This window comes from Anaerostipes hominis (ex Lee et al. 2021) (assembly GCF_002270485.1).
GTDB classification, from domain to species: Bacteria; Bacillota; Clostridia; order Lachnospirales; family Lachnospiraceae; genus Anaerostipes; species Anaerostipes hominis.
Genome location: NZ_NQOG01000003.1, coordinates 171,996 through 228,729 on the forward strand (window position 1 = coordinate 171,996; position 56,734 = coordinate 228,729).

59 protein-coding genes and 4 pseudogenes (1 of these 63 running past the window's edge) are annotated in these 56,734 nt (G+C 45.3%); 11 read left to right on the forward strand and 52 right to left on the reverse strand.

From position 1 onward, the window contains the following. The 5 genes from CI597_RS05105 to CI597_RS05125 form a co-directional block, all read right to left on the reverse strand. Positions 1 to 847: the 5' portion of a TRAP transporter large permease gene (locus tag CI597_RS05105; protein WP_024727813.1), read on the reverse strand. Its footprint begins 443 nt before the window's first position; the window shows 847 of its 1,290 coding nt (coding positions 1-847); it begins with the start codon at positions 845 to 847; the stop codon falls past the left edge of the window. A gap of 2 nt (positions 848 to 849) precedes the next feature. Next, positions 850 to 1,335 carry a TRAP transporter small permease gene (locus tag CI597_RS05110; protein ID WP_034549458.1) on the reverse strand — a complete coding sequence of 162 codons (486 nt, stop codon included), beginning with the start codon at positions 1,333 to 1,335 and terminating at the stop codon, positions 850 to 852. A gap of 324 nt (positions 1,336 to 1,659) precedes the next feature. After that, a complete protein-coding gene (aroD, locus tag CI597_RS05115) occupies positions 1,660 to 2,427 on the reverse strand; it encodes a type I 3-dehydroquinate dehydratase (RefSeq protein WP_024727815.1) in 768 nt (255 codons plus the stop codon). A gap of 13 nt (positions 2,428 to 2,440) precedes the next feature. Continuing rightward, entirely contained in the window at positions 2,441 to 3,613 is a 1,173-nt protein-coding gene (locus CI597_RS05120) for an MFS transporter (RefSeq protein WP_024727816.1), read from the reverse strand. 31 nt (positions 3,614 to 3,644) lie between these two features. Beyond that, positions 3,645 to 4,520 carry a shikimate dehydrogenase gene (locus CI597_RS05125; protein ID WP_006567234.1) on the reverse strand — a complete coding sequence of 292 codons (876 nt, stop codon included), beginning with the start codon at positions 4,518 to 4,520 and terminating at the stop codon, positions 3,645 to 3,647. Positions 4,521 to 4,725: 205 nt separating this feature from the next. Here CI597_RS05125 and CI597_RS05130 point away from each other — a divergent pair, with 205 nt between their 5' ends. Both CI597_RS05130 and CI597_RS05135 read left to right on the forward strand, forming a co-directional pair. After that, positions 4,726 to 5,616, forward strand: a complete 891-nt coding sequence (locus CI597_RS05130; RefSeq protein ID WP_024727817.1) for a LysR family transcriptional regulator — start codon at positions 4,726 to 4,728, stop codon at positions 5,614 to 5,616. A gap of 126 nt (positions 5,617 to 5,742) precedes the next feature. Beyond that, entirely contained in the window at positions 5,743 to 7,740 is a 1,998-nt protein-coding gene (locus CI597_RS05135; protein WP_024727818.1) for an NAD(P)/FAD-dependent oxidoreductase, read from the forward strand. A 35-nt stretch (positions 7,741 to 7,775) separates the two neighbouring features. Here the strand turns inward: CI597_RS05135 and CI597_RS05140 are convergent, their stop codons facing one another. From CI597_RS05140 to CI597_RS05180, 9 genes are all read right to left on the reverse strand, one after another. Beyond that, positions 7,776 to 7,955: a hypothetical protein gene (locus CI597_RS05140; protein WP_024727819.1), complete on the reverse strand. Its 180-nt coding sequence runs from the start codon at positions 7,953 to 7,955 to the stop codon at positions 7,776 to 7,778. Between the two features lie 147 nt (positions 7,956 to 8,102). Next, positions 8,103 to 8,726, reverse strand: a complete 624-nt coding sequence (gene sigK / locus CI597_RS05145) for an RNA polymerase sporulation sigma factor SigK (protein ID WP_024727820.1) — start codon at positions 8,724 to 8,726, stop codon at positions 8,103 to 8,105. Positions 8,727 to 9,111: 385 nt separating this feature from the next. Beyond that, positions 9,112 to 9,870 (reverse strand): D-Ala-D-Ala carboxypeptidase VanY, encoded by a 759-nt coding sequence (locus CI597_RS05150; protein ID WP_034549461.1) that lies wholly within the window; start codon positions 9,868 to 9,870, stop codon positions 9,112 to 9,114. A gap of 95 nt (positions 9,871 to 9,965) precedes the next feature. Then, positions 9,966 to 10,709: a hypothetical protein gene (locus CI597_RS05155; protein ID WP_024727822.1), complete on the reverse strand. Its 744-nt coding sequence runs from the start codon at positions 10,707 to 10,709 to the stop codon at positions 9,966 to 9,968. Beyond that, positions 10,699 to 12,117, reverse strand: a complete 1,419-nt coding sequence (locus CI597_RS05160; RefSeq protein ID WP_024727823.1) for a sensor histidine kinase — start codon at positions 12,115 to 12,117, stop codon at positions 10,699 to 10,701. Before CI597_RS05160 ends, CI597_RS05155 begins: the two co-directional genes overlap by 11 nt. Positions 12,118 to 12,119: 2 nt before the next feature. Next, positions 12,120 to 12,773, reverse strand: a complete 654-nt coding sequence (locus tag CI597_RS05165; RefSeq protein WP_034549463.1) for a response regulator transcription factor — start codon at positions 12,771 to 12,773, stop codon at positions 12,120 to 12,122. Positions 12,774 to 12,858: 85 nt separating this feature from the next. Beyond that, positions 12,859 to 13,467: an NUDIX hydrolase gene (locus tag CI597_RS05170; protein ID WP_024727824.1), complete on the reverse strand. Its 609-nt coding sequence runs from the start codon at positions 13,465 to 13,467 to the stop codon at positions 12,859 to 12,861. 93 nt (positions 13,468 to 13,560) lie between these two features. After that, complete coding sequence (locus CI597_RS05175; RefSeq protein WP_024727825.1) at positions 13,561 to 14,325, reverse strand: nucleoside phosphorylase; 765 nt, start codon at positions 14,323 to 14,325, stop codon at positions 13,561 to 13,563. Positions 14,326 to 14,331: 6 nt separating this feature from the next. Then, on the reverse strand, positions 14,332 to 14,916 hold the full coding sequence (locus CI597_RS05180; protein ID WP_024727826.1) for a TetR/AcrR family transcriptional regulator: 585 nt from the start codon (positions 14,914 to 14,916) through the stop codon (positions 14,332 to 14,334). Between the two features lie 443 nt (positions 14,917 to 15,359). Here CI597_RS05180 and CI597_RS05185 point away from each other — a divergent pair, with 443 nt between their 5' ends. Both CI597_RS05185 and CI597_RS05190 read left to right on the forward strand, forming a co-directional pair. Beyond that, a complete protein-coding gene (locus CI597_RS05185; protein ID WP_024727827.1) occupies positions 15,360 to 15,707 on the forward strand; it encodes a phasin family protein in 348 nt (115 codons plus the stop codon). Then, on the forward strand, positions 15,697 to 17,277 hold the full coding sequence (locus CI597_RS05190; RefSeq protein WP_095142890.1) for an ABC1 kinase family protein: 1,581 nt from the start codon (positions 15,697 to 15,699) through the stop codon (positions 17,275 to 17,277). Before CI597_RS05185 ends, CI597_RS05190 begins: the two co-directional genes overlap by 11 nt. Positions 17,278 to 17,399: 122 nt before the next feature. Here the strand turns inward: CI597_RS05190 and CI597_RS05195 are convergent. From CI597_RS05195 to mtaB, 10 genes and pseudogenes are all read right to left on the reverse strand, one after another. Then, positions 17,400 to 17,999: pseudogene (locus CI597_RS05195) on the reverse strand (GyrI-like domain-containing protein); the annotation flags it as partial. Between the two features lie 50 nt (positions 18,000 to 18,049). Further along, on the reverse strand, positions 18,050 to 19,276 hold the full coding sequence (locus CI597_RS05200; RefSeq protein WP_024727828.1) for a peptidase U32 family protein: 1,227 nt from the start codon (positions 19,274 to 19,276) through the stop codon (positions 18,050 to 18,052). 1 nt (position 19,277) lies between these two features. Continuing rightward, entirely contained in the window at positions 19,278 to 19,925 is a 648-nt protein-coding gene (locus tag CI597_RS05205) for an O-methyltransferase (protein WP_024727829.1), read from the reverse strand. After that, positions 19,922 to 20,335, reverse strand: coding sequence for a hypothetical protein (locus tag CI597_RS05210; protein WP_235824552.1), 414 nt, complete (start codon positions 20,333 to 20,335; stop codon positions 19,922 to 19,924). The genes CI597_RS05205 and CI597_RS05210 overlap by 4 nt, the downstream gene beginning before the upstream one ends. 21 nt (positions 20,336 to 20,356) lie before the next feature. Beyond that, entirely contained in the window at positions 20,357 to 22,291 is a 1,935-nt protein-coding gene (locus tag CI597_RS05215; RefSeq protein ID WP_024727831.1) for a ribonuclease J, read from the reverse strand. An 18-nt stretch (positions 22,292 to 22,309) separates the two neighbouring features. Next, complete coding sequence (locus CI597_RS05220; RefSeq protein ID WP_024727832.1) at positions 22,310 to 22,759, reverse strand: Fur family transcriptional regulator; 450 nt, start codon at positions 22,757 to 22,759, stop codon at positions 22,310 to 22,312. Positions 22,760 to 22,785: 26 nt separating this feature from the next. Beyond that, positions 22,786 to 23,052, reverse strand: a complete 267-nt coding sequence (locus CI597_RS05225; RefSeq protein WP_024727833.1) for a DUF1292 domain-containing protein — start codon at positions 23,050 to 23,052, stop codon at positions 22,786 to 22,788. A gap of 16 nt (positions 23,053 to 23,068) precedes the next feature. Then, on the reverse strand, positions 23,069 to 23,485 hold the full coding sequence (gene ruvX, locus CI597_RS05230; RefSeq protein WP_024727834.1) for a Holliday junction resolvase RuvX: 417 nt from the start codon (positions 23,483 to 23,485) through the stop codon (positions 23,069 to 23,071). Between the two features lie 5 nt (positions 23,486 to 23,490). After that, positions 23,491 to 23,745 carry an IreB family regulatory phosphoprotein gene (locus CI597_RS05235; protein ID WP_024727835.1) on the reverse strand — a complete coding sequence of 85 codons (255 nt, stop codon included), beginning with the start codon at positions 23,743 to 23,745 and terminating at the stop codon, positions 23,491 to 23,493. Positions 23,746 to 23,813: 68 nt separating this feature from the next. Next, positions 23,814 to 25,133 carry a tRNA (N(6)-L-threonylcarbamoyladenosine(37)-C(2))-methylthiotransferase MtaB gene (mtaB, locus tag CI597_RS05240; protein ID WP_024727836.1) on the reverse strand — a complete coding sequence of 440 codons (1,320 nt, stop codon included), beginning with the start codon at positions 25,131 to 25,133 and terminating at the stop codon, positions 23,814 to 23,816. Positions 25,134 to 25,210: 77 nt separating this feature from the next. Here mtaB and CI597_RS05245 point away from each other — a divergent pair, with 77 nt between their 5' ends. Then, positions 25,211 to 25,453 (forward strand): hypothetical protein, encoded by a 243-nt coding sequence (locus tag CI597_RS05245; RefSeq protein ID WP_024727837.1) that lies wholly within the window; start codon positions 25,211 to 25,213, stop codon positions 25,451 to 25,453. Between the two features lie 8 nt (positions 25,454 to 25,461). On the opposite strand, the gene thiI is transcribed toward CI597_RS05245, so the two are convergent. The 11 genes and pseudogenes from thiI to CI597_RS05300 form a co-directional block, all read right to left on the reverse strand. Next, entirely contained in the window at positions 25,462 to 26,640 is a 1,179-nt protein-coding gene (gene thiI / locus CI597_RS05250; RefSeq protein WP_024727838.1) for a tRNA uracil 4-sulfurtransferase ThiI, read from the reverse strand. Positions 26,641 to 26,652: 12 nt separating this feature from the next. Beyond that, the gene (locus CI597_RS05255) at positions 26,653 to 27,795 is read right to left on the reverse strand and encodes a cysteine desulfurase family protein (protein ID WP_024727839.1); all 1,143 of its coding nucleotides are present in this window, start codon (positions 27,793 to 27,795) and stop codon (positions 26,653 to 26,655) included. Position 27,796: 1 nt separating this feature from the next. Further along, on the reverse strand, positions 27,797 to 28,537 hold the full coding sequence (locus tag CI597_RS05260) for a 16S rRNA (uracil(1498)-N(3))-methyltransferase (RefSeq protein WP_024727840.1): 741 nt from the start codon (positions 28,535 to 28,537) through the stop codon (positions 27,797 to 27,799). After that, positions 28,537 to 29,502 carry a 50S ribosomal protein L11 methyltransferase gene (gene prmA / locus CI597_RS05265; RefSeq protein WP_024727841.1) on the reverse strand — a complete coding sequence of 322 codons (966 nt, stop codon included), beginning with the start codon at positions 29,500 to 29,502 and terminating at the stop codon, positions 28,537 to 28,539. The genes CI597_RS05260 and prmA overlap by 1 nt, the downstream gene beginning before the upstream one ends. Positions 29,503 to 29,571: 69 nt before the next feature. Beyond that, on the reverse strand, positions 29,572 to 30,222 hold the full coding sequence (locus CI597_RS05270; RefSeq protein ID WP_024727842.1) for an HAD family hydrolase: 651 nt from the start codon (positions 30,220 to 30,222) through the stop codon (positions 29,572 to 29,574). A 24-nt stretch (positions 30,223 to 30,246) separates the two neighbouring features. After that, on the reverse strand, positions 30,247 to 31,170 hold the full coding sequence (locus tag CI597_RS05275) for a cation:proton antiporter (RefSeq protein ID WP_328514487.1): 924 nt from the start codon (positions 31,168 to 31,170) through the stop codon (positions 30,247 to 30,249). A 319-nt stretch (positions 31,171 to 31,489) separates the two neighbouring features. After that, positions 31,490 to 32,359, reverse strand: coding sequence for an AraC family transcriptional regulator (locus CI597_RS05285; RefSeq protein WP_024727844.1), 870 nt, complete (start codon positions 32,357 to 32,359; stop codon positions 31,490 to 31,492). Between the two features lie 76 nt (positions 32,360 to 32,435). Continuing rightward, a complete protein-coding gene (locus tag CI597_RS18925; RefSeq protein ID WP_268876105.1) occupies positions 32,436 to 32,690 on the reverse strand; it encodes a histidine phosphatase family protein in 255 nt (84 codons plus the stop codon). Beyond that, positions 32,665 to 33,126, reverse strand: a complete 462-nt coding sequence (locus CI597_RS18930) for a histidine phosphatase family protein (RefSeq protein WP_268876106.1) — start codon at positions 33,124 to 33,126, stop codon at positions 32,665 to 32,667. The genes CI597_RS18925 and CI597_RS18930 overlap by 26 nt, the downstream gene beginning before the upstream one ends. Positions 33,127 to 33,193: 67 nt before the next feature. Continuing rightward, positions 33,194 to 33,803: pseudogene (locus CI597_RS19350) on the reverse strand (hypothetical protein). Between the two features lie 17 nt (positions 33,804 to 33,820). Beyond that, positions 33,821 to 34,012 (reverse strand): annotated as a pseudogene (locus tag CI597_RS05300) (anaerobic sulfite reductase subunit AsrB); the annotation flags it as partial. Positions 34,013 to 34,575: 563 nt separating this feature from the next. Between CI597_RS05300 and CI597_RS05305 the strand changes: the two are divergent. Then, positions 34,576 to 35,394, forward strand: coding sequence for a Cof-type HAD-IIB family hydrolase (locus tag CI597_RS05305; RefSeq protein WP_024727848.1), 819 nt, complete (start codon positions 34,576 to 34,578; stop codon positions 35,392 to 35,394). Between the two features lie 89 nt (positions 35,395 to 35,483). Here CI597_RS05305 and dnaJ read toward each other — a convergent pair whose 3' ends face one another. The 8 genes from dnaJ to CI597_RS05345 form a co-directional block, all read right to left on the reverse strand. After that, on the reverse strand, positions 35,484 to 36,632 hold the full coding sequence (gene dnaJ, locus CI597_RS05310; RefSeq protein WP_024727849.1) for a molecular chaperone DnaJ: 1,149 nt from the start codon (positions 36,630 to 36,632) through the stop codon (positions 35,484 to 35,486). A 22-nt stretch (positions 36,633 to 36,654) separates the two neighbouring features. Beyond that, positions 36,655 to 38,514 (reverse strand): molecular chaperone DnaK, encoded by a 1,860-nt coding sequence (dnaK, locus tag CI597_RS05315; RefSeq protein WP_024727850.1) that lies wholly within the window; start codon positions 38,512 to 38,514, stop codon positions 36,655 to 36,657. Between the two features lie 73 nt (positions 38,515 to 38,587). Beyond that, on the reverse strand, positions 38,588 to 39,163 hold the full coding sequence (gene grpE, locus CI597_RS05320; protein WP_024727851.1) for a nucleotide exchange factor GrpE: 576 nt from the start codon (positions 39,161 to 39,163) through the stop codon (positions 38,588 to 38,590). A 15-nt stretch (positions 39,164 to 39,178) separates the two neighbouring features. After that, a complete protein-coding gene (gene hrcA, locus CI597_RS05325) occupies positions 39,179 to 40,207 on the reverse strand; it encodes a heat-inducible transcriptional repressor HrcA (RefSeq protein WP_024727852.1) in 1,029 nt (342 codons plus the stop codon). 184 nt (positions 40,208 to 40,391) lie between these two features. Further along, positions 40,392 to 42,125 (reverse strand): molecular chaperone DnaK, encoded by a 1,734-nt coding sequence (gene dnaK / locus CI597_RS05330; RefSeq protein ID WP_024727853.1) that lies wholly within the window; start codon positions 42,123 to 42,125, stop codon positions 40,392 to 40,394. 25 nt (positions 42,126 to 42,150) lie between these two features. Further along, positions 42,151 to 42,768 carry a J domain-containing protein gene (locus CI597_RS05335; protein WP_186992394.1) on the reverse strand — a complete coding sequence of 206 codons (618 nt, stop codon included), beginning with the start codon at positions 42,766 to 42,768 and terminating at the stop codon, positions 42,151 to 42,153. A gap of 1 nt (position 42,769) precedes the next feature. Beyond that, positions 42,770 to 43,606 carry a DUF5685 family protein gene (locus tag CI597_RS05340; protein WP_024727854.1) on the reverse strand — a complete coding sequence of 279 codons (837 nt, stop codon included), beginning with the start codon at positions 43,604 to 43,606 and terminating at the stop codon, positions 42,770 to 42,772. Positions 43,607 to 43,618: 12 nt separating this feature from the next. Then, on the reverse strand, positions 43,619 to 44,017 hold the full coding sequence (locus CI597_RS05345; RefSeq protein ID WP_024727855.1) for a hypothetical protein: 399 nt from the start codon (positions 44,015 to 44,017) through the stop codon (positions 43,619 to 43,621). Between the two features lie 170 nt (positions 44,018 to 44,187). Here CI597_RS05345 and CI597_RS05350 point away from each other — a divergent pair, with 170 nt between their 5' ends. Then, entirely contained in the window at positions 44,188 to 44,478 is a 291-nt protein-coding gene (locus CI597_RS05350; protein WP_235824553.1) for a hypothetical protein, read from the forward strand. 49 nt (positions 44,479 to 44,527) lie between these two features. Here the strand turns inward: CI597_RS05350 and CI597_RS05355 are convergent, their stop codons facing one another. From CI597_RS05355 to CI597_RS05380, 6 genes are all read right to left on the reverse strand, one after another. Continuing rightward, entirely contained in the window at positions 44,528 to 44,845 is a 318-nt protein-coding gene (locus CI597_RS05355; RefSeq protein ID WP_024727857.1) for a TfoX/Sxy family protein, read from the reverse strand. Between the two features lie 76 nt (positions 44,846 to 44,921). Then, positions 44,922 to 46,154, reverse strand: a complete 1,233-nt coding sequence (tyrS, locus tag CI597_RS05360) for a tyrosine--tRNA ligase (RefSeq protein WP_024727858.1) — start codon at positions 46,152 to 46,154, stop codon at positions 44,922 to 44,924. A 62-nt stretch (positions 46,155 to 46,216) separates the two neighbouring features. Next, positions 46,217 to 47,665 (reverse strand): aminoacyl-histidine dipeptidase, encoded by a 1,449-nt coding sequence (locus CI597_RS05365; RefSeq protein ID WP_024727859.1) that lies wholly within the window; start codon positions 47,663 to 47,665, stop codon positions 46,217 to 46,219. A gap of 2 nt (positions 47,666 to 47,667) precedes the next feature. Next, positions 47,668 to 49,032 carry a PFL family protein gene (locus tag CI597_RS05370; protein ID WP_024727860.1) on the reverse strand — a complete coding sequence of 455 codons (1,365 nt, stop codon included), beginning with the start codon at positions 49,030 to 49,032 and terminating at the stop codon, positions 47,668 to 47,670. 12 nt (positions 49,033 to 49,044) lie between these two features. Next, positions 49,045 to 49,317 (reverse strand): ACT domain-containing protein, encoded by a 273-nt coding sequence (locus tag CI597_RS05375; protein WP_006567296.1) that lies wholly within the window; start codon positions 49,315 to 49,317, stop codon positions 49,045 to 49,047. A gap of 26 nt (positions 49,318 to 49,343) precedes the next feature. Next, entirely contained in the window at positions 49,344 to 50,123 is a 780-nt protein-coding gene (locus CI597_RS05380) for an MBL fold metallo-hydrolase (protein ID WP_024727861.1), read from the reverse strand. A 208-nt stretch (positions 50,124 to 50,331) separates the two neighbouring features. Here CI597_RS05380 and CI597_RS05385 point away from each other — a divergent pair, with 208 nt between their 5' ends. From CI597_RS05385 to CI597_RS05395, 3 genes and pseudogenes are all read left to right on the forward strand, one after another. Then, positions 50,332 to 50,538, forward strand: coding sequence for a sigma factor (locus CI597_RS05385; protein WP_024727862.1), 207 nt, complete (start codon positions 50,332 to 50,334; stop codon positions 50,536 to 50,538). Between the two features lie 156 nt (positions 50,539 to 50,694). Then, positions 50,695 to 50,853, forward strand: coding sequence for an RsiV family protein (locus CI597_RS18395; protein WP_235824554.1), 159 nt, complete (start codon positions 50,695 to 50,697; stop codon positions 50,851 to 50,853). Positions 50,854 to 50,926: 73 nt separating this feature from the next. Next, a pseudogene (locus tag CI597_RS05395) lies at positions 50,927 to 51,130 on the forward strand (GNAT family N-acetyltransferase); the annotation flags it as partial. 29 nt (positions 51,131 to 51,159) lie between these two features. On the opposite strand, the gene coaE reads toward CI597_RS05395, so the two are convergent. The 3 genes from coaE to cysK form a co-directional block, all read right to left on the reverse strand. Next, complete coding sequence (gene coaE, locus CI597_RS05400) at positions 51,160 to 51,759, reverse strand: dephospho-CoA kinase (protein ID WP_024727864.1); 600 nt, start codon at positions 51,757 to 51,759, stop codon at positions 51,160 to 51,162. Then, a complete protein-coding gene (gene polA / locus CI597_RS05405; RefSeq protein WP_034549479.1) occupies positions 51,760 to 54,393 on the reverse strand; it encodes a DNA polymerase I in 2,634 nt (877 codons plus the stop codon). A gap of 181 nt (positions 54,394 to 54,574) precedes the next feature. Next, on the reverse strand, positions 54,575 to 55,504 hold the full coding sequence (cysK, locus tag CI597_RS05410) for a cysteine synthase A (protein ID WP_024727865.1): 930 nt from the start codon (positions 55,502 to 55,504) through the stop codon (positions 54,575 to 54,577). A gap of 240 nt (positions 55,505 to 55,744) precedes the next feature. Here cysK and CI597_RS05415 point away from each other — a divergent pair, with 240 nt between their 5' ends. After that, on the forward strand, positions 55,745 to 56,590 hold the full coding sequence (locus tag CI597_RS05415; protein WP_235824555.1) for an MATE family efflux transporter: 846 nt from the start codon (positions 55,745 to 55,747) through the stop codon (positions 56,588 to 56,590). Positions 56,591 to 56,734 lie beyond the last annotated feature (144 nt).

Here is a 56,734-nt window from a genome sequence, read left to right on the forward strand (position 1 = left end):
AGGTATGGATTCCCTCGATCATAACTCCCCATAAGTCTTTTACATGGATACTCTTGTAGACAAATAAGCTTACGAATACAGAATAAAAAACAGAAATCACCGCTGCTTCTGTAGGGGAAGCCACACCAGTATAAATACAGCCAAGGATAATGACCGGACTGAGCAGTGCAAAAAAACTGTCTTTCAGCACAGTAAGCAGGCCTTTGTCACGAAGTGCCTGTACTTCTTTCCGGATCTTTTCTTTATCCTCACCATGTTTCCTGCAGTAAAAAACAGCATATACCATCAGCAGCAGACCGATAGAAATCCCGGGAAGAATCCCGGCGATAAACAGATCACTGACAGACTGTCCGGATGCCATTCCGTACATAATAAAAGGGATACTTGGAGGGATAATGACACCCAATCCTCCTGAAACCGCAACGATTGCTGTCGCAAATTTTTTATCATAACCGAGCTTAATTAAAATCGGGATCGTCATACTGCCCACTGCTGCCACCGTCGCCGGTGCTGAACCTGAAATTGCTCCATAAAAAAGACACGTAACGATAACTGCACATGGCATTCCCGCTGTAAATTTTCCAATAAAATATACAAATACATCAAAAATCTTTTTTGAAATTCCGCCCTTTGCCATCACCATGCCTGATAAAACAAACATCGGCACCGCCAGCAGCGGAAAACTGTCGATTCCTCCCAGCATGGAACGGATGACAAACTGGCCGCTTGCCGTAAAAGAAGAGTCAAAGATTCCCGGAAGTACCGACACAATACCGAGTCCAATGGAAATCGGTATCGCAATGATCAAACACAAAAAGAAAATAATAAATACTGATAACGCTGACATACCTACACCTCCTGATCCTTTCCAACTGCGATTTTAAACTCAATCAGCCATCTCTGTAAAATACGAATTGTCACCAGCAGAAAACTTACCAGCGGTGCTGCCTGTATGTAGTACATTGGTATATGGCATGCAGGGCTAACTTGTCCGCTTTCAAATGCACTTTTTAAATACAGGATAGAGTATGGGATCAGATACAGGAACAATGCAAGTTCAATGGTATGGTTCACCACTTTAAAGATGGCCCTTCCCCTTTTAGGAAACATTGCCACAAACTGCTCAATTTTAATGGAGATACACTTTTTTGTGCAGTAGCTGACACTGATAAAGCCTGACCAGATAAACAGGTATCTTGTGATCTCCTCCGACCAGGAAAGGGATGCTCCCAGAACATAACGCGCCAAAACCTGTATGCCCATGATCAGGACCATCCCCATCAGGAAAACTCCCATTAAAAACTCTTCTAAATTTTCATCTAACCACTTTAGCATATTAATACCTCTCTTTTGTAAGCGGAGATCTGCTGTCCCCAGCATGATTCTATCTATTTGAACATGATTCCCCGCTGTAATTATTACAGCATCCAAAAGTTAATTTTTTAACAACCAATCCACTATATTATACATGGTAATAATTCATTCCACAAATAGATTTTTCAAATAGAATTAATAATTTTTATCTATCAATATTGCAAATTTTCTCAGAGTTCAATGATCCTGCCGCCTCAAATCATCTATGGTCCGCAGAAGTAAAAAGCAGATAACCTGGGGTCAGATTATCTGCTTTTATCTTACTGTCATTTTGATTTTATAATTCTACAGTCCCTGATTTGCGTGGAGGAACTGAAGCATATCATTTAATTCATTGACTGCTGCCTGACCCGGAGCAGACGCTTTTTTCGCTGCGCCGAATGTAAGCGCCGAACCGAACACTTCTCCGCAGAGACGGCTGATCAGTCCCGTTCCTGCCATAGACATAGTGATAATCGGACGGTCTGCATGATCTGTATACATTTCCTCCGTCGCTGCAAGGAGTGTAAGTACATCTCTCCTGCAGGTCGGCATGACAGCGATTTTAGGAATATCAGCTCCTAATTCCTGCATTTTCACGAGTCTGCTGACAATTTCTTCTTTTGAAGGAGTTTTGTCAAAATCATGGTTGGAAGCCACAACCTTTACGCCGCATTCATGCGCAGCCGCCACGATATCTTTTACGATATCATCTCCCGTAAATACCTCCACATCTACAAGATCTACATATCCGCTTCTCGCTGCATTTTTATTCAGTTCTGCATACGGACCTGGCTCAATGGCTTTTTCTCCGCCCTCTTTGGATGTACGGAAGGTAAAGAGAATCGGTGTATCTGAAAGAGCTTCTCTCAAATCTTTTAACACATCTTCTACTTTGGCAAAATCGAAGACTCCCTCAAACCAGTCTACGCGCCATTCCACAACATCTACCGGGATCTCCCGGAAAGACTTTGCCTCGGCGATGATCTCTTCCTTTGTCACGCCCACAATCGGCACACAAATCTTAGGAACACCTGTTCCAATCTCTACATTTTTAACTTTTACTGGATTCATTTTCTACTCCTTATTAAGCTTTCTCTTCCATTGCCTTGTATCTCACATTGACAAACAGAGCCAATAATACTCCGACAACAGTGATTCCAATGTTCATTAATAAAATGTCTGCTTTATCCATTGTACCAGCCAGAGAGAGGATTGTATAGTTAGATAAGCTGGACGCAATCATAACTATACTCGTGATAGTTCCTTTGATTTTCGGAAACAGATCGTTCGCTGTCGCTGTCACAAGCTGAAGTACAACGGCTCCTGCGGAATATCCGACAACTGCTGATCCGATGTAGCAGATAGAAGGAGTTCTCAGCAGATAAACAAGCGCAATCATAATCGCTGCGATCAGAGGATATACGAATAAGAATCTTACCCCTTTTATCTTATTAACTAAAACAGTTGTAACAACGATAGCTACGAGAGATCCCGTACTGTAGTATGTCTGCATCACAGAAGGATCACCAATCTTTGCATATTCCTTCGCGAAATCCTGAGCACAGTTCAGCCAGAGCTGGAATGTTGCTGTTCCTGTAAATCCGATGATAATCAGCGCAATACTCTCCAATGAGAAGTTTGCATGTTTGATATCCTGGATCAGAGAAGATTTTGCCCCGCCTGCTGTCTCCATCTTCGGAAGAGGTGCGAATAAAACAAGCACGCCGATGATGGCAATGGCAACACCGCATACGTATAATAATACATTTAAGGAAAGGTTTGCTCCAACGATGGCACCGATCATAAACGGCATTAACAGCTGTGAACAGGAGATTGAAAACTTGGTGAGCATCGTTGCCATACTGGATCTTGGAGCCAGAATTTCAACACAAGCCGGGATCACACCGGTATCCAGGAATGAGTTTGCGATTCCTCCTAATACAGCTGCTATGTATGCAACCGTCATATTTGGTGACATAGCAAGGCCTAAGAAAAAGATCGCATAGGAGCCTGCGCCGATGATGGATGCCACTTTTCTTCCCAGCTTATCAGAAAGAGGTCCTGCAAATGGAAGGGCGATCAAACGTCCAAGCCCCAGCGCTGCCGCTACCATTGTTACCAGCCCGATGTCAGAAGCTCCCCACTGCTTTACCAAAGTTTCTTTTACTGCTACCTGGCCTAATACAGAACATCCGATACCATGGATGAAATAATTTAAGTATAAAATAAACGCACTGGGATAATATTTTTTGTTCATAATTGATTCCTCTCAAATTTCCTCTCTAGATTTAGTCGTATTTAATATCCAACACTTCTTTCATGTGGTCGATCGGCATATGTTTTCCGGTCCACAGGTGGAATGCCGCGTCTCCCTGGAACAGCATCATACCAAGACCGTTCATTGTCTTGCAGCCGGCTTCTTTTGCCATCTTTAAAAGTGCAGTCTCTCTCGGTGCATATATAGTGTCGGTGACGATCAGGTCCGGACGCAGGAATGACGCGTCAGGTATCACTGACTGGCCTTCAAGAGGCTTCATTCCAACACCGGTTGCCTGTGCAAACAGATAGCTGTCTGCAATCTCTTCTTTTAATTTATCTTTATCATCAAGATCATAAAGATTTACGATACAGTCTGTGTTTGCACGGATCTTCTCAACGGTTTTCTCTGCATTCTCCCAGAATTTATCTTTGATATTGAAGATTGACATTTCTTTGACACCGTCCAGTGCCGCCTGAATTTCGATCGCCGTTGCAGCTCCGCCTGCTCCTGTGATTGTCATTTTTTTGCCGATCACATCGATGTCATTGTCTTTCAGTGACTGCATGTAGCCGATTCCGTCGGTAATATGTCCTGTCAAAACTCCGTCTTCATTGACGATCGTGTTGACTGCTCCTGCCATCTCTGCTGCCGGTGAAAGCTTATCTAAGTACTTGCCTACAACTGTCTTGTTCGGCATAGACACGTTGGAACCCTTCAGTTTCAGGGCACGCAGTCCTTTTACCGCATCCTCTAATGTGTCATTGTCAACTTCAAACGCCAAGTATGCATAATCAAGTCCTAATGTGGCAAATGCTTCATTGTGCATTGCCGGTGAACTGGAATGTCTGATCGGATATGCCATCAGCCCGATCAATTCTGTATGTCCTGTGATTCTCTCTGCCATGTGTCATTCTCCTTTTCTACTTACCCTGTTGTTTCTTCACCCAAAAGTTAATTTTTTAACAACCTTACAAAAACTATTATACACGGATCTTATTGATACTTCTAATACATCTTTTAATACTTTTTAATAGATTTTTGCTATCATTTATGTTATGCTTCCTTATATAAATAGCCATTGCACTTTCCCAAGAAACGAGGTACTCTCTATGAATTTAAACCAGCTTTCTTATTTTCAAAAAATCGCAACCCTGCAGCATTATCATCAGGCAGCCAGAGAATTGAATGTATCCCAGCCCAGTCTAAGCCGCTCCATCGCCAATTTAGAAGAGGAACTGGGGCTTCCTCTCTTCCGGAAAAATGGAAGAAATATCGAGCTGACTAAGTACGGAAAGATATTTTTAGAGCATGTCAATAAAATACTCGAAGAAGTGAAGATTGCTGAGGATAAAATGAAGGCTCTGGCCAACTCCAAGGGAGGCCACATCGACCTGGCCTACGTGTTTCCACTTGCCAAATCGTATATTCCCCACCTCGTGCGCAGTTTCTTAAATTCGGAAGGTTCCAGCAATATCACCTTTTCCATGACGCAGGAAATCACTAACAAAATGCTCCGTGATCTGAAGTCTGAAAAATATGACGTCATCTTCGGCTCTTACGTATCCAATGAGCCTGAGATCGAATTCGTCCCGGTCATCAATCAGGAGATGGTTGTCATCACGCCGCTGGAGCACCCCTTGAAGCATAAAAAAGAAGTTCTGCTGGAAGATCTTCTGTCCTACCCAGTCATAGGATATGACCGCACTTCCGGCCTGGGCCAGTTTACAACTTCCATCTACCGGCAAAACCGGATGGAACCTGAGATCGCATTTGAAACCTCCGATGAAAATGCCATTGCCGCTCTCGTAGCCGAGAACTTCGGCATCGGCTTCGTGGCCCATGTGGAATCTCTGAGGGAATATGACGTGGAGATCCTTCACTTAAGCAACGTGAAACCTTATCACACTGTCTACATGGCGTACCTGAAGAACAACATTATGATCCCTGCTGTAGAGAAATTTATTGTCTTCGTAAAAAAAACGATAGACAAAAACTATTGATTTCAAAAAAAATATCAATTTGTTAAATAATTATCTTTGCTTTATAATGAACTTATCATTACAGATCACCCAAATGCAATGATAACAACCCTAATTAGAAATCGATAATCTTTTGGAGGGTACACAATGAAGTGCAATTATAAAAATATTTTCAGTCCGTTGACAATCAAAAACATGACGATGAAAAACCGCATCATGATGACACCGATGGGAACCAACTATGGAGAACAGACCGGAGAGATGAGTTTTCTCCATATCAATTATTACGAACAGAGGGCAAAAGGCGGTGTCGGTCTTATTATGGTGGAAAATGCCAGCGTAGATTCCCCTCTCGGTTCAAACGGTACAACTCAGATCAGGATCGACCACGACAATTACATGCCGCGTTTCTTTAAACTCTGTGAGACTGTCCATTCCCACGGTGCATGTATCGGACTTCAGTTAAATCATGCAGGTGCGTCCGCTCAGTCTAAACGTACTAATATACAGCCGGTATCCGCATCAAATATTCCATCCAAAGAAGGCGGAGAAATTCCCCGTCCGCTTACAAAAGATGAGATTTATGCAATTGTTAAAAAATATGGAGAGGCAGCTGCGCGCGCACAGGCTTCAGGATTTGACTGCATTGAGATCCATGCGGGACACTCCTACCTGATCAGTCAGTTCTTATCTCCTACGACTAACGTCAGAACTGATGAATTTGGAGGTTCTCCGGAAAACAGAGCCAGATTTGCAAGGCTGGTATTAGAAGAAGTCAGAAAACAGGTTGGACCGATGTTCCCAATCTTCGTCCGTCTAAGTGCCGACGAGTTTATGGAACATGGAAATACCCTGGATGATACTTTGAACTACCTCCAGTATTTCCAGGAAGAAGTCGATGTTTTCGACGTGTCTGCCGGATTAAACGGTTCCATCCAGTACCAGATCGACGCCAACTACTTAGAAGACGGCTGGAGATCTTATATGGCAAAGGCTGTCAGGGAAAAATACGGAAAACCATGTGTGACTATGGGTAATATTCGTGATCCACGTGTTGCTGACGATATTCTTGCCCGCGGAGACGCTGATATCATCGGTATGGGACGCGGTCTCATCGCAGATCCATGCTGGGTGAAAAAGGTTGCCACAGGGCACGAAGATGAATTAAGGAAATGCATTTCCTGCAACATCGGATGCGCAGGAAACCGAATCGGTGTCAACCGCCCGATCCGCTGTACGATTAATCCTACGGTAAACGACGGTGCTGATTATAAAAAGCACAAGATCAATAAACCATGCAACGTTGTCGTTATCGGAGGCGGTACTGCCGGCCTGGAAGCTGCATGTACGGCTGCGGAAGTTGGCTGCACGACATTCTTATTAGAAAAGGAAGATCATCTGGGAGGACTTTCCGTGGAAATCTCCAAGATTCCTGACAAGAAACGTCTCGCTGATTTCCCTCACTATCTTCAAGTAAGGGCATCCAGGTTAAACAACTTGTTTATCTTTAAAGGACAGGAAGCCACACTGCCGATGATCAAGGCTCTGCACCCGAATATCATCGTCAATGCCACAGGATCCAATCCTCTGCTTCCGCCGATCAAAGGTCTTCACGACCATATCGACAAGGAAGGCTCCAAGGTTGCCTCTATTTCCGGCATGATCAATCATCTGGCTGACTATCCGGAAGACTGCACAGGCAAGAAGGTCGCTGTCATCGGAGGCGGTGCCGTGGGACTGGATGTTGTAGAATATTTTGCACCAAAAGGCGCAGAGGTGAGCATCGTAGAGATGATGCCTGCCATCGGTAAAGATTTAGACCCTGTTTCTAAATCCGGTGTTAATGCACTGATGAAAAAGTATAAGGTCAACCAGATGCCGAACACTGCTCTCTGCGAAGTCAAGGCCGATTCCTTCCTCGTAAAAGCAGACGGTGAAGAAAAAGACCTGCCATTTGACTATGGATTCGTCTGTCTCGGAATGCGTGCCAACGCTCCGATCCTAGAGGAGATCCGTGAGGTATATGCGGATACCAACGTAGAAATTATCAATATCGGTGACAGCGTCCGTGCAAGACGTATCATCGACGGTGTTCAGGAAGGACATAACATTTTAAGAGTACTTTCCGACATGGAATACTTATAAATAATATTCCCCAAACTCTTTTCATAACATATTCCTTAATAGAAAGAAAGGGAACCATCATCATTGGTTCCCTTTCTTATTGTCTCTTCAATATCTTCCTTACGCACAAGTTCAAATAAATCTTTTGGCTGGAACCTGGAAGCAAAGGTTTCCCACATAAGATCCATCGCCTCCTGAAGCCTTGAACGATGCAGTTTTGCAATTTCTATCCTCATTTATTTCCTCCCCGGCTTTGGCCGGTCCTGTTTATTGATTCTGTTTTTTTCAATTATATTTGTTTCTCCGGCTTCTATCAACCGAAGTTTACTTACAGAAAATAGAAACTGCCGGGATCTAATTTACAATTCCGGCAGATATCCTGATTATAGTTTTAATCTTCTTTTTATCTTCTCAACAGCTTTTTTTTCAATACGGCTCACATAAGATCTCGATATATGAAGTTCTTTTGCCACCTCTTTCTGAGTCATGGGTTTTTTGCCATATAATCCGTATCTCATGATCAGAGTTGTTTTCTCCCTGGACGGTTCCATCTCATCCACCATTTTATACAAATCTCTGATTTTTTCCTTCAGGTCCAGTTCATCTACGATATCGTTTTCATCCGCCCCCAGTACATCCAAAAGATTAATTTCATTCCCCTCTTTGTCAATCCCAATTGGCTCATATAACGAAGTGTCCTTTGCACTCTTTCTCTCCTGCCTCAGCATCATGAGCAGTTCATTTTCAATGCATCGGGAAGCATAGGTCACCAGCCGGTGCCCTTTCTCCAAGTTATAGGTATTGATCGCTTTAATCAGCCCAATCGTTCCCACGGATATCAGATCGTCCTTATCCCTGTCAAAGTTATTATATTTTTTAACAATATGTGCAACCAGACGGAGATTGTGTTCTACTAATATATTCCTGGCCTCCATGTCCCCCAGGCGGCTTTTCTTCAAGTAATATTGTTCCTCTTCCTGTGACAGCGGTTCTAAAAATGCCTGCAAGTAAAGCAACCTCCAAGCCTTTTTAACATTGTATGCCTTCCTCTGTCCAATAGTGCTTTTCCCTCTAAAAGATATTTCACCGGCTGTAAGGGTTCTCTCAAATGTGTTAAACTTACAATATAAATTGTTTTATTTAGGAGGTCTGCTATGAACGATTTATATCATATTGATGAGAATTCAAAATGGGAAATGGTTTTGGGGAATATACAAAATATGATCCAATATCTTGATCAGGAATCCATGCATAACCAGATCGATCTTGTGGCAAGCGGTCCTGCTGTCTGTGAACTTCAGGATGCCGTCTCAGAAAAGATGGGAGCATATGAAATTGCTCTTTATAAACTTCACATGGGAATTTTTAATCTGTCTTCTTCCAAGATATTTTTTACATTCCTCCAGAAATATATTTTATATATTCTTCCAAACACATATTTTTCTTTTTCATTTCCCTTGCGGCTTTCTTTCCCACATACCGGTAATGCCACGGTTCATATCCGATTTTTGTAATATTTGTTTTATTCTTTGGATATCTGAGAGTAAATCCGTATTTCCAGCTGTTTTCCATAAGCCACTGCTGTTCTTTCCTCTTTTCCTGAGTCTCATCAAGCACCGGATAATCAACTGCCACGATATCCACAGCCAGTCCTGTCTGATGCTCACTCCGACCCGGAAGCGCAACCCATCTGGATGCCTTCTCCCTGGCCTCAGCCTCCGTACATCCCTGATTCAAATACTTATTGATATCACGCTCCAGAAGATACGTCTGGCGCTCTTCTGTCCGGTATGCAGAACAGACGGAGGGATAAAGTCCTCTTTTTCTGGCCGCATCCATCATTCTCTGCAAATCCGGCAGTATCCTCCGGTCCACCTGACATCCGTTGTTTAATGTAGTCAGGTCAGGCCGAAAACCATCCGGCACATAATTTTCATGATTTATTAATATTAAGTTCCAGGGAATATTAACTGTCTGTTCTTTTTGTCTTGGCCTTACAAATCTGCTGATTGGTATTGTATTTTTTACCGGCTGCTGCGTAGACGTACAGTACTGTATCACAAGAACCGTCAGGATCCAAGCGCCTATGATCTCTAATACAAGCAGGACAAAATACTTATGTCTCCTCTGTATATATTGTTTCTTTCTCATTGGTCCGTCACCCTTCTTTCCAGAGAATATTATCTCTGGTATTATCATACCCGGACCTTGTATCACAATTCATTCAAAATTCCATCGAAGTTGTATCATCTGCTGACACTATTTTCATCTCCATAATTTACTTCAGGGTGAATATAAAATTCCCCTTCTTCCGCAAATTTTTTGCTGAAGAATATAAATGAATAGCACACATTTTCACTGCCTGACTTGTATCTTACAAAATGACTGGTTTTTATTACTGCAATTTTGTTTGTTTCTCTCAATCCAAGGTACCGGTCCCAAATCCCTATGATCTTTTCAGCATCCACAGCCTTGATTCCAGTTCCTTTTACACTGTCGAGGCTTAAGATTTTATGTGAAGAATCATCAATGACCAGTGACAAACTTTGATCCGCTGACTGTATAGATACAGTTTGGACTCTGAGACGTCTTGCATAATTTTTTGTATCCAGATAAGTCGTGGTAGTTTCATAAAACATCATTGTATTTTTATTCAGGTCAAGCTTTGGAAACATTCCCATCTCTTTCAATTTTTTTAATTCATTGATACAAACCTTTTTGAGTTCTTCTACCTCTGCCGATCCCCACTCATAAGACTGGTTCGTCACGGCAATTTCCTCCATTGAGTTATCGGCTTCCACAATGAGTGCTAATTTTTCGGCTATGGTTAAGGTATCTGTCCGGATTTCCGATGCATCTTCCACCTTGTCCAGTTCCACCCGGCCCCTCATTTTCTTATCCTGATATCCCGATATCAGGGACGGCCATAAAATACAGGAGACTGCCAAGGCCGCTGAGAAAAGGCAGATCAAAACATTCTTAAATTTCATCGAACCTCTCCTTTCTGAGCCGAACTGTGACTGCCGTTCCTCTTTCCAGCCGGCTCTCAAATTTCATCGTTCCGCCGTGCAGTTCCACGATCCGGCGGCAAAGAGAAAGTCCAAGACCCGCTCCGCCTTCTTTTCTGGCTCTGGACTTATCTGCCATATAGAATGCTTCCGTTATCCTGTTAACATCTTCTTTTGCCATTCCTCTTCCGTTGTCTTTTATCGCCAGAATATAACCGTTTTCATCTGATCTCCCTTCAAAGCGAATCAGTCCGTCCGCATCCACTGCCTTCCTGGCATTATCCATAAGATTCACACAGAGACTCTGAAGCAGATCCGGTTCTCCCCATATGATCCCCTCCTCAAAAGAAGTTTCAAGCTGAATACCTGATGTTTCCAAAAGAGGCCCTGTAAGATGAATGACTTTTTCAGACAGCTCTGCTGCCGAGACTGGTCTCATGGAAATCTTCTGCTTGTCAAGAACGATCAGATCCATCAGCTTTAAAGATAAAGCTTCCAGACGCTTTCCCTCCTCAAAAATATAATTTGCCGCCTGAAACCTCTGCTCCTCACTGAGTCCTCTGGACCGCAGGGTATCTGCGTATCCTATGATAGAAGTCATAGGCGTTTTCAATTCATGTGCAAAGCTTCCCATAAACATCTCCTGGCGCAGTGCGGAGTCTTCAAGTTCATAGATCTTTTGTTCCAGCTGCTCTGCCATTGTATTAAAATCTCCGGCGAGAAAACCTATCTCATCCTCGGACACCACTTCCGAGCGGATCTTTAAATCGCCCGCAGCGAAGTTTCTGACCGCCCGGGAAAGTATTCTCAAAGGCCGGGTCAGCCATCTGGACAGACAAAAAACAGCAATTCCCAAAGTTACGACCAGAATAATGGATATCTTCTGATACAGCTTCATCTGATTTTCTTTTAATTCATAAATCGAGGTAATATCTCTTACATTTTCCAGGTAAAATACTTCTTCATCCACGGTGAAGCGGCAGGCCGACTGCAGATAATACCTGCCGTCCTGTTTGAGAATGGAGTATCCGGTATGTTTTTCGTCCAGAGCCTTCATTACCTGATCCGGTACACGAAAACTCAGATCAGAAAACAGCTCCCGGAAGGAACTGTCACAAATCCGAAATTTTCTTTCCTTTCCCGGAGATGAGAGACTGATAGATCCGGCCAGCTTTTTAACCGTGTTTCTCGGTGAACCGCTGTCCGGAGGAGATACGGCAATGGAAGCCCCCAAAGTTGCCCGGAAAATATTATTTTCCTGATATGACATCCCTACGGTCTGGCGCAGAGAAGACTGAAAAGAAGACTGGATCAAAAAATACCCGCCAACGCTGAATGTGAGCATAGTAAGTGAAATAATGCTTAAAAATACTTTCCAGGAAAACTTCATTGCTAATCCTCCAGGCGGTAGCCCACCTTATAGACCGTTTTTATTTTCTGTTCCCATCCGATTTTTTTTCTCAGACGCTGCACGTGCAGATCGACTGTCCTGCTGTCTCCCATGTATCCGCTGCCCCAAATCTTCTCATAAATAAAGTCCCTGAATAGGGCAATGTTTTTATTCTGTATCAAAAGCAGGAGCAGCTCGTATTCTTTGACTGTCAAATTTACGGGCTGCCCCTGTTTTTTTACGATCCTGGCTGACATATCAATCTCCAGATCTCCTGCCTTCAGACGGCTTTCTGTCTTCTGACAGCGCCTGAGAACTGTCTCTACCCTTGCCAGCAGTTCTGCAATCTCAAATGGCTTGGTCAGATAATCGTCTGCCCCTGCCTTCAGTCCCTTTACTTTATCTTCTGTATTGGCCTTGGCCGTAAGAAATATGACCGGGATCTCAAGAGGCCTGATGTAGTCCATCAGCTCATAGCCGTCTATCTCCGGCAGCATGATATCCAGAAGAATCAGATCAAATCTCTCCAGTTCCAGCCGGTCGGCCGCCTTTGCCCCGTCAAAAGCACAGACACAGCAGTATCCCGCTGCTGCAAGATTCATCTGGATTAAATTTGATATGGCCGGCTCATCCTCGACGATTAAAATACGGTTCATATTCCTCTCCTCAGCTTTCCATTTATATGTTGAAAAATATAACAGATCCTTGTATCCTTTTTGTATCCTCGACTGCAAATGTCCATTATAAATTCAGAAAATCAAACGGCTCCTTATCCTGTAAAAAGTGCATGAGCATATAGGCACACATGATGGCCACATGTTCCTCCTTCAGTATCCTTTTCACTTCTTCCCTGTCTGCAAGCACAATTTCAATCTCTTCAGAGTCCTCCTGCCCTTTTTTGCTCGGTGTGCCGCTTGCATACCCATAAATCGTTGCACAGGACTCATCCGTCATGCCGACAGACATAAAGCCCGGCTTTTCAAACATCAAATCGGCGTCGATTAATTCCAGGGAAAGCCCTGTTTCCTCCTTTAATTCCCTGATTCCTGCCTCCCGGTAGTCTTCTCCTTCTTCCACCAGACCTGCCGGAAATTCGTAGATATAATCATCGATCGAATATCGATACTGCCTGACCAGCACGACCCTGTCTCGTTTTTCACCGTAGAGGCTGTATACAATAATGCCGTCCGGATCATTGCGCTTTGTCTTTAATTTCAGCCGTTCCATATTTTTAACCCTGGAAGCGATATAGTAATTCAACGTTTTTCCAACCCGGTTTGTTCCTTTTAAATGATACAGATTCAGATGTGGATTATCTGTCAGTCTGCTGACTTCACTAATTTTTTTCATGCCGAATGCTCCTTTTCTAACGATGCATCTTTTTGTTCTGTCTGTTTATATATATATTATATCGGATATGCTGTCCCCGGGAAAGCCTTTATATTACAGGGAGGCGGCACATTCAAACGCAAGTTCCATGTATTTATTAAAACTTTTGATACCGTACTCCGCCAGATCTCTTTGTTCCCATCTGTCTGCATCGAGATTATCCGCACCATATAAAAACTGGACAAACGGAATCTTACGAAACTGCGTGACTGCCAAAGCCGCAGAACATTCCATCTCAACCGCAAGGCATCCCTGTTCTCTGCGCTCTTTCACTGTACTCCTTGTTTCCCTGTAAATCGCATCCGTGGTCCATGTCTTGCCGGTCACATAAGACATTCCGCATTTCTTTAAACTATTCTTTAATATATTTACAGACGATGTCTCCGCATGGATTTCCTCACTGGCCGGCATATAGTGATAGCTGGTTCCCTCATCTCTTACCGCAGAAACAGGGACAATTATTTTATCCTGGACAGCGGACTGGTTCAGGACCCCGCAGCATCCGAACATTACTATTTTTTTCGCTCCCAGTGCTATGATTTCTTCTAAACCGGCCGCACAGGCAGGTGCACCTACTCTGGATAAAAAAAACGCGATGCTCTTCCCGGCATAATGCATTTCATAGACTGGGAGATTCCCGTTTGCGCTGCACAATTCTGCAATCTTCTGTCCGTCATTTAACTCAGCCAGCCGGTCGATCATGTCCGCTGAAAAAGTGGTGATGCATACCTCCGGAAAATCCGTTTTTTCTTTTATAACATCCCTGGGATTTATCAACGCCGTTTTTGTATTGTCGCAGCGGTCAAATATAGTCGCCATATCTTTTTATTCCTTTCTCACTAATAAATTTCGGATTTCCTTCATCATTCTTTCCGGCACTTCTCTGTTAACCGGCATAAGTCTGCTGTACATTCTCACTCCCTGATAGGAAAAAATGATCAGGTCAAACACCGCAGATATATCGACAGGATAGAATTCCTTCCGGTCAATGCCATATTGAAGAAAGCTCTTCCATGTATGACAGGAAGTTAAATACTGACGGTACAAGGCATTCTCCCCGGCGGCATTTTCCTTCATGCTGAAATATTCATAAATCGCAGTGCTCAAAGAGCCTTCACTGTCGATCATTTCCTCCTGATAGCGTTTTAAAATATCGTCCAGAATGTGAACCGCAGAAAGTCCCAGCTTCATTTTCGAATGAAACTCCTCATTCTGAGAGTCCATCATTTCATCCACGATTTCTTTAAAAATCTGTTTTGTGCTCTCATAGTGTCCATACAAGCCTCCCCGGCTTAACCCCGTGATCTCACAGATATCTTTCATTGTAACTTCTTTAAAACCCTTCTCTGCAAACAAAAGACAGGCTTTCTCCCTGATCAATCTCCTCGTCGCTTCACCTCTTTTATTCACGGAACGCCTCCTTTCCGACATATATGTCTATAAATAAACTATACGACATATATGTCGGAAAATCAATGGTATACATCCATGTACCAAAGAAAAGTACCCATTAGACAAAAGAACTCTCCCAAAATAGCTTCTTTTGTTCAAGTAACACTTGTCCGGCAGGTATTACGTCCATTTTCTACATGATTGGAGTGAGGCATTCTAAGAGCCGAACGGAAATCATGCGGAAAATGTCGCTCGGGTGGACGCGCTCCGCGCGATAAGGTATACCCACAGGGCACACCGTATTTTATACCCTTCGGGTGGACGCGCTCCGCGCGATAAGGTATACCCACAGGGCACACCGTATTTTATACCCTTCGGGTGGACGCGCTCCGCGCGATAAGGTATACTTATTATATAGTTTGGAGTGTGTTTATTGTTTTATTGTAGAAAGGATGGTTTTTATGGATATTGGAGAAGGTATGAAGAAGATCCTGCTGGCCGGCATCGGTGCTATGGCTGCCACGGCGGACTCTGCCAAAGATATCGTCGAGGACCTTGTAAAAAAAGGTGAACTCACTGTAGAACAGGGCAAGGTTGTAAATGAAGAGCTTAAACATAAAACAAAAGAAAAACTGAAAGATCATGTGACTGTAAATATTGTAAAAGACTATGGAGACTTGATCGATGCCGTGGATGATATGTCCGCAGAAGATTTGGACCGTTTAATGGAAAAGATCAATTTGAAAAAGCAGGCAGATGCCGAGATTCGGGAGGATGCCCCAGAGGAATCAAAAGAAGATGAGCAGTGATGTCTCTAACCGGCGGCTTTTAGATATTCTCACGGTGTTAAAAAGGCATCATCTCTCAAGGGGGATGACCCCTCAAAAGCTGAAAGAGATTCTGGAAGATCTGGGGCCTACGTATGTCAAGCTGGGCCAGATTATGTCCATGCGCTCTGATGTGCTTCCTGAAGCATACTGTACAGAATTAAAAAAACTCAGGACCGAAGTAAAACCGCTGGACTTTTCTCTGGTGAAACAGGTGGCCGAACAGGAACTCTGCCGTCCCCTGGAATCTGCATTTTCTGAGATCCGTCCGGCTCCGCTAGGTTCTGCTTCCATCGCACAGGTTCACTTAGCGGTGCTCGCAGGCGGCGGACGAGTTGTCATCAAAGTCCAGCGGCCTCATATCCGGGAAACCATGGAAAATGATATTCATTTTCTAAAAAAAGCCGCCAAAATCATGAAAATTGCCATGGGAACCGGTGACCTGATCGATTTTAATACGATACTGGATGAACTTTGGAAAACCTCTCAGGAAGAGATGGATTTTATAAGAGAAGCGGACAATCTGGTGCGGTTTTATGAAAACCAAAAAGACATTGCCTATGTCACCTGCCCGCAGGTGCTCACTGAGTTTACCACACCCCGTCTGCTTACTATGACCTATATCGATGGTATCCAGATCGATCATATCCATGCACTCCGCAAGGCCGGATATGACATGACGGAGATCGGCGAGAAAGCTGCAGAAAACTACTGTAAACAGATCCTGGAGGATGGTTTTTTCCACGCCGACCCGCATCCGGGAAATCTGTGGATTGCGGGAGGGAAGATTGCCTGGCTGGATCTTGGCATGACAGGACATCTGTCTGAACACTATAAACAGCTCCTCAGAAAAGCCATCTCAGCCCTGTTAATGCACGACATCTATACGCTGAAAAATGTCCTCCTCACCCTGGGAGAGCCAAAAGACCGCATTAATCATGCCAGGCTCTATACGGACGTGGATGATATCGTCAGCCGTTATATGACTTTGGACTTCGGCGAGATGCGCCTGGGAGATTTGATTGAGAAGCTTCTGGATCTTGTAAAAAAGCATAAAATCGCCATCAGCCCGGATATCACGCTCCTCGGCAGGAGCATGATTACCATGGAAGGCACATTGGCCGCCTGCTCCCCCGAAGTCAATATGCTCTCGATCCTTTCTGTGCATATGTCATCCATAATCTATGATGACCTTGACTGGAAAAAAGAACTGATCCGCCGGGGTCGGACAGCCTATGCGTCTCTTGATAAATCCATGGAGATCCCGTCCCAGCTTTCCGACCTGTTAAATATCGCAAAAAACGGGCAGACAAAATTAAATTTAGAGCTCACAGATGCAGATGACCTGGTGAAAATGTTTCACCGTTCCGCCGGTTATCTTGTACTTGGGATCATCTCTTCCTCTCTCTTTGTTGGAGCAAGTCTTCTCTGTATGACGGAGATGAAACCATTAATTTTTGGTATCCCCTGGATCAGCTTTATTGGATTTGTTCTATCCGGGCTGATGATTGTATACTTGCTGTACCGTATTTTATTTCGCCCAAAACCCTGAAAATGCGGTGTGCCCGGTGGGTAGGCTTTATCTTTCAAAGCATATCTGAGGATCGTCTTCTTATTCTTTGAATCGGCCTGCCTGGCTCCTGCCACATAAATTTCCCGGTGCCAGTGATTCCGCCTTTCATATCCCTTCTCTTTGACAAACTTATCCATCTTCGCAAAGGATTTTGGTTCATCGTCAAATGGCCCCTTATGCATCATCTGGACACACAACCCTTCCCCCTGAGAGAAAAACTCCACCTCTTTGAGCAGCTGATGAGGCTTCTTTCGGGCTACTGCATCATATGCTTCTTTAAACATCTCCTCTGTGATCACGTCCGGCTGCTTCAGCATAATCCGGTAAACAAAGCGGTCTTTATCCAAAGGATGCTCCGGATCAGAGGTCGTCCAGATTCCTTCCAGCGGATAGACTGCATAGTCCTCATACTGACTGTCGATCTTCTTAACGCAACCTTCTGAGCAGGCTTTTTTATATCCATTCTTGATTTGAAATGCAAGTGAATATAAAACACCGACTCTCTCTGAAAAATCTTCTTTGTTAGGATCACCTTCCCCGCAGATCATAATATAGCTCTGTCCGGGTATCTCGATCAGAGACGGCTCCTGTTTTGCGCTGTAAATCTCCTTCTCCTGTTTTCTCCATTCATATTTCATAAGAAATTTCATCTCCCTTCCTACAATAAATGATACCACTCTGAACTTGTCATCCCATGTCATGTTAAAAAAACATCGGCATAAAAATATTGCCGATGTTTTGAAACTTAACTTTATTCTTCTTTTCGTCTGAGCAGATATCCTTCCGGAATTTCTTCCCCGAAATCCACATAGATCATCTGCCTTGGATGCGGGGCACTCTCCATGGAAACGCCGTCCTCATCCTCGATCGCTTTTACGGTCACCTGGAGGTTTTCTCCTCCCGGTATCATTACCTCAATGGTCTCACCTACGAGAAACTTGTTTTTCTGTTCCAGCAGTGCATACCCTCTTTCATTGTGTCCCTGCACGATGCCGATATAGGTATATTCCTTCACATAAGTATTACTGTCATAAATCTGAGAATGTTCATCTGTCTTCCCATAATAAAATCCCGTTGTAAACTGCCGGTAAGTGCACTTGGAAATCTCCTGCCTGTAATAATCCATATTGGCAAAATATTTCTCCGGTGACTCCTTGTAATCGTCAATAGCCTTTCGGTAAGTTCTCGCAACCGCCGCCACATAGAGGGCAGTCTTCATCCTTCCCTCAATCTTCAGGCTGTCGATTCCTGCGCCGATCAGGTCATCCATGTGTTCAATCATGCAGAGGTCCTTGGAATTAAAAATATAAGTCCCCCGTTCATTTTCATACACCGGCAGATATTCGCCCGGCCTGGTCTCCTCCACCACAGAATACTTCCATCTGCACGGATGGGTACACGCCCCTTTGTTGGCATTCTGTCCGGTAAAATAATTGCTTAAAAGACAGCGCCCCGAGTGGGATATACACATAGCCCCGTGGACAAATGCCTCAATCTCAAGATCATCCGGGATGTGCTCCCTGATCTCTTTGATTTCCCGAAGAGACAGCTCTCTGGCAGCCACCACACGGGATGCGCCCTGTTCATGCCAAAATTTATAAGTGGCATAGTTGGTGCTGTTGGCCTGGGTGCTGATGTGGCGTTCAATCTCCGGACATTCCTCCCTGGCGATCATGAAAACACCGGGATCGGAAATGATCAGTCCGTCCGGCTTTGTGCTTTTCAGCTCCCTGAAGTATTCCCGGATACCGCCGAGGTCTCCGTTATGAGCCACAATGTTGGCTGTTATATAAACTCTGACTCCGTGCTCATGGGCAAAACGGATTCCTTCCTTTACATCGTCCATAGAGAAATTTTTGGCTTTTGCTCTCAGCCCGTACATTTCTCCTCCGATATAAACCGCATCCGCTCCATAGAGTACAGCTACTTTCAGTACTTCCAAATTACTTGCTGGTATAAGCAGTTCTGTTTTTCTCATGTTACTCTCCTGTTTTCATACTCACTGCCACCCCGTCTCCCACAGGAAGCACGGATGTCTCCAGCAGAGGGTGGTTTTTCAGTGTATATAGGTACTCCCTCATCCGCTTGTGAATAGTCCGGTCCCTGCGCTCAACCGCATACCTGGATCTTACGATATCCCCATCCTGGAGCACATTGTCGGAAACCAAAATGCCTCCCTCAGGAAGCAGCCGTAAAATATGTTCAAAAAAACGGATGTACTGGCCTTTAGCCGCATCCATAAAGATAAAATCAAAGGTTCCGGATAGCTCTTTGAGGATCTGGACAGCATCCCCTTTCAAGAGAGTCACTGCGTCCTGTACCCCCGCTTCGGCAAAGTTTGCCTCGGCTTTCAGTATCCTTCCTTCATTCCGTTCAATGGTTACAACAGTCCCGCCCTCCGGTTGAAACTTGTGCATATAAAGAGATGAAAATCCCACAGCCGTTCCGACCTCCAAAATTTTCATCGGTTGCTTCATCAGCACTAATAATTTCAGAAACTCTTTTGTCTCAGGCTTCACGATCGGCACATGATTCTTTTTGGCTTCACGCTCAATCCTTTCAAGAAAAGCGTCCTCCTCCCTGATCAATGAACGGAGATAATCTGTTACATTTTCATCTACAATCATTTTTTCTCCTTTTCACGGATATCCCCGCACAGCACTGCCATGATCTCATCAATACCCTGAGACTGTGACAGACTGTACTTGCCGGGAACAAACTCCGTTTCTTTATATTTTGAGAAAAATTTTCTTACTTTAAATCTGTTTTTACCGATGATCAGATGCTTCTCATAAAGTTGATCGGCCACCTTTCCGGTCCCGTCTCCTTTGGAGATTACCACCTGAATCTTTCTGGTGCTGGAAGCATCGTATGCCTCGTTTGAGAAAGCATGATAGGCAAAAGAATACATGCCGAAAAATAATCCAACGATCAGACCTATGATCAGTATCTGATGGATCACCTTCCAAAAAAGCCGGAACAGGTCATCTCTATTGTTTTTTCTCTCTTCATCCTTTGTCATCATCTGTCTTTGCACTTTCCTTCCCCGCGTAAAGCTTTATACTTCTGTAATGATCGGAAGGATCATCGGATCCCTCTTCGTCTTCTTCCAGATATAATTGCTCAGCGTGTCCCGGATACAGGACTTTAACTTGCCCCAATCGGTAATGTTTTTTGTGAGACAGCTTTCCACCGCATCTTCCACAACCTGTCTGGCTCCTTCCATGAGGCTTTCAGATTCTCTCACGTAGACAAAACCACGGGATACGATATCCGGACCTGCCAAAATGCTGTTTCCGTGTTTTTCCAAAGTCACAGTAACAATGATCAGGCCATTTTGTGACAGCTGTCTTCTGTCGTTCAGTACAATATTTCCTACGTCTCCGATGCCCAGTCCATCTACAAGGATTCCCTGGGCAGGGACTTTACCGGTAACTTTCCCGGATTTTTTGTTTATCTCCAGGACATCTCCTTCTTCCATAACAAAAACATTTTCTTTCGGAATCCCCATCTCCAAAGCCAACTCACTGTGCCGCACCAGATGACGGTATTCTCCATGCACCGGTATTGCATACTGCGGCTTCGTCAGTGCATAGATCAGGCGGAGTTCTTCTCTGCACGCATGACCGGATACATGGGTATCCTGGAATACGACTTTAGCGCCTTTCATCGCCAGTTCGTTCATAATATTGGAGACATTTTTTTCATTTCCCGGAATCGGACTGGAGCTGAATACGATCGTATCTGTAGGTTTGATAGAAACCTTACGGTGCGTATTGTTTGCCATCCTTGACAAGGCTGCCATAGTCTCGCCCTGGCTTCCCGTGGTGATCATAACGATCTGATCGTCCGGTACATTTCTCATCTGATCTGTCTCAATCAGAGTATTCTTAGGGATTTTGATATATCCCAGCTCTGAAGCAGTCGCAATGATATTTACCATGCTCCGGCCTTCTACCGCTACCTTCCTTCCATGTTTGTGAGCGGAATTAATGATCTGCTGCACACGGTCAACGTTGGAAGCAAATGTGGCTACGATAATCCTTCCGTTTGGATGAGCCGCAAATAAGCTGTCCAGTGTCTTGCCTACATTCTTTTCAGACTGTGTGTAGCCTGGGCGCTCTGCATTTGTACTGTCCGCCATAAGCGCAAGGACACCCTCTCTTCCGAGTTCTGCAAATCTTGCCAGGTCGATCGCCTCTCCGAAAAGCGGAGTATGATCAATCTTAAAGTCACCGGTATGGATGATCAGCCCTGCCGGAGTGTGGATGGCAAGAGCTGCCGCATCCGCGATACTGTGGTTGGTCTTAATAAATTCTACCGTAAAGACTCCCAGTTTTATCACGTCGCCGTGTTTTACGACTGTCTTTTTCACCTGCTTTAACAGTCCATGCTCTTTTAACTTATTATCGATCAGTCCCATCGTAAGTTTTGTTGCATAGACCGGAATGTTGAGCTGTTTTTCAATATAAGGGATCGCTCCGATATGGTCCTCATGTCCGTGGGTAATGACCAGTCCCTTGATTTTCTTTGCATTTTCCTTTAAATAGGTCACATCCGGGATGACTAAATCAATTCCGAGCATCTCGTCATCCGGGAAAGCCACACCGCAGTCAACGATCAAAATGTTGTTGTTATATTCAAAGGCTGTTATATTCATACCGATCTGACCGAGGCCGCCGAGAGGAATGATCTTTACCGTTCCCGTATTCCTTCTCTGAGCCGTTCTCGGACGTCCCTGTGCTTTTGATGCGGCTGTCTGTGTCTTCGTCTGAGTCTTCTTCGGCGCTGCTTTCGCTTTCGCAGGTGCCGTCTTCTTCGGTGCCGTCTCTTTCTTTTGCGGCTTTGCCCTGACCGCGAGTTCCTTCGACTCATTCGGTATCACTGCCGGAGTTTTCGGCTGACTGTACTTTTTCGGCCAAAAGTTTTTTGACTGCTTCTTTTGCTGCTGTCCTTCTGTCTTGTTACCTACACTTGTGTTGTCTGATTTCAAAATAATTCCTCCATTTTATTACTTCCGGTTATTTTGACAATCACGACAATATCCGTACATCTTTAATTCATGATCATGGACGATGAATCCGGTCGTTTTCCCGACCTGTTTTTCCAATTCATCTAATAAATCATCGTCGAACTTTAAAACTTTTCCGCAATTCACGCATATCAAATGATGATGGTGGTGCTCATTTTTATCTTCTTTTCCGATTTCATAGCGAACATATCCATCATCTAAATTCAATTTATCAATTAATCCTAATTCACAAAGTAACTGTATGGTACGATAAATTGTCGCAATCCCGATTTCGGGAATGTCTACTCTAACCAATTCATAGATTTCTTCCGCGGTCAGGTGCTGGTCCGGTTTTGATGAAAGTGCCTTTAATACAGTTTTTCTCTGATTCGTCACTTTTAAACCCTTGCTCTTTAAAATTTTTATAAAAGATTCTTCGTTATAGCCCATCAAACCACCTCAAAATCCTGCTGCATTTATACTGTCAAATCAAAATCCTCGATTAATTCATTGAATATCTTGGATATGATCTCAAGCTCTTCTTCATCTTCTACGATCTCGTAGGAGACATAGTCATCCTCCAGTGAGATTTCTTTCATAATCAAAACTGTCCCGTCTTTATCCACGGAATCCGCAACGAGCAGGTAGTTTGTCCCTGCCAGTGTCGTCTGTTCCAGCACCATAAATTCAATCTCCCGGCCCTGGTCATCTAAAAAGAGAATTCTGCTCTCTTTGTCTTTCATTTTATCAATCCTTTCTTTACAGAGAATCCAGATACCCCTGTAAAATCATCGATGCAGCAACCTGATCAATGACCTTTTTCCGATTTTCCCTCCGGACGCCGCTTTCCATCAATACTTTATTGGACGCAACAGTAGAAAGGCGCTCGTCCCATAAAATCACATCCAGTCCGGTTCTGCGCACTAAACTATCGCGGAAAGCTTCCGTTGCCATTCCGCGTTCTCCGATCGTATTATTCATATTCTTCGGATATCCGAGGACGATCTTTTCAACCTTATATTCGGCCGCGATCTCCTCGATCCTTGCATAAGTCTTTCTTAACTTATTTTCATCTTTTCTCGTAATGGTTTCAAACGGCTGCGCTGTGATCCCCAGCTCATCGCTCAGGGCAACGCCCACTGTCTTTGTCCCATAATCAAGCCCAAGTATTCTCATAATCCCTACTTCAGCCTTGTATCAATATAATTTACAAACAGGGCCTCGATAATCTCGTCCCTCTCTACTTTATTGATCATGCTTCGTGCATTCTTATGGCTGGTAATGTAGGTGGGATCCCCTGACATAATGTAGCCTACCATCTGGTTCACCGGGTTATATCCTTTTTCCTCCAGTGCTTCATAGACATGCTCTAATATTCTGTGCACGTCCAGTTCATCTTTCACCACGGAAAAATGCTGTGTCTGATTCTTATCCATATTCTCACGTCCTTTTTCGTATCTTTTTTTTATTCTAATATATATCCGAAAAAATAGCAATGGATTTTCTACACATTTCCTGCCACATATCCATCACCGCTGATACCGGTGAGTTCAACTTCCACAATCTGATTTTCCAGAGGTTCTTCACTTTCCACCGCCACTTTGACGTATTCTTTTGTGTGTCCCACATAGAAATTTCCGGAGCTGTTTCTTAATTTTTCTTCGATCAGAACTTTTCTTCGTGTCCCGATCTGCCTGCGTTCAAACGCATTTTTATGTTCCTCGTTCATGGCGATCAGGACTGCGCTCCTTCTGGCTTTTTCCTGATCATTTACCTGGTGTTCCATGACGGCGGCCCTGGTGCCTGCTCTTTTTGAATATTTGAAAACATGCATTTCATACAGGTCGATTTCTTCCAGAAACTTTCTCGTTGCCTCGAATTCTTCTTCGGTCTCCCCCGGAAATCCTACGATGATATCCGTTGTCAGTGCGGGATCTTCGTAAGCTTTTCTCAGGATCTCTGCTTTTTCTCTTATCTCGTCCGTCGTATATTTCCGGTTCATCCGTTTCAGGGTAGCATCGCATCCGCTCTGAAGGGACAGATGAAAATGTGGACAGAACTGCTCTATATTTTTAAGCCTTTTTACAAAATCTTCTGTGATGATCCCCGGTTCCAGAGAACCTAAACGGATTCGATCCACTCCCTCGATCTTTCCTATTTCTTCGAGCAGATCAATCAGTCCTTTGTCCCCGTCAAGATCCGTCCCGTAGGAACACACATGAATCCCTGTGATGACAAATTCCCTGCATCCATTTTCTGCAAGGCCTCTGATCTCAGAGAGGACATCTTTCGTATCCCGGCTCCGGACTCTTCCTCTGGCATAGGGAATAATACAGTAAGAGCAGAACTGGTTGCATCCGTCCTGAACCTTGATATACGCTCTCGTGTGTTCATTTAAATGTCTCACATGCAGCGCTTCGTATTCGCTTCCCGAGGACAAATCCAAAACCTCAGCGTCCCGGCGGTGGCCTTCCAGGTAATTTTCGAGGATCGGGATCAAATCTTTCTTTTTATTATTCCCAATAATCAGATCGATCAGCGGATCTTTTTTCAATTCATCCTTCCCCACCTGGGCATAGCATCCCACGGCGGCCACCACGGTATCCGGATTCAGCTTCTTTGCCCGGTGCAGCATCTGCCTGGACTTCCGCTCTGCTATATTCGTCACAGAACATGTATTGACGATATAAATATCCGCACCCTCTTTGGGGCTGACGATCTCAGCCCCTGCATCCGTGAGCATGTCAAACATAGCATCGGATTCATATTGATTGACCTTGCATCCCAAAGTCACGACTGCGGCTTTCACATTATTTAAACTCATGGAGTGTTTCTTTTCCTTTCGTTGTTATTGACAATTCAAATGTTAGCTTGTACACTATCGTCATTGGAGGATGAATCATGTGCGAAGTACAATTAATGCTGAATTCCATAAAAAAGGTCAACGACTTTATCAATATTATCAAAGAATATGACGGCGGCTTTTACATAATCTTGGGTTCCTACCTTTTGGACGCCGCAAGTGTCATGGACCTGTTCAGCCTAAACTTAAATGAACCAATTCTTCTGGCCTTTCAGATTCCCGAAAAAAGGGATGAGATTCTTCAAAGGCTGGAACCCTTTCTCTGTTCTTCCCCTCAGTAACCCATTCTTTATTTTACAACGATCACTTCTGTAGTTTCGATCGCTTTTTCCATCAGTTCATCTATGACATCAGAAAGATTTTCTTCTGATTTCTCAATTTTCTTTAAGTTTCCTTTGGTCACAGGATGTTTTGCCACAAAGATCGTACAGCAGTCCTCAAACGGCTGGATTGAAGTCTCAAAGGTGTCAATCCTCTCTGCGATATTTACGATTTCCTGTTTGTCCATTCCGATCAGCGGACGGAACACAGGCATATGACACACGTCGTTTGTGATCGCCAGGTTATGGATTGTCTGGCTGGCAACCTGACCGATACTCTCGCCGGTGATCAGCGCCAGTGCGTCATTTTCCTTTGCAAAGTGTTCTGCGATCTTCATCATATAACGGCGCATGATAATCGTAAGCTGGTCATGCGGACATTTCTCGTAGATAGCAAGCTGGATATCCGTAAAGTTTACCACATGAAGATGGATCGGCCCTGCATACTTTGAAACGATCTTTGCCAAATCCACGACCTTCTGTTTTGCCCGCTCGCTCGTATACGGAGGTGCATGGAAGTAAGTCGCATCAATGCGCACCCCTCTTTTGGCAATCATGTATCCTGCCACAGGACTGTCGATCCCCCCTGATAAAAGCAGCATGGCTTTTCCGTTTGTTCCCACCGGCATGCCTCCCGGTCCGGGGATCTCCACAGAATAAATATAGATCTGCTGTCTAACCTCAATGTTTACGAGTACGTCCGGACAGTGCACATCTACCTTTAAGTCCGGCCACGCATCCAAAAGCTTTTCTCCCACCAGACAGTTGATGTCCATAGAATTCATCGGAAATTCCTTATCTCCCCGTCTTGCATTGACCTTAAAGGTGAAATCTTTCTTTCCATACTGGCTGTCGATGTAACGTACTGCAGCATCCGTCAGATGTTCCACATCCTTTGTATGCTCGATCACCATCGGACAAATGCCCGTGATCCCGAAGACAGTCTTTAACGCTTCCACGGCTTCCTCATAGTCAAAATCCTCCTGTCCTTCCACAAAGACGCGCCCGGACTCTTTTCTCACTTTAAATTCTCCCACCGGCTTCATGGCATACTTGATCTGTCTGACCAGTGCATCCTCAAACATGTAGCGGTTTTTTCCTTTAATGCCGATCTCGGCATATTTTATTAAAAAAGCTTGTACTTTCATCTTTTCTCCTTCTTATCTTCTTACGAATTTCCTCAGCATCGGAACTAATTCCTCCAGCGCCGCTATGACCTGATCCACTTCTTCCTTTGTGTTATAGACAGAAAAGCTGAACCTTAGTGTCCCGTCCCGGTACTCAGGGCTGAGTCCGATGGCTGACAGAGTACCGCTTACATGCGGGCGGTTGGAAGAACATGCCGATCCGGAAGAAACATAGATTTCCCGGTCTTCAAGTGCGTGCAGCAGCACCTCACTTCTGATGTTTTTAAAACTGATGCTTGCCACGTGGGGCGCATCACCGGAATTGTCTTTAATCTCGGGAATCTCCGTGATCCGGCTTCTGAAATACTCTCTGACTTCTCCGATCTTCTGCGCATTTTCTTTCAGATGCCCTGCCATGATCCCGCAGGCCTCTGAAAGTCCCGCAATCCCTGGAACATTTTCGGTACCCGAACGCATTCCTTTCTGCTGTCCTCCGCCTAAGATCATCGGCTGTATTTTTGTCTTCTCTTTCACATACAAAAAGCCGACACCTTTTGGACCATGGATTTTGTGGCCGCTCATGGACATCAGATCAATTCCTGCCTTTTTCGGTATCACCGGAACTTTTCCGTATCCCTGGATTGCGTCTACGTGGAAGACTGTCTCCGGATTTTTCTTCTCTATGATGCTTCCAATCTCTTCTATGGGTTCCACCGCGCCGATCTCATTGTTGATCAGCATACAGGAGACAAGGATCGTATCCTCTCTGATACTGTCTTCAAGCTGTTTTAAATCGACAATCCCTTTTTCATCCACGTTCAGATAGGTGACTTCAAATCCTTCATTTTCTAAAAAGAACATCGGTTCATACACAGAGGCATGTTCAATCTTCGTGGTGATGATGTGTTTTCCCCGCCTTTTGTTGGCCATCGCTGTTCCAAGGATCGCAAAATTATTGGACTCCGTGCCTCCGGATGTAAAAATGATCTCTTTTTCCTTTGCCTTCAGCGTCCCTGCGATGATCTGCCGGGCCTTTTTCACAATATTTTCCGCCTCGATCCCTTTTGTATGCTTGGCAGAGGGATTTCCATAGGATACTTCCATCGCCTCATTCATGACCTTCAGAACTTCCGGAAATACTTTTGTCGTTGCCGCATTATCTAAATATACCACCATGTTATTCCTCCAACTCAAACATTAAAACCGACAGCATGGCCATGCCGGCGGTTTCCGTTCTTAAAATTCTTCTGCCGAGGCTTAAAACCCTGCCTCCCGCTTCCTTCAGGCGTTCGATCTCCGAAGGTTCAAATCCTCCCTCCGGTCCGATAAAAATACCGATCGAATCCTTGCCTTTTGTCTTCCTGATCAGCTTTCTTGAGTATTCCATGCCCTCAGCCGCTTCATACGGCACGAGGAGCACAGATAAACCTTCCGCTCTTTTTACGGCTTCCTCAAACGTGAGCACCCGGCTGACTTCCGGGATCACGCCTCTCTTTGACTGTTTTGCCGCACCAAGTGCTATGGCATTCCACCGTTCCAGCTTCTTTTTCGCCTTTTTGTCATCCAGCTTCACAACGCAGCGCTTCATTTTTACCGGCACGATCTCACTGGCTCCAAGTTCTACCGCCTTTTGAATGACCAGCTCCATCTTGTCCCCTTTGGGCAGGCCCTGAAATAGGATGATTCTTTCACAAAGTTCCGACTCCACCCCGTGGATATCAAGGATTCTGGCCGAAATCCCGCGGTTTCCTTCCAGATCTTCCAGCTCACACTCATATTCCAGTCCCCGGCGGTTGGAGAGCAGCACATGCTCTCCCTTTTTCATCCTGAGCACATTTTTTATATGATTGACGTCTTCCCCTGCAATCCTGATCAGGTTTCCGTCCACCTGGCTTTCTTCTATAAAAAAACGATACATTATTCTTTCCTTTTCTTCGCTGTGACTGAGACCCACTCTTTGAGCTTTCTTGTTTTTACCGCCTCAAAACCATATCTCTCCAGCTTATCGAGCACTTCCTGTTCCTTCGTATCGATAATACCGGAGATTACGAATGCACCGTCTTCCTTCAGGAACAAATCTGCGATCTCAATCAGCGGAAGTATCACATCTGCCAGTATATTGGCGGCTACCAGATCATACCGGTGCTCTCCCAAAGACCGTGCAAAGTCCATATCATCCAGTACATTCCCGCCGTATACTTCATACTGGTCCCTGTCAATATGGTTCACTTCCATATTTTCTTCTGCCGCTGTTACGGCTCTCGGATCAATATCTGTCATGACCGTTTTCCCGGCTCCCAATTTCAGGGCAATGACAGAAAGGATGCCGCTTCCGCAGCCCACATCCAGCATAACGGTATCCGGACGGATTTCCTCTTTCAGCCCTGCTATGCAAAGTCTGGTCGTTTCATGGGAACCTGTACCAAAGGCAGTGCCGGGATCTATTTCTATCACCACATCTCCCTCTCTTTGATCAGGAAGCTCCTCCCAGGTAGGCTTGATAATGATCGTATCATCCAGTCTCAGCGGCTTGAAAAACTGTTTCCAGTTGTTAATCCAGTCTTCTTCCTTCGTAAAGCCATATTCGATCGTGCCGTCTCCGATGTCCATGAAACTCTTTACCCTGTTGAGCATCTCCTCAATTCTGATGGTCACGTCTTCCAGATTTTCGGATTCATCAAAGTAACAGTGGAGCAGGGCCCTGCCGTCATCCGGTTCCTGGTGGTCCGGCAATACCTCGATGAACATCTCCCGAATCTCTTCTTCCGTCAGAGGCACCCGGTCCTCCACTTCCACGCCGCACGCCCCAAGTTCTGTTAGTTCATAACTCAGCATATCCTCCGCTCCTGTCACGGTGCTGATCGTAATCCTGTTCCATCCCATGAAATCTGCTCCTTTAAACTTCTTATCCGTTTCACTATACCAGTTAATTAGTGTATCACAGAAACAGGCTCAGAACAAGAAGTCGCGCATGGTTTTTGTAACTCCGGGGTACTTTCTTAATTCTTCCTCCTTTTCCTTTGGACAAATCACTGCGATATCCCTGCACCCCGCTTCATAGGCACTTCTGATCCCTGACAGGGAATCTTCATAAATGCGGATACGTGCCATATCCACTCCAATAAGATCCGCCGCCTTTTTAAACATGGCGATTTTATTTTTATAAGTCCCGTCATCGTAGACGATCTCAGACGGCTCAAACCAGCGCTCCAGCCGGAAAGATTCGATAAAAAAATCTATATTTTCTTTGATGGAGGCACTGGCAATGGTAAAAGGAATCTTTTGCGCCTTCAAATAATCGAAATATGTCTCTGCTCCTGGCACCAGATGAAAATGCTCTTTATCCTCTCTGCAGAATTTCCGGTAATATTCTTCCTTCATGCGGGAATATCTGGTCAGTTCCTCCTCACTTGCTTTTCCATCCATCATATATTGAATGTTTACTATGTTCGGAGTTCCGTTCAGCTTTGTGTGCAGCTCTTCATCCGTGATATCTCTTCCCCGCAGTAGTCTGGAAATCTCTCCCCATGCCAGCACATGCTTATCATCATCAAAAAACAGTGTCCCGTTAAAGTCAAAAATTACACCTTCATATGTCTCCATTTTCTATCTCCTATTCGTCTTAAATCACCAGTATGTCGTCTTTGTAAATCTTCGAATTTTTTTGTCTCTCCATGGATGATCTTCCTCAATCGTGATTTCCCTGAGAGAAATCTCATTTGCGGCTTCAAATGACGGAACATTCACCGCGATATCATCGCCGGCCATCATCACTGTATCTCCCTTTGGAATGATGATGTCGTCCTCCCGCCGGATTACCATAGCCAGAGAGCCCTCCGGCAGGGTGACATCCTTAAGCTTCTGATTCTCCCAGTGGTGTCCGGATGAGATATGAAGCTGCATCAGTGACAGACCAAAAACAATATGAAACACATTGCTCTGCATATACACTCCGCCGGCTGAGGCAAAGATTGCAAAAACGATGGACGACGCTCCTCTTAATCCTGCAAATGAGACAAATATCTTTTCACGGAATTTCAGATATCTTTCCGTCAATATAAAAACCATCGCCGGCCTTGCTGCCAGTGTGAGAAACAGAATGATCACAAGAGTTGCCGGAAGTGATGAAGCTATCTGAGACGGATAGGACAGCAGTCCTATGAGAAAGAATGTTGCTATCTGAGCAAGAATGGTTACATTATCGAAAAAGCGGACGACATTGGCCTTGTTTTTCGTCTTTGCATTTCCCATAAGGATGCCTGTCAGATAAACCGACAGAAATCCATTTCCTCCAAGGATTCCAGCCAGAGCATACGAGGTCAGAGCCACTGCCAGTACAAAAACCGCATCAAATCCATCGGTACAAAACTTAAACTTCCGGATAATCTTTGGTCCGGCAATCCCCACTGCCGCGCCAATGCCAACACCCAAAGTAGAAAGTACTGCCGCTCTCCCGGCAGCGGGTCTCGCATGTTCCCAGTTTGTGGAATACCCTCCGTAAAACAGTTGTGGAAAAACTCGGAACAGAAGGTTTAAAGCATCATCTAAAATATGCGGATGTCAATCATAGCCTTCCACTTGAACAAGTAACAATGGAAGTCATTGAGGCTTATCAAATTTCTGCTGGATACTTTGACACAATTACCCACTGTAAATATAAACTTCCCTCTGTCACCTCCATTGGGAGACTATACCAAAGACTTATCTTTAATGTACATCAAGAACATGAGGCATGGGAAGATGTTATAAAGAAAGTATTTTCCTCCTTTATCAGCGATGAAATATCAAATTTTAATTCAAGTATCTTTCCATCAATCTATATAGACATTTTAAAGCCCTGGTCAACTGCCAGGGCTTATTATATGATTCCTTATTTAATTGCAGCCAGTTCTATATAGCCTCTTGTCCCAATCGGTTCCAGCTGAATCCTCGGGTTACTCTCATCCCACTGGCATCCAATGACAGACGGATCGTATTTCTTCATCGCATTCCACACTTCTTCAATGGCCTGACAGTAGTTTTCTTCTTCAAATGGTTCGCTCTGGAACATTAAATACCTGGCAGCCGGCAGTTCTATCACATCAAATCCTTCCGGTACCTCACCGTCATAATCTTTGGATACCTCCACACCCTGGACATATTCTGATGTATCCGGCTCCCGGTAGGCAGGCGGCAGCCAGAGGCAGACAGGTTCTCCCCTGATAGATTTGATACTTAATAAAAGTCCCCATACGTCACATCCTACTTCCTCACAGTATGCAAAATAGTCTGAGGCTTCTTTTCCTCTCTTGATGATCACCTTTCGTTCCGGCTTCTCCATCACTTGAATGAATACATTTCTCAAATTTTCCATGATTGGTCTCCTTTCAATCTCCCTGAATTTCACGCCGTACGGGGTAAAAAGATATAACGGTACAGGATTCATGGCATATTCACGGGGATTGCATCCGAATTCACGCTGAAACGCACGCTGATACCCATCCACACTGTCAAATCCCATCTCAAAAGCCACGTCCGCTATTTTACAGGTACTGTCTCTCAGCTTTAAGGCTGATTTAGACAGACGGAGCCGCCGGATATAATCAGCTGGTGTAGTTCCCGCATACCGTGTAAACAGCCGATAGGAATGCCATGGAGAATACAGCGACACTCTCGCCAAGTCGGCCAGAGTAATATTTTCCGCCAAATGTTCTTCTATGAATTCCTGCATGCGCTGGACTGCCAAAATCTGTTCCCTCATATCTTTCACCTCCTTTATACCTGTCATTATAGATGGATCAAAAGAAAAACTCTCGACTATTTTTGCCTATCTGAATTTACTGTTCCAAATAGGTTGTATCCCCAATACTTTGAACATTAAATCTCCCATCCTTATATATAATTTTAGTGACGCTGGAATTTTCAAGATGTCCGGGTACTTTTTGCTCTGTCATATCAGAGAGCATAGTAATGATCGCCATTCCATGGGAGACAACCAGGACGTTTCCCCCGCCCTTTTTCTCCGTATCCTTTGCAATGTTTCTGAGCGCCTTTTGCATCCGGGTCTTAACATCCCAGATTCCTTGAGACATCCTCCATCATTTTTGAAAATTTCTCACCTTCATAGGTTCCGAAGCAGACTTCTCTGAGACCTTGTTGTTCCCTCAGGGAAAGTTCAGGTTGGCCCAGTCCCTTCAGAATAATTCCTGCGGTCTGCCGGTTTCTTCCCAGGTCGCTGGAATAAGTATAGTCAAACTTGATCCCTCTCTTTTTAAAACCACAGGCCAACTTTTTTGTCACCTTTATTCCTTCGTCAGTTAGCGGAGCATCAGCCCATCCCTGGGCGCGCTTTGCTTCATTCAGCATAGTCTTCCCGTGCCTGACCACATAGATTACTGTATCTTTCCCTGTTTTCTCTGCCGCTTTTTCCTGTCTTTTATCTGGCACCTCTGTCTTTCCGGCGCATCCTCCCATAAGAAAAATACAGAACAATATGATAAAAATCGATATGATTTGTTTCAGCTTCATGGCAGTCCCTCCTCAGTCTTTTTGTTATATCATAACATGTGAACATGAGAAGTTAAACAACACCCGGCTATTCCGTCTCACTCCAGAAAATATCCTCAGCCACCAGACATTCCGGATTCAGTTCTACGCCTTCCAGCATGATTTCCTTAAACTTCTTATAACCGGCCCGGTCGATCAGATGGCCTCCGTGCAGGTACTCCGGCTTATAGTCCATGACCCAGGCAGAAAATTTCTGCCAGTTGCCCAGGACTCCCAAAATCACTTCTTCCGTGGCCCAGTTAAGAAACATCTTTCCGGCTCTCGGAATCTGGCGTCCTGTTCTTCCTCCCAGGATCACCCGGTAAAACTTCGTCGGTTATCATTGATCTTGATATGGTAATGGCTCGGAAAAATGATCGGTTCGATCTTCCTGGCTCCGATGGTCGGATAGCCTGCCTTTGGCTCCCACGGCTCCGGCTCATGGGCCACCGTATCCATGCTGGCCCCGCAGAGAGTTCCGTTCACCTCTTTGATATACCGCTCCAAGCAGGCATTGACTGCCGGGATATTTTCATATTTAATGCCCGGAATATCAAAGGTCTGGCGTGTTCCGAAATGGAAGTTGTCGTCGCCCCAGGTTCTTTGGACTGGCTGAAACAATTCAGCCGTACTTTGCCCACATTGGTATCATGATTCATTGCTGCACACTCCTTCCTTAATCCACCAGATCTCTGGCTGTCATGTAAGGGAATACCGGTCCGTCAAGACAGACATACACTTCATCGATGCGGCAGTGGCCGCACTTTCCGATGGCACAGGACATCTTTCTCTCAAAACTCATCCACAATTTCTCCGGGTCCGCACCGCAGTTTAACAGCTCCAGCCCTGTAAATCTCATCATCGGAGGAGATGACCACCAGATGTTTGCCCGTAAACTTTTGCCGGATTTCTGCCCGGTTTATACTCAATAGTCGGATTTTTCTTTCCAGGCAATCTCTTCAAATTTTTTTCACCTCATCATAGCATATGATATCCGTGTAAGACATTGTCAAGTGAATATTCCATCTTCTTGTCCCTCCATTTCTTATTCCGGTGCTCTGTCTATAAATTTTCAGGTTTCATTACTCTCATTATACTGCCGCACTGTAATTATGAATAATTGTAGTTTATCATCATATGATAATAATTTATTATTTATATATGCAGACATACTTTCTTAATGCTATACTAAACATGTGATGTTAGGGTCAAAATATATTTTGACCCCTGGATACCTACGGATTGTTTCGCATTTTGTGCTTCCACAATCCTAGAAACATTCGAAATCCGCCCTAATCGGGCTACTTTCTCATGTTTTGCGGGTCCCAAAGTCCTGCTTTTTCATGCAAGCATGAAACGCATGACCTTTTGACCTTGGTATCAACATGTACATTTGATAACTTTTTATATACAGAAAGGATTCTGCATCAGATGAAATATAAATTAATTGCCCTGGATTTAGACGGTACCTTAAACACCGATGATAAGACAATCACCCCGAAAACCCGGGATGCCCTCCTTAAAGCACAGCAGCAGGGACTTATCATAGCTCTCTGCTCCGCACGCCCGGTTCCGGGACTTTATAAAGATATGAAAACACTGGAGCTGGAAAAACACCATGGAATACTGATCGCCTATAACGGCGGTAAAATACTGCGGGCCGAGGATAAAGAGATTCTTCACCAGCAGATTTTTCCCCGCGGTCTGGCCATAGAAATTTTAAAACATTTGGAACATTATCCGGTCACCCCGATCATAGACGACGGAGAACGTTTTTATGTAACCGATGAGAACGGATATATGGTCCGGCACGAATGCCGAAACAATCAAATGGAATGTACAGAAGTCCCATCATTGACAGACTGTCTCAATTTTGACCTGGTGAAAATTTTAATGTCTGTACGGCCCGAAGAACTTTGGGATATGCTTCCACAGGTCAGCAAGCCCTTTGAAGATGCTCTGGTCTTCGTAAGAACTGCGCCTTTTTACATAGAAGCCATGCCAAAGGGACTCAATAAGGCTGAGGGACTGCGCCGGACATGTGAACTGCTTCATATCTCCCCTGAGGAAGTCATCTCCTTTGGGGATGCAGAAAACGACCTGGAGATGATCAAATTTTCCGGCCGGGGCGTTGCCATGGGAAATGCCTGCGATGCTCTGAAAGAGGCCGCTGATGAGGTGACTCTGACAAATAACGAAGATGGAATTGCACATAGTCTGGAACGTCTTTTAACTGCTGGTGGCTGCTAATACTCCTTCTGCCTTTATCCACTGTCTGCTGATTATGGGCATGATAAAACAGGATTATGATGAATATAAGAACATCATAATCCTGTTTTTTATTTTTTATGTTTCCCGAAAAATCCTTTATGTTCTTCTTTCTTCGGCACTTCCCCCATGGATTCCTGGAACTTTTTAAGGGCATTCTTCTGCTCTTCGTTCAGATGTTCCGGCACCTGTACAACAAGGGTCACATAGTGGTCGCCCCGGACATTCTTGTTCCGGAGAGTCGGAACACCTTTTCCTTTCAGACGCACACGGGTGTCCGTCTGGGTTCCTGCCTTGATCGTATAGTCATAAGGACCGTCTACCGTATTGATCTTGATGGTTGCGCCCAGAGCTGCCTGGGTAAAGGAAATCGGCTCCGTGGAAATAATATCGTATTCCTGTCTCTGGAATTTCGGATGCCGGTCCACGGAAACAACCACGAGGAGATCTCCCCTCGGTCCTCCGTTTGTTCCGGGCTCCCCTTTTCCGCGGATTCTGATGCTCTGTCCGTTGTTGATGCCGGCCGGCACTGTGACCTCGATCGTCTTTCTCTGGCTCACATAGCCGCTTCCGTGGCAATCCGGACATTTTTCCTTGATGACCTGGCCGGTTCCGTGACAGTCCGGACATGTCTGGACATTTCTCACCGTGCCGAACATAGACTGCTGGGTATATACTACCTGGCCTTTACCGCCGCACTTCGGACATGTCTCCGGATGGGTGCCGGCTTTGGCACCGCTTCCATGACAGGAAGCACACTCCTCTTTCAGAGAAATTTCCAGCTTCTTCGTTGTTCCAAAAACTGCCTCCTCAAAGGTTACATGAATCCTTGCACGCACATGGGCACCCTGAGTCGGAGTATTGGCCGCACGCTGGCTTCTGCCTCCGCCGCCGAACATACCGCCGAAGATATCTCCGAAAATATCTCCCATATCCCCGCCGAAATCAAAACCGCCAAACCCTCCTCCGTTGAATCCTCCGGGTCCGCCCTGCTCAAAGGCAGCATGACCAAACTGGTCATACTGCGCTTTCTTTTCAGGATCACTTAAAACTTCATAGGCCTCGGAAGCTTCTTTAAACTTTGCCTCGGCTACTTTATCTCCCGGGTTCGTATCTGGATGATACTGTTTCGCAAGTTTACGGTAGGCTTTCTTTATTTCTGATTCTGAAGCACTGCGGGATACCCCCAGCACCTCATAGTAATCTCGTTTATCTGCCATAATCGTCTACCTTCTTTTTCTCTTATACTTCTTTGTAATCTCCATCTACGACATCGTCTGCTGCACCTGCTGCTCCGGCAGTGTCTCCTGCAGTATCCTGAGCTCCCTGGGCATTGGCTGCAGCAGCTTCATACATCTTGGTGAATAATCCCTGTGCACTGTTCATGAGCTGATCTTTTTTATTCTTAATATCTTCTACCTGAGCTTCTGTAAGTTCAGCGTCTTTTGTCTGCTCTAACAAGTCTTTCAATGCTTTCAGGTCTTCCTCAACTTTGACTTTCTCTGTTGCATCTACTTTGTCACCTGCTTCTTCCAGGGCTTTTTCTGTCTGGAATACCATAGAATCAGCTTCGTTTCTAGTATCGATCGCTTCTTTTCTCTTCTTATCCTGGTTTTCAAATTCTGCTGCTTCTTTTACTGCCTTTTCGATATCTTCATCAGACATATTGGATCCGCCTGTGATGGTGATGTGCTGTTCTGCACCGGTTCCGAGGTCTTTTGCGGATACTTTTACGATACCGTTGGCATCGATATCAAAGGTTACTTCGATCTGAGGCACACCTCTTCTCGCAGGTGCGATGCCGTCCAGACGGAATCTTCCCAGGGATTTGTTATCTTTTGCAAACTGGCGCTCACCCTGTACGACGTTGATGTCTACGGCTGTCTGATTATCTTCTGCTGTAGAGAAGATCTGGCTCTTCTTTGTCGGGATCGTTGTATTTCTCTCGATCAATCTGGTTGCCACGCCTCCCATAGTCTCGATAGATAAAGACAATGGTGTTACGTCCAGAAGAAGGATGTCGCCTGCACCTGCGTCTCCGGCTAATTTACCTCCCTGAATAGAAGCACCGATGGCAACACATTCATCCGGGTTGATTCCCTTAAACGGCTCTTTGCCTGTGAGCTGTTTTACTTTATCCTGTACAGCAGGGATTCTTGTGGAACCTCCTACAAGGAGAACCTTGCTCAGTTCGGAAGCTGCGATTCCTGCGTCTTTTAATGCTGTGTTGACAGGAGTTGCTGTTCTCTCTACGAGGGACAATGTCAGCTCATCAAACTTCGCTCTTGTAAGATTCATATCAAAATGTTTCGGTCCTTCGTTTGTCGCTGTGATAAACGGAAGATTGATGTTTGTGGTTGTTGCAGAAGAAAGTTCTTTTTTCGCTTTCTCGGCAGCTTCTTTCAGTCTCTGCATTGCCATCTTATCTCCGGATAAGTCAACACCTTCCTGTTTTTTGAACTCGTCTAACATGTAGTTTGTGATCACATTGTCGAAATCATCTCCCCCCAGTTTATTGTCACCGGCTGTTGAGAGAACTTCGATGACGCCGTCTCCGATCTCAATGATGGATACATCGAAGGTACCTCCTCCGAGGTCATAAACCATGATCTTCTGTTCATTTTCATTGTCCAGTCCATAAGATAAAGCCGCTGCGGTAGGCTCGTTAATGATACGTTTTACATCGAGTCCTGCAATCTTACCTGCATCTTTTGTTGCCTGTCTCTGAGCATCGTTAAAGTAAGCCGGTACTGTGATGACAGCTTCTGTTACTTTTTCTCCAAGATAGTTTTCTGCATCCGCTTTCAGCTTCTGAAGTACCATTGCTGAAATTTCCTGCGGTGTATAGTTCTTGTCATCAATCTTTACTTTGTAATCTGTTCCCATGTGGCGTTTGATAGAAGAAATTGTCTTCTCTGCGTTTGTCACTGCCTGGCGTTTTGCAGGTTCTCCGACGATACGCTCATCTGTCTTTGTGAATGCCACGACAGACGGTGTTGTCCTCACACCTTCTGCATTTGTGATAACGGTTGGTTTTCCGCCTTCCATAACTGCTACACAGCTGTTTGTTGTTCCTAAGTCAATACCAATAATTTTACCCATGATAAATTTCCTCCTAAAATAAATCTTTCTATATTTCCAATGCTTTCGCTTGATTTCCTCAAGTGTCTTACATTTAGTTCGCTACTTTTACCATACTGTGCCGAAGTACGCTTTCTTTATACATATATCCTTTTTGAAGCTCTTCGACCACAACATTTTCTCCGGCTTCTTCGTCTTCCACGTGCATCACCGCATTGTGGAGATTGGCGTCAAACTCTTTTCCCTCGGCATCCATGGCCTTCACTCCCAATTCATCGAGAGTTCCCATAAGCTGCTTATAAATCTGTTCGATGCCCTGAACAAACGGAGAATCTTTTTCTTCTTCCGCCACGGCTGAAAGCCCCCGCTCAAAATTATCAACGACCGGAAGAAGTTTTTCTAAAACTCCCATGGCTCCCATGTCATATCTCTGAACAAACTCTTTGGCCGTCCTCTTTCTGACATTTTCAAACTCTGCCATAAGGCGCTGATACTTATCGGTCAGCTCTTCGATCTGCTGGTCTTTCTCTTTTACCAGATCGTCTGCCTTCTGCTTTTTCGATGCTTTCTTGTCTGCCTTCTTTGTATCTTTTGCTTTTTCTGTTTCTTTCTCTTCTGTCACTGTATTTTCTTTCATTTCCTCTTCCTGAACTTTTTTCTCTTCTTCCATAATGCACCTTCCCTCCTATGTTTTTTTCTTGAACAGATCGTTGATCTCATCCGTCAGATTCTGGAGTGTCTTCACAACCCTCTTGTAATCCATCCGTTTCGGACCAATGATCCCGATCGTTCCGGTTCCGCCTTCCTCCAGTTCATAAGTGGCTGTCACGATGCTGCAGTCGCTCATGTTCTTGACCGGAGCTTCATCTCCGATATAAACCTGGATTCCGTGGTGGTCATCACTTTCCAATGTGTCGCCCACCAGCTTGTTCAGCGCCTTCTTTTCCACTAAAGCATCCAACAGCTCAGTAGCTGTCTCCGGCGAGCCAAGCTCAGGATACTTCAAGATATTGGAAGCACCTCCCGTATAGATCTCCAGCTGATCCGCGTTGTGGATAACGACTGCGATCTCCTCCAGAATCCTTTCCAGGATCTGGCTGTGGATTCCGGCCTGATCCTTCATCGTCTGGATCAGCTCCAGGTTGATTTCCTTCAGGGTCAGCCCCTGGAGAAAGGAGTTTAATAATACGTTCAGTTTCAGGACTTCGTCATTTGCCAGTGGTTTTTCCACGTCGATGATCTGGTTCTTTACGACATTGCCGTCTGCCACGATGACCGCCAGCAGACTGTACTCATCCACCTGGGAAAGCTGCACAAACTTGAGCTTTGTATTTTTGTACTGAGGGGCAGATACCATCGTCGCATAATTCGTACTGGATGCCAGGACATTGGCAACCTGCTTCAGCATCACTTCCATCTTGTCAACTTTCTTGACAAGCTCCAGCCGTTCTTCTTCGTCCGACTCTCTGTCCTGCATCAGCTGGTCCACATAAAAACGATATCCCAGATCCGAAGGTATCCGCCCGGCCGACGTGTGCGGCTGCAGAATGAAACCCAGATCCTCAAGATCCGCCATCTCATTGCGGATCGTAGCGGAACTTAAGTTCAGTCCCTCCATCTTGGAAATCGTCCTGGAACCAACGGGTTCCCCGGTCTCCAGATAATTTGCTATAATCGCTTTTAGTATTAGTCTTTTACGATCATTTAAATCCATGGTATCTTTCCTTTCATTATTAGCACTCAACTCAAACGAGTGCTAATATCTATAACATAAGTTATCACTTTTAAAAATCATTGTCAACCCCTCCTATTATATTTTTTCGTTAAAAAAATAGTAGGAACCTGTTTTTCTGAACATTGTTCCTACTATATCCAATCTTTATCATATTATTTTAATCTTACGGCAAAACCGAAAAAAGTTCTTCTTTCGCTGCATTCAGTTCACCGGCCTGTTCCCTCGTAATCTTTTCAAGCTTCACATGTTTGAGTGCTTTCTTTAAATTTGCTGCTGCATCTTTGATGGCTTTCTTCTTTTCTTTTTCGATCTCTTTCTTGTGCTCTGCAAGATACTGCTCCGCTCTGACAAGCGTCTCTTCCGCCTCATGGTAGGACTGAACCGCTTCTTTGTGTTCCTTATCGAACGCTGCATTTTCCTTTGCATTACGGATCGCCTGTTTGATTTCTTCCTCGGACATATTGGAACTTGAAGTGATTACAACGCTCTGTTCCTTTCCGGTCCCCAGGTCTTTTGCCGATACCTTTAAGATACCGTTGACATCAATATCGAAGGTCACTTCGATCTGAGGCACCCCTCTCACAGCCCGTTTGATCCCCTTGAGCCGGAAATTGCCGATGACCTTGTTTTCATTGGCCATCATACGTTCTCCCTGGAGAACCTTGATATCCACGGCTGTCTGGAAATTGGCGCCTGTAGTAAAAATCTGGCTGTGACGGGTAGGAATTGTCGAATTGCGCTCTATGATCCTGGTAGCCATGCCTCCCATCGTCTCGATGGATAAGGAAAGCGGTGTTACATCCATGAGCAGCACTTCATTGGTTCCGGCCTCTCCTGCAAGTTTCCCTCCCTGGATGGCAGCTCCCAGTGCGACACACTCGTCGGGATTTAAGGACTGGTCCGGACGCTTTCCGGTGATCTCTGCCACCTTCCGCTGTACCGCCGGGATCCTCGTAGACCCTCCGACCATCAGCACCCTGTCGATCTCTCCTGCAGACAGTCCCGCATCCTTCAGCGCGTTTCTCACCGGTTCTTCGGTTTTTGATACAAGGCTGTAAGTCAGCTCATCAAACTTTGTCCTCGTAAGCTGGATATCCATGTGGTGTGTCTCACCCCGTTCCACGACGATGAACGGCAGGTTGATATTTGTCTCAGACATGCTGGAAAGTTCGATCTTGGCTTTCTCTGCCGCTTCCCTGATCCGCTGCATTGCCTGGACATCTTTTTTCAAATCAATTCCATCTGTCTTTTTAAAAGTTTCAACCAGATACGCTGCCACTGCCTCGTCAAAATCATCACCTCCCAGGTGGTTGTTTCCTGAAGTTGCCAGCACCTCAATCACACCGTCTTCGATCTGAATGACAGATACATCGAAAGTACCGCCTCCCAGGTCATAGACTATGATTTTTTGCTCCGTTCCGTTGTCCAGCCCATAGGCCAGTGCTGCTGCAGTAGGTTCGTTTATGATACGCTTTACATCAAGACCTGCGATCCTTCCCGCATCCTTGGTGGCCTGTCTCTGGGCGTCATTAAAATATGCAGGCACGGTGATCACTGCCTCTGTCACTTCCGTTCCCAGATAGCTCTTGGCATCTTCCTTTAATTTCATCAGGATCTGGGCGGAAATCTCCTGTGGGAGATAATTCTTTCCGTCGACTTTTACCCTGTAATCCGTTCCCATATGCCGTTTAATGGATGACACTGTCCGCTCCGGGTTTGCCGCAGACTGCCTTTTGGCCGCATCTCCAATCAGTCTCTCCCCATTTTTGGTCATGGCCATGACCGACGGCGTTGTCCTTGAACCTTCCGCATTATGTATGACAACGGCTTTTCCGCCTTCCATCACGGCAATACAGCTGTTGGTCGTCCCTAAATCAATCCCTATGATCTTACCCATAAGTCCTCCTGTTTATGTTCCATTGTTAATAAGGCCTGCAGCAGCAGTTGATGAGCATATTCAGCATACAAAGCTGCATGCAGCAGCTGCTTCCCATACTGCTTCTTCCGTACCCGGACCCCATATTCTGATACCAGTTTCCGCTCTGCTGCATCTGCTGGAGGAGCATCCGGTATTCCATGTTGGAAGGGTCCATCTGTACGGCCGTCTGCGCATGCTCCAGCGCGGTTACATTGTTGCCGATGCCCATGTTTGCCACAGCACTGAAATAAAACCACTGTGCATTTCTCTCTGAGATACCTCCGAGCACCTGAAGCGCCTCCCGGTAATGTCCTGCCCGCAGGTAATTATAGGCGGCCGTCATTTCTGCCGAACCGGTTCCGGCATTGCCGTATCCCCCATAGGAGGACTGCTCTCCCTGATATGGATTTCCATATGGGTTTCCGCCGGATGCGCCGTACTTTCTAAAGTCCATAACCTTTTTGTAGGCCTCCTGGACTTCTTTAAACTTCCGCTCTGCATATTCCGGCTGGTTTAAGTTAGCATCCGGATGATATTTCTTGCTCAGCCTCCGGTATGCTTTTTTTATTTCCTCATCAGTCGCATCCTGGGATACGCCTAAGATTGTATATGCTTCATCCATCTCACTCTTCCTCACTGCCTTTTCTTTTGTTCTTTGCGATCTCAAATTTCGTCCATGCTCCAGAATAAATGATATTCCTGAGAATTTCAATATCCTTTAAGATCGGCAGGCGTTCAAACACAGCGGCACACTCCGTCATCATCATGGTCAGGACCGTCTCTGCTCTCTGATCAAACTCTTCGCTTTTCGCATAAAAACTCCATGGATTGTACCGTTCGTTCTTCAGATCATCGGATAAATCTTCGTAGGCATCCATCAGATAGATGAACTTTCCAAGAAAGAATCCCATCGTTCTCAGATCATCAGACCACTCATCCTCCCTGAAGACAAAAATCTCTCCGAGCATCTTTCCCGTGAGGCCTGCCACACGATCCAGCTGATCCGTGTTCTCCCCTTCACAGACAGAAAGCTTCTTTATATAATCTCTGACAGCCCGGCTCTGTCTCGGATATCTCCGGGCGATCTCCATACATGGTTTCCTGATGCCATCTGCCAGCAGAAGGCTTTTAAGCTTCTTATCGTCCTGCCAGTCATCCAGCAGATTATAATAAGTAAGAAGCATTCCCATATCCGCCGCATAGTCGCTCAACTGATTGCACATAACCTTCTGCCTTTTCGTTGGGTGGAGTCCGCAGAAGTGCTTACCGGAGTGAAGCTTCGGCTCATAAAGCCCGTTTAATAAAATGGCAAGAAACGTCATGTCAAAGCTCAGCGTCAGCTGACCTTTTTTTCCGTAATGCTTGTAAAGCCGCCGGCACAGCCCGCAGTAATAAGCACGGTACCGCTCATAATCTTTGATCTTCATCTCAGGCTTATTGACAGTCAAATATCCAAACATGCAAGCCTCCTTTTACGATCTCGCCTGGAATTCTTTCCGGCATTTCGGACAGGTGATCACGATATTCCCCTTGCCCTTCGGTACCCTGATATCCTGACCGCAGCCCGGACACCGGAAAAACTTGTGCGTTTTGCGCTGTTCAAAATGAAGTTTCTTCCTCCTGAAAAAACCGGTAATCTTGCTGGTCCTCCTGAGAAATGCCGCATTTTCAGCCGATCTTTTGGCAATGTTCCTGGAAAAAATCCGGAAATAGGAATAAATCAGCAAAACAACCCCTAAATAATATAAAAGAAACGCTTTCTTTATAAATATAGGAAGAAACATCCCCGCCAAAGCCACGATCAGCAAAAATTTCGAAAGAGAATCTGTACCGTAACGCCCTCTTAAAAAACTCTGAATCTTATCTCTCATCAACTCACCTTTCTTTACGTTCAAATATAATCATGAAACACTGGAAAATGTCATAGGTAACATTATAGCATTTTCATTTGCCGGAAAACATAAAGAAACTATAAAATATCTGAACTTTTTGTGTCATAGAAAAATACATGCCTCATATAATGAAGAAAGGAGATGATGAGATGACAGATTTAACAAGGCTTCGCATGGAGCAGGAAAAACTGAAATTAAATCAAAAATACGCCTCCCATTCCGATCCGTTTCACACAGAACCGGAAGAGAGCGCCAGCTACTGGTCTTTTCTGAAGCTGCGCATGATTTTTTCTATCATTCTGCTGCTGTTTGTCCTCTCCCTTTCTAAAACAGCCGGTTCCAGAGATGCCCAGAAAATCAGGTCCGTCATTCAGCACATCGACCAGAGAGACCCTTATACCCAAAAAGCTCTCAATGAAATCCAAAAAAATTTCCATTAACCCTCAAACAGCCGCTTCCTCTTATTCGTTGGAAGCGGCTGTTTGCAGATTATTTTTTCTTTGGTTTGGGCTCCGGAAGTTCCTCAAATGAAGCCCGAAGAAAACGGTGAAGCAAATCCCGATCTTCCGGATCTTCGATGAGAAAATAAGGTTTTGCCCCGTCATAGGGCGGTTCTTTCGGACACTCAGGCAGAATCTCTTCCCCGGCTTTCGTGATCTTGACAAAAAATTGATTATCACAGATGACACCTATAAATTTCCCGTCCAGATAAATACCGTATTCTCCGAACATTTTTCTGTAAGAGACATCTCCGGCACCCTCTGCCTGACCGCATACATATTCTACAAATTCAACACTTGAAGCCATATCTTCACCTCCTGTCATCATACTTAGAATAGCAAAAGGAACAGGACAGCTGCATGTCCTGTTCCAAATCTTCCTGTTATTTTCCTTCTTTAACCTGACAGAACTTTTTCTTTCCCTTTTTCAGGAGCAGACGTTCTTTGTCATCAAAATCTGCCGAAGTAAACACCTGTTTAAAGTCCGTCACTTTCTCCCCGTTGACGGATACGCCGCCCTGGATCACGGTCCTTCTGGCATCAGATCTTGTAGAGCAAAGTTTCGTATCTACCAGCAGAGTCAGTATATCGAGTCCTTCTTCAAGCCGTGCCTTGGAATACTCATGCACCGGCGCATCCTCACTGGCCGCACCCTGCACAAACAAGGCTTTTGCTCCGGCCTGTGCCTTCTTCGCCTCTTCCTCGCCGTGGACGATCTTCGTCACTTCATATGCCAGCACTTCTTTTGCTTTATTGATCTCGGCATCCTGAAGCGCTCCCAGCCTTCTCACCTCTTCCATCGGAAGGAAGGTTAAGAGTCCGAGACACTCTTCTACTTTCACATCTTCGATGTTTCTCCAGTACTGATAAAATTCATACGGAGAAGTCTTTTCAGGGTCCAGCCAGACGGCTCCCGCCATCGTTTTGCCCATCTTCACACCGTCGCTTCTGGTAAGCAGGGTAAGCGTCAGCCCAAACGCATTTTTCTGCTCCTTGCGGCGGATCAGATCCGCGCCCGCAAGAATATTGCTCCACTGGTCATTTCCACCCATTTCCAGGGTACATCCATATCTGCGGTTCAGCTCCAGGAAATCATATGCCTGCATGAGCATATAGTTGAATTCAAAAAATGTAAGTCCTTTCTCCATACGCTGTTTATAGCACTCGGCAGTCAGCATTTTGTTGACAGAAAAATGTACTCCGATCTCTCTTAAAAAATCTACATAGTTTAAGTCCAAAAGCCAGTCTGCATTATTTTCAAGGATTGCCTTGTCGTTGTCAAACGAGATAAACCGGGACAGCTGCTCCTTAAATCGCATGGCATTGTGTTCAATGGTTTCTTTTGTCATGATATTTCGCATGTCAGACTTGCCGGAAGGGTCACCGATCATAGTCGTGCCGCCCCCTAAAAGGGCAATCGGTCTGTGCCCTGCTCTCTGCATATGCATCATGGCCATGACCGTAAGGAAATGCCCTGCGGTAAGGCTGTCTGCGGTAGCGTCAAACCCGATATAGAACGTTACCTTTTCCTTTCCAAGCAGATCGCGCAGCTCCTCGTGGGTCGTCTGAGCGATAAAGCCTCTTTCCTGCAAAATATCGTATACATTTTCACTCATTGGTCTACTCCTTTATCTAAATTGTTCATTTTCAATTTCAGCCGTGTAATAGATTCTGGCTTTTACGGAAACTCTTCGATGATCTTTAACAGCAGTTCCCATGTCCTTTTAACGGAAGGAACAGAAAGCCTCTCACCGGTCGTGTGAATATCAAAGATATCCGGTCCGAAAGACACGATATCCAGTCCCTCGATTCTGGATGCAAAAATGCCGCACTCCAGTCCTGCGTGGATCATCTCCACTTTCATTTCCTTTCCGTACATCTGCCGGTAAGCCTTCAAAAATACGTCTCTTAAAACCGAATCCTTCTTATATTCCCATGCAGGGTAATCGTTGACCCGCTCATAACTGCCGTTAAGCTTCCGGGCCAGAGACTCAAGGCGGCCTGCCAGCTCCTCTTTATAAAAAGGCGCCGAACTGCGCACACCGAAAGAAAATGAGATTTCTTCTCCGTCCATCTTAAGAATCCCCAGGTTTAATGAACTTTCCACCAGACCCTCGATATCCCGGCTCATCGTGTAAATGCCGTTTGGCGTATGGTTAAGGAAATAAAGCACTGCATCCTGCGCATCCTGAGTCAGGCAGTCCCTTTTTTCCATTTCAGAAAATTCCAGTCTCACTGCCATGCCGTCATCTGTACCCTGAAACTGCTCTTTAAAACTCTGAAGCAGCTTTGCCGCCGCCTCTTCTATCGCTTCTCTGTCCTCACAGATCAATTCCGCATAACACTCGTTGGGAATGGCATTGTCTTTCTGCTCCGAAGCCCCATAGATTCGGCTTATATGAATCCCCTTTACGCAGCAGAGCAGCCGTCCCATCAGGATATGGGCATTCCCCCGGTTTTTATCGATCTCGGTTCCCGAGTGTCCTCCCAGGAGGCCGGTTATGGAAACCGTGCACATTCTGCCCGTTATCTGCTCATATTTAAGAGGAAGGGAGACCTTGACTGTCGTTCCCCCTGCACATCCCGCAAGCAGAATTCCTTCTTCCTCCGAATCGATATTCAGAAGATACCTGCCTTCAAGAACCGAGGTGTCAAGGGCCGTGGCTCCCTCCATGCCCACCTCTTCTTCTGTAGTGAACACCACTTCCAGAGGTGGATGTTTCATTGAATCATCGTCCAGGAGCGCCAGGCAGTAAGCCACCGCAATACCGTCATCTCCTCCCAGCGTCGTTCCTTTTGCAGAGACAAAATCTCCGTCGGTCTGAAGTTCAAGCGCGTCTTTTGCAAAATCCACCGGACTGTCAGGGTCCTTCTGGCACACCATATCCAGATGCCCCTGAAGGATCAGGACCGGCTTATGGGCACAAGAAGGAGAGGCCTCCTTTTTGATGATCACATTATAGTGGTCGTCCTGTATCACAAAAAGGCCTCTCTTTTTGGCAAAGTCCACGCAGAAATCACTCACGGCCTTACAGTTGTAAGAGCCATGAGGAATCGTTGTCAGGATCTCAAAATATTCAAATACTTTTTTTGGTTCTAAATGATCTAATACCCCAAAAGTCTTCACCTCTAATTTTTAAAACTGTGGATTGGCGCAGGAATTCTTCCGCCGCGGTTAATAAAATCATCACATGAAAATTCATTGACTGGCATGACCGGAGCGTATCCCAAAAGACCTCCGAATTCCACCTGGTCTCCCACATCTTTTCCGATGGCCGGGATAATCCGGACTGCGGTAGTCTTCTGGTTGATCATTCCGAGAGCCATCTCATCGGCGATGAGTCCCGCGATTGTCGCCGCCTTTGTCTTTCCTGGGATTGCGATCATGTCAAGACCCACGGAGCAGACACAGGTCATAGCCTCTAATTTTTCCAGAGTCAGGGCGCCTGCGTTGACCGCATCGATCATCCTCTGGTCCTCGCTGACCGGAATAAATGCTCCGCTTAAACCTCCCACGTAAGAAGATGCCATGACGCCGCCCTTCTTTACCTGGTCATTCAGCATGGCAAGAGCCGCCGTGGTTCCCGGTGCACCTGTGTACTCAAGGCCGATCTCCTCTAAGATCTCTCCAACGCTGTCGCCCACTGCCGGGGTCGGCGCGAGGGAAAGGTCGATGATGCCGAACGGGATTCCAAGGCGTTTGGATGCTTCCTTGGCAACCAGCTGTCCCACACGTGTGATCTTAAACGCAGTCTTCTTGATGGTCTCACAGAGAACTTCAAAATTCTCCCCGTGTACCAGTTCGATGGCACGTTTCACAACACCGGGTCCGCTGACTCCCACATTGATGACAGAATCTGTCTCGGTCACGCCGTGGAAGGCGCCTGCCATAAAGGGATTGTCATCCGGAGCGTTGCAGAATACGACAAACTTTCCGCATCCTAAACAGTCATTGTCTTTTGTCAGTTCGGCAGTCTCTTTGATCATCTCCCCGATGAGCTTTACGGCGTCCATGTTGATGCCTGTCTTTGTACTTCCAACATTGACAGAAGAGCAGACAAAATCTGTTTCCGCCATGGCTTTCGGTATAGAACGGATCAGCAGTTCATCCGCTTTCGTCATGCCTTTGCTCACCAGTGCGGAATATCCTCCGAGGAAATTGACTCCCACCTGCTTTGCCGCCTTGTCAAGCACCTTTGCAAGCTCTACGAAATCATCCGAAGTTTTACAGACATTCCCCGCCACCAATGCGATCGGAGTGATGGAAATCCTTTTGTTTACGATTGGAATTCCAAACTCCTTTTCAATATCCTTCCCGGTTTTCACAAGATCTTTCGCCACCGTGGTAATTTTCGCATAAATATTTTCTTTTACCTCAGAGAGCGTGGAACCGACACAGTCCAGCAGGCTGATCCCGATGGTGATGGTTCTGACGTCCAGATTCATCTCTGAGATCATCTTATTTGTTTCGATTACTTCATTAATATTTATCATTTCAGACCCCCGTTAAATCCTGTGCATTACATTAAAAATCTTTTCGTTCTGTGCCTGAATGACAACGCCTAACTCTTCTCCGATCTGTTTGAGTTCTTCTGAGAATATTGTGATATCTTTTGTCGCCTCGGAAGAATCCACAACCATCATCATGTTGAAAAATCCCCCTGTGATGGTCTGGGAGATATCCAGAATATTCACATGATTGTTGGCCAGATAGGTGCAGACCTTTGCGATAATTCCAACATTGTCTTTCCCTACCACTGTAATTACTGTCTTATCCATTTTAAATCCTCCTAAAAATATGTATCTTAACTGACTTTTGTGATGGATGAAATGCTGTCTCTCTTTGCCACCTCCATCAGGAAATCCGGCTTTGTAAGCGCCACCTTTACGGTCTCATAGGCCAGCTCTGCAAAGTTGTTCTCCTTGCTTAAATGTCCCAGATAAACCTTCTTTGTCTTCTCCGTCACAGTATCTTCTATAAGCTGGGCACACCGCTCATTGGACAGATGTCCGTGATCCCCCAGTATACGCCTTTTCAGATAATACGGATAACTTCCCACCTGGAGCATATTCACATCGTGGTTTGCCTCTACAAACAGGATATGGGAATCTCTGATCTTTTCCACCAGATATTCATCGTAGTCTCCAAGGTCCGTGGCAATGCTTGCCTTGAACCCTTCTGAATAGAAGGAATAGCATACCGGGTCTGCCGCATCGTGCCAGACATGTGATGCCTCCACTGTTATATCGTCAAGCTGAAACGGGTGATCCGCCTCGATCGGATGAAACAAGTCCTTGTCTACCTTTCCGATGTACCTGCTGTCCAAAACCGCATCAATGGTCTTTGCCGTGGCGAAGACCGGAAGTCCATATCTTCTCAGCATCACTCCCAGCCCTTTGATGTGGTCGGAGTGCTCGTGGGTGATCAGTATCCCGGAAAGCTCAGACGCCTTGGTATCCAGTTCGTCCAGAGACTTTTCAATCCTCTTGGCACTGATGCCGCAGTCTACCAGAAGCTTGGTTTCCTTTGAACCTACGAATATAGAGTTGCCTTCACTGCTGCTTGCAATACTTGTTAATTCCATTCTTCTACCTCAATTCATCTTCGTCCGCATAAACACGTGCGGCGAATCTATCTGCCATTATATCATAAGGTAATAAAAAATGTATAGCATTTTCAAGTCAACATCCTGCAAAAATTTTTTATCACTCTTTGCGTTATAATGGATTTGAAACTATTTTTCTCCCTGCCGCGTCTAACTTTTGTAGCTACAAAACAAGGATGTTTCATTCATGACAAAGATGCAGGAGATGGAAGATCTGACAGCCGGTATCATTCTCGATGAATATGAAAGCCTGTACCGTATGGCTTATACTTATGTCCATAATGAAAGTGATGCCATGGATATCGTTCAGGAAAGCGCATATAAAGCTATCACCAAATGTCAGACGGTAAAGCCCCGGTATCTGAAAACCTGGATTTATCACAACAGATTATGAAGTTCTTCTGAACAATGATTCCTTCCTTTCCATCCGGATCCGAACCGAGACTTCAGAAGCAAGCTCTCATTCCTACAGCCGCATTTATAACATCAATAAAAAGGCAGGTAAGATCATGAAACTTGGCAGCCTGTTTCGAAAAAAACTGATGTCCCGGTGGACGAATTCAAAAAAATTTCTGCCTCACAGAATTTTTACCTGACGTCATCCGGAGATCTGGTGATCGTATTTGACAAATATGAGGTTGCTCCGGGATATATGGGTGCCCCTGAATTTACAATTTCAAAGAAGCTGCTTTCTTCCATCTTACGATAAATAACAAAAAACCTGACACAGTGCTGTCAGGTTTTTTCTATTATAATAGAAATATCCGGAAAGAAGTTTTATTATGGATGAATTAAAAATAATCGCTGTAGACGAAAACAATATCGGCCAGGAACATATCTGCTGTGCTATCACTGACAAGAAAGGTGAAACCTGTGTATCTTCCAAAAAGGCCTGGATGCAGGAACGTTTTCCGGACGGGCTGGTGTTCAGAAAGCTTAATGTGTGCGGAAAAGTATTTATCGAATATATCCCTGCCGAGAACGCATGATTTGAAAAATTCATACAGCAGAACTTTTAAATTTCTGCTCCCAATATCTCTGCGATCTGCCGTTTTGTCTCATTAAGGCTTCCGGAATTGTCAATGATATGCGTCGCTGCCTTGCGGAAGCTCTCCTCTCCCGGCTGGCTCTTTATCATGGAGGCCGTTTTCTCATCTGAGTAGCCCCTTCCCTTTTTCAGTCTCTGAAACCTCAGATCTTCTCTGGCAAACACATACCAGAGCTGATCAAATCTCTGTTCAAATTCTGCCCCTGTGAGCAGGGCTGCCTCGTAGACGATCAGCCGGATATCCGGATCACTCTCCATGCTGTCCATCCGGTGCAGGATCTCTCTCTCCACATTTGGATGGGTAAGGCTGTTCAGAACTCCGAGTTTTTCTTTGTCCTTGAACACGATGGCACCCAAAGCGGCACGGTCGATCGTTCCCTCGTCAGTTAAAATACTATTTCCGAATTCCTTCACAACAGCCTCATAACTTTCCGCCCCCGGCTCCATGAGTTCATGTGCCACCCGGTCCGCCTCGATGAGACCGGCCCCGTATTCTTTCCTTAAAATATTCAATACCTCACTCTTTCCGGACCCTACACCTCCGGTGATTCCAATGACTTTCTTCATTTATTTTGCCTCATACCAGCTGTTTCCAGTGTGAATGTCAATGCTCAGCGGCACAGAAAGCTTTGCAGCGCTCATCATTTCTCTGGTGAGTATTTCTTTAACTTCTTCCACTTCGCTGTCATGGGCTTCGATGAGCAGTTCATCGTGGATCTGCAGGATCAGCCTGGATTTTAATTTTCTTTTCTTCAGTTCCATATTGACCCGGATCATTGCGATCTTTATAATATCAGCCGCAGATCCCTGGATCGGCGAGTTCATGGCAACCCTTTCTCCGAAGTTTCTCTGCATAAAGTTGCTGGACTTTAACTCCGGTATAGGCCGGATTCTCTGAAACATTGTGGTCACAAAACCTTCTTTTTTTCCTTTTTCCACTTCCCTGTTCAGGTATTCTTTAACCTTTGGGTAAGTCTCAAAATATTTGTCGATATATTCCTGCGCCTGCTTCCTCGTGATCTTTAAATCCTGACTCAGGCCAAAAGCGCTGAGTCCATAGACAATCCCGAAGTTTACCGCCTTGGCATCCCGCCTCTGAATGCTGCTCACCTGGCCGATCGGCACGCCGAACACTTCGGAAGCAGTCCTGGCATGGATATCCTGTTCCAGCTCATAGGCGTGGATCAGATTTTTATCTCCGGAAAGATGGGCCAGCACCCTCAATTCGATCTGGGAATAATCTGCGTCCACGAACGTATATCCTTCCTCCGGCAGAAACACCTTCCGGATGGCCCGTCCAAGTTCTACTCTGGCAGGAATATTCTGCAGGTTGGGCTCCGTGCTGCTGATCCTTCCGGTGGCTGTGATCGTCTGGTTGAATTTTCCGTGGATTCTTTCGTCATCGCTGATATAGTTGGCCAGCCCGTCCGCATACGTAGATTTCAGCTTGGTGAGCTGTCTGTACTCAAGAATGTAGGAAATAATCGGATATAAGTGCTCGATCTTTTCCAGCACATCCACACTGGTGGAATAGCCTGTCTTTGTCTTCTTTCCGCCCTCCAGCTTCATATGCTCAAACAGGACGACACCCAGCTGTTTCGGAGAATTGATATTGAATTCCTCCCCGGCCTCTTTATAGATCAGTTCCCTAAGCTCCTCAATGCGCCCGATCAGCTGATCCCCATATTCCTTTAATGCTTTCCGGTCCACATGGATGCCCCTGACTTCCATATCGTGGAGGGCCACCATAGTCGGGATCTCTATCTCCTCATACAGAGAAAGCATCCCGGTTTCCATAAGTTTTTTTCTTAAAGGCCCGATGCACGCGCATGCCACATAGGCCTCATAGCCGATGATCTGCTCTCCTTCCGGCAGCAGTTTTCCCTCTTCAAAAATACTTTTCTTCTTGTCCAGCAGTTCTTTTTTGGAAGGCAGCATAATACCCAGATAGTCTCTGGAAATATCATCGTATTCATAGGTGCTCTTTAACGGATTTAAGAGATAAGCCGCCAGAGCCGCGTCAAAGATGCTCTTGTCATCTTCGCTCAAAGACAATTCATCCAGGAATTCCTTTACATTCATCATGCTGACTCTTGGAACAGTGCGGTAAAGCTCTCCGGCCTGTCCTATCAGATAATCTCTGGTCAGAAAGCCCTCTGTCTGAAACAGGAATGTATCCGTCCCTTCTATACACAGCCCAAGGGAAGTATATTCCTGTTCATGATAGACTGCCAGCCCTGCCGCCTTACATTTTTTCGCTTTAGAAAAAATCCGATCGGCCTCATCCAACTCAGAAACCTTTTTGAGGTTCACGGAAAATTCTTCCCCGTGTTCTCCGTCAAACCGCTTTAAGACTGACTTAAATTCCAGCTGTTTTAAAAGCTGATAAGCCTCTCCTGTAAAAATATCATTTAACTTGGCATCGTCAAAAGAAAGTTCGATCGGGCAGTCCAGCTTAATGGCAGCCAGTTCTTTGCTGAGCACTCCCTGGTCATAAAATTCCTCCAGCTTATTTTTAGCCCGCTTCGGCATCACTTCCTCAATGTGCTCATAGGCATTTTCTATACTCTTAAACTCCTTGATGATCTTAGCCGCAGTCTTTTCTCCGATTCCGGGAATTCCGGGAATATTGTCGGATGCATCTCCCATCAGGGCCTTCATGTCGATGAATTCTTTCGGCGTCACTCCGTAAGTTTCCATGACGTCCTCGGCAAAGTAGTCTTCTACTACATTTCCCCCGCCCTTAGTCTTTGGAATGCGGATCTGCACATTTTCTGTGGCCAGCTGCAGAAGATCCCTGTCTCCGGAAATGATCCGCACCTGATAGCCCTCTTGTTCCCCGATCACAGACATCGTCCCGAGAAGGTCATCCGCCTCATAGCCTTCTTCCATCATCAGCGGTATATCCATGGCTTTTAAAACTTCTTTAATCACGGGTACCTGTTCTCTTAATTCTTCGGGCATAGGTTTTCTGGTGCCTTTATACTCCTTGAACATTTCATGGCGGAAGGTAGGCGCACTCAGGTCGAAAGCCACCGCAAAATGGGTCGGCTTCTCCTCATCCAAAAATTTAAACATGATATTTAAAAATCCAAGGATCGCATTGGTATGCAGACCCTTACTGTTGGTCATATCCGGAAGCGCATAAAAAGCCCGGTTTAAGATGCTGTGGCCGTCGATCAGCATTAATTTTTTTTCCATAATGGACATTCTCCTTTTTTAAACAATTATCATCATTGTAACACAAAGAAAATAGTCTAGTCCACTTCATGTTAGCTTCTTTTCTCCTTCTATATTATTTCCCCGCTTCCGCCGCGCATACTCATAGAAAAAACCTGATATGTACTTATAAAAGCACATATCAGGCCCATCCGTAAGTTTATTATGAAAACATCGGTGTTGAAAGGTATCTGTCTCCTGTGTCCGGAAGCAGGGCAACAATCTTCTTACCCTTATTCCCCGGACGTTTTGCAAGCTGAATGGCAGCCCAGAGGGCGGCCCCTGAAGAAATCCCCACTAAAATCCCTTCTTTTCTGGCGATGGCTCTTCCAAGCTCGAAGGCATCCGCATCATCAACAGCAATGATCTCGTCATAGATCTTTGTGTTCAGTACATCCGGAACAAAGCCTGCCCCGATTCCCTGAATCTTATGAGGACCGCTCTGCCCTTTTGAAAGTACAGGAGAACTGCTCGGCTCCACTGCCACGATCTTAATATCCGGATTTTTTTCTTTCAGATATTCTCCGGTTCCGGTTATCGTACCTCCGGTTCCAATCCCTGATACAAAAATATCGACTTTTCCTTCCGTATCATTCCAGATCTCAGGTCCGGTGGTCTTCTTATGGCGCTTTGGATTGGATGTATTGACAAACTGTCCGGGAATAAAGCTGTCTTTTAATTCTTTTGCCAGCTCTTCGGCCTTGGCAATGGCGCCGTTCATTCCTTTCGTACCGTCTGTCAGTACGACTTCCGCTCCGTACGCCTTCAGCAGATTCCGGCGTTCTACGCTCATAGTCTCCGGCATCGTAAGAATGATGCGGTACCCTCTGGATGCCGCGATCGCCGCCAGTCCGATTCCTGTATTCCCGGATGTAGGCTCAATGATGACGGACCCTTCTTTCAGCTTCCCTGCTGCCTCCGCGTCTTCGATCATCTGTGCCGCCACACGGTCTTTGACGCTTCCTGCCGGATTAAAATATTCCAGTTTCGCAATGATCTCTGCATCTGCTCCATATTCCTTTTCCAGACGGTTCAAACGGACCAACGGGGTATTTCCAATTAACTCTGTCACATTTTGATAGATTCCTGCCATACTTTTTCTCCTTTTTATATTCCTATATTTCCTACGCGTTTAGTATGTTTTAATTATATGCAATACCTTTTTTATGTCAATACTTTTTTCAACAAAATAAGATTTCACCTGTCTTGAAAAAGATTCATTTATTTAGTATATTATATATTGTTACCGGGTGAGCACCTACCGTATGCAAGGCTGATTCTTGCATACGTTTTTTATTTTATGGAGAAATGAACAGAAAAAACTGCAATTAGATTGATCAAATTCTGTATACCACTTATTTTAAGCAGTATCCTTCAGCAGCTCTACAACTGGGCGGATGCATTTATTGTCGGAAATGTGGCCGGAGAAAATGCTCTGGCCGCCATCGGCTCTACAACTACAATCATTAACCTGTTCCTCACTGCCATAACAGGGTTTACTCTCGGCCTTTCCATTTTATTTGCCCAGAAATTCGGCGCCGGAAAAAAGGATCAAATCTCAAAAACTCTATCCGTATTCACTGTTGTTCTGGGCTGTGCTTTTTTGCTTGTCCCGGCAGCGGGCATTCCGGGCGCCTATCCATTGCTTCGCACGATGAATACGACACCGGAAACCATTCATATGGCAAAAAATTATCTTCAGATTATATTGATCGGCATACCGTTTCTTGCCGTATATAACGTCTACACTTCAGCACTCCGCGGCATTGGAAACAGCCGCGCTTCTTTTGGTTCTGTCCTCTGTTCGTCTGTCGTGAATGTTGTACTGGGAACCGGGGGATATTTAATTTCCATGTTTGGAATAAGTCCGGAATCGGCGGAGATCGGAAAAAATTTCTTCCAAAGAATTGCGGCGTTTTATGTGGTTTACGGCATCGCCATGTCCATCCGGGGTTATACAGAAGGAATCGGAGACGTTCTCTTCTCCAGTATATCGGGGATTGCCGCACTGGTCTCCCGTATTATATTTTCATATGCTTTTGCGGGACTTTGTGGAAACATGATCATCGCCTATGCGGAAGCAGGCTCATGGGGAGTCTTATTTTTCCTGTACCTTATACGCATCCTCTGGAGACAGAAAACGGGCATTCCGCCTCAAAAGGCTTTTTCAAAAAGTTAAATTCTGCAATAACGTCAAGTCATGACCGCCCGTAAAACGGGCGGCTTGTTCTGAGGCTATAAGCCTCTGTTACCGGCCAGCGCCTAAAGACGCTGGCTTTCACTTTGTTCAAGCCTTAACGCCCTTGACTCGTCGCTGCCCTTG

Bases quoted from the DNA above. Each gene is read 5' to 3' on its own strand.
- CI597_RS05110 (WP_034549458.1), bottom strand. From the start codon at position 1,335: ATGCTAAAGTGGTTAGATGAAAATTTAGAAGAGTTTTTAATGGGAGTT.
- aroD (WP_024727815.1), bottom strand. From the start codon at position 2,427: ATGAATCCAGTAAAAGTTAAAAATGTAGAGATTGGAACAGGTGTTCCT.
- CI597_RS05120 (WP_024727816.1), bottom strand. From the start codon at position 3,613: ATGAACAAAAAATATTATCCCAGTGCGTTTATTTTATACTTAAATTAT.
- CI597_RS05125 (WP_006567234.1), bottom strand. From the start codon at position 4,520: ATGGCAGAGAGAATCACAGGACATACAGAATTGATCGGGCTGATGGCA.
- CI597_RS05130 (WP_024727817.1), top strand. From the start codon at position 4,726: ATGAATTTAAACCAGCTTTCTTATTTTCAAAAAATCGCAACCCTGCAG.
- CI597_RS05135 (WP_024727818.1), top strand. From the start codon at position 5,743: ATGAAGTGCAATTATAAAAATATTTTCAGTCCGTTGACAATCAAAAAC.
- CI597_RS05140 (WP_024727819.1), bottom strand. From the start codon at position 7,955: ATGAGGATAGAAATTGCAAAACTGCATCGTTCAAGGCTTCAGGAGGCG.
- CI597_RS05150 (WP_034549461.1), bottom strand. From the start codon at position 9,870: ATGAGAAAGAAACAATATATACAGAGGAGACATAAGTATTTTGTCCTG.
- CI597_RS05155 (WP_024727822.1), bottom strand. From the start codon at position 10,709: ATGAAATTTAAGAATGTTTTGATCTGCCTTTTCTCAGCGGCCTTGGCA.
- CI597_RS05160 (WP_024727823.1), bottom strand. From the start codon at position 12,117: ATGAAGTTTTCCTGGAAAGTATTTTTAAGCATTATTTCACTTACTATG.
- CI597_RS05165 (WP_034549463.1), bottom strand. From the start codon at position 12,773: ATGAACCGTATTTTAATCGTCGAGGATGAGCCGGCCATATCAAATTTA.
- CI597_RS05170 (WP_024727824.1), bottom strand. From the start codon at position 13,467: ATGAAAAAAATTAGTGAAGTCAGCAGACTGACAGATAATCCACATCTG.
- CI597_RS05175 (WP_024727825.1), bottom strand. From the start codon at position 14,325: ATGGCGACTATATTTGACCGCTGCGACAATACAAAAACGGCGTTGATA.
- CI597_RS05185 (WP_024727827.1), top strand. From the start codon at position 15,360: ATGGATATTGGAGAAGGTATGAAGAAGATCCTGCTGGCCGGCATCGGT.
- CI597_RS05190 (WP_095142890.1), top strand. From the start codon at position 15,697: ATGAGCAGTGATGTCTCTAACCGGCGGCTTTTAGATATTCTCACGGTG.
- CI597_RS05200 (WP_024727828.1), bottom strand. From the start codon at position 19,276: ATGAGAAAAACAGAACTGCTTATACCAGCAAGTAATTTGGAAGTACTG.
- CI597_RS05205 (WP_024727829.1), bottom strand. From the start codon at position 19,925: ATGATTGTAGATGAAAATGTAACAGATTATCTCCGTTCATTGATCAGG.
- CI597_RS05220 (WP_024727832.1), bottom strand. From the start codon at position 22,759: ATGGGCTATAACGAAGAATCTTTTATAAAAATTTTAAAGAGCAAGGGT.
- CI597_RS05225 (WP_024727833.1), bottom strand. From the start codon at position 23,052: ATGAAAGACAAAGAGAGCAGAATTCTCTTTTTAGATGACCAGGGCCGG.
- ruvX (WP_024727834.1), bottom strand. From the start codon at position 23,485: ATGAGAATACTTGGGCTTGATTATGGGACAAAGACAGTGGGCGTTGCC.
- CI597_RS05235 (WP_024727835.1), bottom strand. From the start codon at position 23,745: ATGGATAAGAATCAGACACAGCATTTTTCCGTGGTGAAAGATGAACTG.
- mtaB (WP_024727836.1), bottom strand. From the start codon at position 25,133: ATGAGTTTAAATAATGTGAAAGCCGCAGTCGTGACTTTGGGATGCAAG.
- CI597_RS05245 (WP_024727837.1), top strand. From the start codon at position 25,211: ATGTGCGAAGTACAATTAATGCTGAATTCCATAAAAAAGGTCAACGAC.
- thiI (WP_024727838.1), bottom strand. From the start codon at position 26,640: ATGAAAGTACAAGCTTTTTTAATAAAATATGCCGAGATCGGCATTAAA.
- CI597_RS05255 (WP_024727839.1), bottom strand. From the start codon at position 27,795: ATGGTGGTATATTTAGATAATGCGGCAACGACAAAAGTATTTCCGGAA.
- CI597_RS05260 (WP_024727840.1), bottom strand. From the start codon at position 28,537: ATGTATCGTTTTTTTATAGAAGAAAGCCAGGTGGACGGAAACCTGATC.
- prmA (WP_024727841.1), bottom strand. From the start codon at position 29,502: ATGGGATGGAACAGGATTACGATCAGCACCGTGACAGGAGCGGAGGAT.
- CI597_RS05270 (WP_024727842.1), bottom strand. From the start codon at position 30,222: ATGGAGACATATGAAGGTGTAATTTTTGACTTTAACGGGACACTGTTT.
- CI597_RS05285 (WP_024727844.1), bottom strand. From the start codon at position 32,359: ATGAGGGAACAGATTTTGGCAGTCCAGCGCATGCAGGAATTCATAGAA.
- CI597_RS18925 (WP_268876105.1), bottom strand. From the start codon at position 32,690: ATGTCTCAAGGAATCTGGGATGTTAAGACCCGGATGCAAAAGGCGCTC.
- CI597_RS18930 (WP_268876106.1), bottom strand. From the start codon at position 33,126: ATGAAGCTGAAACAAATCATATCGATTTTTATCATATTGTTCTGTATT.
- CI597_RS05305 (WP_024727848.1), top strand. From the start codon at position 34,576: ATGAAATATAAATTAATTGCCCTGGATTTAGACGGTACCTTAAACACC.
- dnaJ (WP_024727849.1), bottom strand. From the start codon at position 36,632: ATGGCAGATAAACGAGATTACTATGAGGTGCTGGGGGTATCCCGCAGT.
- dnaK (WP_024727850.1), bottom strand. From the start codon at position 38,514: ATGGGTAAAATTATTGGTATTGACTTAGGAACAACAAACAGCTGTGTA.
- grpE (WP_024727851.1), bottom strand. From the start codon at position 39,163: ATGGAAGAAGAGAAAAAAGTTCAGGAAGAGGAAATGAAAGAAAATACA.
- hrcA (WP_024727852.1), bottom strand. From the start codon at position 40,207: ATGGATTTAAATGATCGTAAAAGACTAATACTAAAAGCGATTATAGCA.
- dnaK (WP_024727853.1), bottom strand. From the start codon at position 42,125: ATGGGTAAGATCATAGGGATTGATTTAGGGACGACCAACAGCTGTATT.
- CI597_RS05335 (WP_186992394.1), bottom strand. From the start codon at position 42,768: ATGGATGAAGCATATACAATCTTAGGCGTATCCCAGGATGCGACTGAT.
- CI597_RS05340 (WP_024727854.1), bottom strand. From the start codon at position 43,606: ATGTTTGGATATTTGACTGTCAATAAGCCTGAGATGAAGATCAAAGAT.
- CI597_RS05345 (WP_024727855.1), bottom strand. From the start codon at position 44,017: ATGAGAGATAAGATTCAGAGTTTTTTAAGAGGGCGTTACGGTACAGAT.
- CI597_RS05350 (WP_235824553.1), top strand. From the start codon at position 44,188: ATGACAGATTTAACAAGGCTTCGCATGGAGCAGGAAAAACTGAAATTA.
- CI597_RS05355 (WP_024727857.1), bottom strand. From the start codon at position 44,845: ATGGCTTCAAGTGTTGAATTTGTAGAATATGTATGCGGTCAGGCAGAG.
- tyrS (WP_024727858.1), bottom strand. From the start codon at position 46,154: ATGAGTGAAAATGTATACGATATTTTGCAGGAAAGAGGCTTTATCGCT.
- CI597_RS05370 (WP_024727860.1), bottom strand. From the start codon at position 49,032: ATGATAAATATTAATGAAGTAATCGAAACAAATAAGATGATCTCAGAG.
- CI597_RS05375 (WP_006567296.1), bottom strand. From the start codon at position 49,317: ATGGATAAGACAGTAATTACAGTGGTAGGGAAAGACAATGTTGGAATT.
- CI597_RS05380 (WP_024727861.1), bottom strand. From the start codon at position 50,123: ATGGAATTAACAAGTATTGCAAGCAGCAGTGAAGGCAACTCTATATTC.
- CI597_RS05385 (WP_024727862.1), top strand. From the start codon at position 50,332: ATGACAAAGATGCAGGAGATGGAAGATCTGACAGCCGGTATCATTCTC.
- coaE (WP_024727864.1), bottom strand. From the start codon at position 51,759: ATGAAGAAAGTCATTGGAATCACCGGAGGTGTAGGGTCCGGAAAGAGT.
- polA (WP_034549479.1), bottom strand. From the start codon at position 54,393: ATGGAAAAAAAATTAATGCTGATCGACGGCCACAGCATCTTAAACCGG.
- cysK (WP_024727865.1), bottom strand. From the start codon at position 55,504: ATGGCAGGAATCTATCAAAATGTGACAGAGTTAATTGGAAATACCCCG.